This is a genomic window from Klebsiella sp. S69 (assembly GCF_016516145.1).
Taxonomy (GTDB): domain Bacteria; phylum Pseudomonadota; class Gammaproteobacteria; order Enterobacterales; family Enterobacteriaceae; genus Klebsiella; species Klebsiella oxytoca.
On record NZ_JACVUU010000017.1, the window covers coordinates 57160 to 114830 of the forward strand.

Genomic DNA, 57671 nt, shown 5'->3' on the forward strand with positions numbered 1-57671 from the left:
AGGGCGAGAGTGGAACCACGATACAAGCCTCGACTGGCATCTGCTGGAAGGCGGCGATAACTGGCACCACGGCGTTCAGCGGCTGGTGCGCGACCTCAACCATACTTATCGCCACCATAAAGCGCTGCATGAACTGGATTTTGACCCCTACGGATTTGAATGGCTGGTGGTGGACGACCACGAGCGCTCGGTCTTTATCTTTGTTCGTCGCGACAGGGCGGGTAACGAAATTATCGTCGCCAGCAACTTCACGCCAGTGCCGCGCCATGAGTATCGCTTTGGCATCAACCAGCCTGGCCGCTGGCGTGAAGAGCTGAACACCGACTCTATGCACTACCACGGTAGCAATACCGGCAACGGCGGCGTCGTCGAGAGCGACCCGATCGCCAGCCACGGTCGTGAACACTCGCTCTCCATTACGCTGCCGCCGCTGGCGACGGTATGGCTGGTGCGGGAGGCGCAATGATCGCACTCACGGCAGGAAAGCCCGCGCCTTTAGGGGCCAGCTACGACGGTAAGGGCGTGAATTTCGCGCTCTTTTCCGCCCATGCGGAGCGGGTGGAACTCTGCGTGTTTGACGAGCAGGGCAATGAGCGGCGAGTCGACCTGCCCGCACGCAGCGGCGATATCTGGCACGGCTGGCTCGCCGATGTCGGGCCAGGTCTGCGCTACGGCTACCGCGTCCACGGCCCCTGGGACCCGGCGCAGGGGCACCGTTTCAATCCGGCAAAGCTGCTGCTCGATCCCTGCTGCCACCAGGTGGATGGCGGACTGCCTGACGACGAGCGACTTCACGGCGGCGATAGCGTTCCCGATAACCGCGATAGCGCGGCAATAGCGCCGAAGTCGCGGGTAATCGACCTCCATTATGACTGGCGCGGCGATAAGCCGCCGCGCACGCCGTGGGGCCAGACGGTGATTTATGAAGCCCACGTCAAGGGGCTGACCTGGCTGCACCCTGAGCTGCCGGAAGAGATCCGCGGCACCTACAAAGCGCTGGGTCATCCGGTGATGATCGAATACTTCCGCACGCTCGGCATTACTGCACTAGAGTTAATGCCGGTGGCGCAGTTCGCCAGCGAACCGCGTCTGCAGAGGATGGGGTTAAGCAACTATTGGGGCTACAACCCGCTGGCGATTTTTGCCCTCGATACGCGCTACGCCAGCGCGCCGGAGCAGGCGTTAAACGAATTTCGCGATGCGGTAAAAGCGCTGCACGCGGCAGGTATTGAAGTGATCCTTGACGTGGTGTTGAACCATAGCGCGGAGATAGACCTGGAAGGGCCGACCTTCTCCCTGCGCGGAATCGACAACCGTAGCTATTATTGGATCAGGGAAGACGGTGATTACCACAACTGGACCGGCTGCGGGAACACCCTCAACCTCAGCCATCCCGGGGTGGTGGAGTATGCGCGCCAGTGTCTGCGCTTTTGGGTCGATGAGTGCCACGTCGACGGTTTTCGTTTCGACCTCGCCTCGGTAATGGGGCGGACGCCGGAGTTTCGTCAGGATGCGCCGCTGTTTGAGGCCATTCGTAACGATCCGCGGCTGGCGGAAGTGAAGCTGATTGCCGAGCCCTGGGATATCGGTCCCGGGGGCTACCAGGTCGGTAACTTTCCGCCGTTGTTTGCTGAATGGAACGACCATTTCCGCGATACCGCACGTCGATTCTGGCTACAGCAGAACGTCTCGCTGGGCGACTTCGCGCTGCGTTTTGCCGCATCGAGCGACGTTTTCCAGCGTAACGGCAGAGCGCCGTCGGCGGCGATTAATCTGGTCACCGCGCACGATGGTTTCACCCTGCGCGACTGCGTTTGTTTCAATCAGAAACACAATGAGGCAAACGGGGAGGAGAATCGCGATGGGACTAACAATAACTACAGCAACAATCATGGTATAGAAGGATTAGAAGGGAGTCTTGCCGTCATTGAGCGGCGCCGTGCCAGCGTTCACGCTCTTCTGGCGACGCTACTGCTGGCGCAGGGAACGCCGATGCTGCTGGCGGGTGACGAACACGGTCACAGCCAGCATGGTAACAACAATGCTTACTGTCAGGACAATGCGTTGACCTGGCTGGACTGGAACCATACTAACCGCGGGCTGACCGCGTTCACCACCGCGTTGATTCATCTGCGCCAGCGTATTTCGGCTTTAACCGATAATCGCTGGTGGCAGGAGGGAGACGGCAGCGTTCGCTGGTTAAACCAACATGCTCAGCCGCTGTCCGCTGATGAATGGCAGCACGGTGCGCCGCGCATGCAGATCATATTATCCGATCGCTGGCTGATGGCGCTGAACGCCACCGCCGAGGTGGCAGAGATGGTTTTACCCGCGGGGGAATGGCGCGCCATTCCACCTTTCGCCGGAGAGGATAATCCGGTCACTATGGCTGTCTGGCATGGGCCCGCGCACGGAGTGTGCGTATTTCAAAGGTCGTAACCTCGGGGCTTCCGGTTGGTCTCGAAGCGGCGGCGCGACGAGAAGGGCAGGCAAGCTGGGGAGTAAAAAAGGAGTTAATTATGGTTGGGGTAGAAAAGAACGATCCATTGATGCTGGCGCGTCAGTTGCCGATCAAATCCGTTGCGCTGATCCTTGCCGGGGGACGTGGTACCCGTCTGAAGGATCTGACCAATAAACGCGCGAAACCTGCTGTCCATTTCGGCGGCAAGTTCCGTATTATCGATTTTGCGTTATCTAACTGTATTAACTCAGGTATTCGTCGTATCGGCGTCATCACCCAGTATCAATCGCATACTCTGGTGCAGCATATTCAGCGCGGCTGGTCTTTTTTCAATGAAGAGATGAACGAGTTTGTTGACCTGCTGCCCGCCCAGCAAAGGATGCAGGGAGAAAACTGGTATCGCGGCACCGCGGACGCGGTGACGCAGAACCTCGACATCATTCGTCGCTACAAGGCGGAGTATGTCGTCATCCTCGCCGGCGACCATATCTACAAACAAGACTACTCGCGGATGCTTATCGACCATGTCGAAAAAGGCGCGCGTTGCACCGTTGCCTGTATGCCGGTGCCTATTGAAGAAGCACGGGCGTTCGGCGTAATGGCGGTGGACGAGAGCGATAAGATTATCGATTTCGTCGAAAAACCGGCTAACCCTCCGGCGATGCCGGGCGATGCGAGCAAATCGCTGGCGAGTATGGGTATCTATGTCTTTGACGCGGATTACCTTTATGAGCTTCTGGAAGAAGACGACAGCGATGAAAGCTCCAGCCACGATTTTGGTAAAGACATCATTCCGAAAATCACCAAAGCTGGCATGGCTTATGCACATCCTTTCCCGCTCTCCTGCGTGCAGTCCGATCCGCAGTCTGAGCCCTACTGGCGGGATGTCGGGACCCTGGAAGCGTACTGGAAAGCCAACCTCGATCTGGCTTCGGTGACCCCGGAACTGGATATGTACGATCAGAACTGGCCGATTCGCACCCATATGGAGCCTTTGCCTCCGGCGAAATTCGTTCAGGACCGCTCGGGTAGCCACGGGATGACCCTCAACTCGCTGGTCTCCGGCGGCTGTATCATCTCCGGTTCGGTGGTTGTGCAGTCGGTGCTGTTCCCGCGCGTGCGGGTGAATTCATTCTGTAATATTGATTCGGCAGTCTTGCTGCCAGAGGTTTGGGTTGGCCGTTCGTGCCGCCTGCGTCGCTGCATTATTGACCGTGCCTGCGTGATACCGGAAGGTATGGTTGTTGGTGAGAACGCGGAAGAGGATGCACGCCGTTTCTACCGCTCGGAGGAAGGTATCGTGCTGGTCACCCGCGACATGCTGCGGAAATTGGGGTACCCACAGGAGCGCTAATGCAGGTATTACATGTATGTTCAGAGATGTTCCCGCTGTTAAAAACCGGTGGACTGGCGGATGTGATCGGCGCGCTGCCTGCAGCGCAAATTGCCGGGGGCGTTGACACGCGCGTACTGTTGCCCGCGTTTCCTGATATCCGCCGCGGCGTGACGGATGCGCAGGTGGTAACGCGCCGGGAGACGTTTGCCGGGCGTATCACTTTACTGTTCGGCCACTTTAACGGCGTGGGCATCTATCTGATTGATGCTCCGCATCTCTACGATCGTCCGGGGAGCCCTTACCACGATACCAATCAGCATGCCTATACCGACAACGTGCTGCGCTTCGCGCTGCTGGGCTGGGTAGGCAGCGAGATGGCCTGCGGCCTGGATCCTTTCTGGCGTCCCGATGTTGTTCACGCCCACGACTGGCATGCGGGGCTGACCCCTGCCTACCTGGCGGCGCGCGGCCACCCGGCGAAGTCAGTCTTTACGGTGCATAACCTGGCCTATCAGGGGATGTTCTACTCGTGGCATATGAACGACATTGAGCTGCCCTGGTCGTTCTATAACGTTCATGGCCTCGAATTTAACGGTCAGATCTCCTTCCTGAAGGCGGGTCTTTACTACGCCGACCATATTACGGCGGTTAGTCCAACCTATGCCCGCGAAATCACCGAGCCGCAGTTCGCTTACGGGATGGAAGGGCTGCTGCGCCAGCGACAGCATGAGGGCCGCCTTTCGGGGATCCTCAACGGAGTGGATGATCATATCTGGAATCCGGAAAGCGACCTGCTGCTGGCCGCGCGCTATGACCGCGATCGGCTGGAAGAGAAGGCTGAGAACAAACGTCAGCTGCAAATCGCCATGGGGCTGAAGGTGGATGATAAAGCGCCGCTGTTTGCCGTGGTTAGCCGTTTGACCAGCCAGAAAGGGTTGGACCTGGTGCTGGAGGCGCTGCCGGGCCTGCTGGAGCAGGGCGGTCAGCTGGCGCTGCTGGGGGCTGGCGATCCGGTACTGCAGGAGGGCTTCCTGGCCGCTGCGGCCGAGCATCCGGGCAAAGTCGGCGTCCAGATTGGCTACCATGAGGCATTCTCTCACCGCATTATGGGCGGCGCCGATGTGATTCTGGTGCCCAGCCGTTTTGAACCGTGCGGCTTGACCCAGCTGTACGGCCTGAAGTACGGCACGCTACCGCTGGTGCGGCGCACCGGCGGTCTGGCAGACACCGTTTCCGACTGCTCGCTGGAGAATCTCGCCGACGGTCTGGCTACCGGCTTTGTTTTTGAAGATAGCAACGCTGTGTCGCTGCTGCGGGCCATTCGACGCACGTTCGTCCTGTGGTCGCGCCCATCGCTCTGGCGTTACGTCCAGCGCCAGGCGATGAATATGGATTTTAGCTGGCAGGTTGCCGCAAACTCTTACCGCGAACTTTATCAACGCTTGCTGTAACCAGGAGCAAAGCTATGAATGTACCTTTTAGCTACTCATCACCCACCCTGAGCGTTGAGGCGTTAAAGCACTCTATTGCTTATAAACTGATGTTTATTATCGGTAAAGATCCGGCTATCGCGAACAAGCATGAATGGCTTAATGCTACGCTGTTCGCCGTTCGCGATCGCATGGTTGAGCGCTGGCTACGTTCAAACCGGGCGCAGCTCTCTCAGGAGGTGCGCCAGGTATACTATCTGTCGATGGAATTTTTGATTGGCCGTACTTTATCCAACGCGCTGTTATCGCTAGGTATTTATGAAGATGTGAATAGCGCGCTGGAAGAGATGGGGCTGAATCTTGAAGAGCTGATTGATGAAGAGAATGACCCGGGCCTGGGCAACGGCGGCCTGGGGCGTCTGGCCGCCTGCTTCCTTGACTCGCTGGCGGCGCTGGGTTTACCGGGCCGTGGCTACGGTATTCGCTACGACTACGGCATGTTTAAGCAAAACATCGTCGATGGGCGGCAGAAAGAGTCCCCGGATTACTGGCTGGAGTATGGTAACCCGTGGGAATTTGAGCGCCACAATACGCGCTATAAAGTGCGTTTCGGCGGCCGCATTCAGCAGGAAGGTAAACATTCACGCTGGGTGGAAACCGAAGAGATTATTGCTGAAGCCTACGATCAGATTATCCCGGGTTTTGATACCGACGCCACCAATACGCTGCGTCTGTGGAGCGCGCAGGCCAGCAGCGAGATTAACCTCGGTAAATTTAATCAGGGCGACTACTTCGCGGCGGTGGAAGATAAAAACCACTCCGAGAACGTGTCGCGGGTACTTTATCCGGATGACTCCACCTATTCCGGGCGCGAACTGCGCCTGCGCCAGGAGTATTTCCTCGTGTCGGCGACGGTACAAGATATCCTCAGCCGCCACTACCAGCTGCATAAAACCTACGCCAATCTGGCGGATAAAATCGCGATTCATCTCAATGACACGCACCCGGTGCTGTCGATTCCGGAGCTGATGCGCCTGCTGATTGACGAGCACAAGTTCAGCTGGGATGAGGCGTTCGAGGTAACCTGCCAGGTCTTCTCTTATACCAACCATACCCTGATGAGCGAAGCGCTGGAGACCTGGCCCGTCGACATGCTGGGTAAAATTCTGCCGCGTCATTTGCAGATTATTTTCGAGATTAATGACTACTTCCTGAAGACCCTGCAGGAGCAGTATCCCAACGATACGGCGATGCTGGGTCGTACGTCGATTATCGACGAGTCTAACGGGCGTCGCGTCCGTATGGCGTGGCTGGCGGTGGTGGTAAGCCACAAGGTCAACGGCGTGTCGGAGCTGCACTCCCGGCTGATGGTTGAGTCGCTGTTTGCCGAATTTGCCAAAATTTTTCCGATGCGCTTCACCAACGTCACGAATGGCGTGACTCCGCGCCGCTGGCTGGCACTGGCGAATCCGCCGTTGTCAAAAGTGCTGGATGAAAATATCGGTCATACCTGGCGCACGGATTTAAGTCAGCTGAAGGAGCTGGAGCAGCATATCGACTATCCGAAGGTCAATCAGGCGGTACGCCAGGCCAAGCTGGAAAACAAGCAGCGGCTGGCGAACTACATCGGCCAGCAGCTTAACGTGGTCGTCAACCCGAAGGCGCTGTTTGATGTGCAGATCAAGCGTATTCACGAGTACAAACGTCAGTTGATGAACGTGCTGCATGTGATCACTCGCTACAATCGCATCAAAGCCGATCCTGACGCTGAGTGGGTACCGCGAGTGAATATTTTCGCCGGAAAGGCGGCTTCGGCTTACTATATGGCGAAGCATATTATTCATTTAATTAATGATGTCGCGGCGGTAGTGAATAACGATCCGGAAGTTGGCGATAAGCTGAAAGTGGTGTTTATTCCTAACTACAGCGTTAGCCTCGCGCAGCTGATCATTCCGGCGGCGGATCTCTCCGAGCAGATCTCTCTGGCAGGGACGGAGGCGTCCGGTACCAGCAACATGAAGTTCGCGCTTAACGGCGCGTTAACCATTGGTACTCTGGATGGCGCTAACGTTGAGATGCAGGAGCACGTTGGGGCGGATAATTTCTTTATCTTCGGTAATACGGCGGAACAAGTTGAAGCCCTGCGGGCCAATGGCTATAAACCGCGTGATTACTACGAGCAGGATGAAGAGCTGCACCAGGCGCTGACGCAGATTGGCACCGGCCTGTTTAGTCCGTCTGAACTGGGACGTTACCGCGACCTGCTGGATTCGCTGATTAACTTCGGCGACCACTATCAGGTTCTGGCGGATTACCGTAGCTACGTGGATTGTCAGGATAAGGTGGATGAGCTGTACCGTCATCCGGAGGAGTGGGCCAATAAAGCGATGCTGAATATCGCTAATATGGGTTACTTCTCGTCCGATCGCACGATTAAAGAGTATGCCGACCATATCTGGCATATCGATCCGGTTCGACTGTAGTCATGTAACCTGTGGGAACGGGGCCAAATGGCCCCGTTTTTTTATGCCGGAATTTCAGAAAAGTGCCCGGGAGGCGCAAGGAACTAAGCAGCTTATACTTCCGTCATCGCAGGGATGAGCGAATAACAAATGAAAAACACGAAATGGTTGTTGCTGTCAGTGATATTGGCCTTTTTTGGCGTGCCGATATTAACGCACGTCGCGGCTCTGGTGCTGGCGATGGTCGGCGGCGGCCTGGCGCTGGTTACTGGTCTATTTGGCGAATCACAGACGGCCGCCACGGCGATAGCTTACCTGATGTTCGCGGCGGGCGCGGCGCTGATGTTTGCCAGCGGTCGGGTATGGTCAGATAAACAAGAGTCGGCATTGCTGGCCGGCTGGCGGCAGAGCCTCTTATTACTGCCTGCGCTGATGGCGCTTCTGACCTGGATTATCATGCTGCAGCGGGCGGAGCTCAGCTTTAAGCAGCTCAACTTTTTTTGGCTGTCTACGTTCCTGCTTCCATGGTTTGGTATTAGCGTGCTATCGGCTCTGAGCGGCTGGTATTGGGGGATCGTGGTGATACCCGTTGGCTCACAGCTGTGCTTTACGCTGGGATATTACTGGCCGTACAGGCATGTACCCATCGCCAGGAATGCATCGCTCTGCCGCTGTATTCTACTTGCGGTACTGGCGCTGCTGGGCGCGTATGCGCTCTATCAGGCGTGGCTACATGAGGAAAAATATCCTTCTGTCAGCAGAAACAATAGCGTTCTCGAGTCGATTAATACCGGCAATTTCGCGCCGGGAAGCTGCAGTAAACTCACCCCATTACAGGGACCGCCGCAATTACGTTTTACGCAAAACTGGCCGCGGATGGCCGGGGCCACGGCGGCATATCCGCTCTATGCGTCAGCGTTTTATGCCCTGAATACCCTACCTGCTACGTTTTCCACCAGAGACTATTTACACGAGTCCCGCACGCCGGATGCCTGGCGCAGCATAATTACTGGCGAAACCGATATCATTTTTGTCGTCCAACCTTCAGCCGGGCAAAAACAGCGCGCGCAGGATGCGGGCGTTAAGCTGGTCTATACCCCTTTTGCCCGCGAAGCGTTTGTGTTTATAGCCAATCAAAGTAATTCGGTCCAGTCGCTTAGCGAGGAGCAAATCCGCGCGATTTTTAGCGGCAAAATTACCCGCTGGAGCGATGTCGGCGGCGCCAGTAAAGCTATTCAGCCCTGGCAGCGCCCGGAGGACTCTGGCAGCCAGACGGTGATGCTGGCAAAAGTCATGAAGGGCGTCCCGATGCTGCCGCCAAAGAAAAGTGAGTTTTCCACAGTAATGGAGGGCGTCATCCGCGAAGTGGCCGAATATCAGAATACGCGCGGGGCGATTGGTTACACCTTCCGCTACTACGCGACGCAGATGAACAGCAATAAACATATCAAGCTGCTGTCCATCAATGGCATTGCGCCGACGGTTGAGAATATACGTAACGGCAGCTACCCGTACACGGTTGATGTCTATATGGTCACCCGGGAACATACCTCAGCAGAAACGCAGCAACTGGTGGCGTGGTTTTTAAGCCCGCAGGGACAGCACCTGGTGCAGGATGTCGGCTACGTGCCGATGTATAAAACGCAGGAATAAGTAAATATGAAAGGGAATTTAAAGTACATTCTTGCCATTTTGTTGATGGCTTTTTTTTCCTGCCGCTGGCGGTGAGTTTTGTTGTCTTTATTCTTACATCAGCAATCCCTTATTTAGGTTTTTCTTATCCGTTGCTGATTGTGGCGACGATAATTGGCCTGGCGATCCGTTCAAGCCAAAAGCCCTGGCGCAGGAGAAAGAAGTGCAGTTAATGATAACCCCCGTGGTGCAAACGCAAACCCTGGTGGAGTGGTTTATCAGCCCGCAGGGCCAGACTCTGGCGCAGAGTCTGGGCTATCTACCGCTCTATCCGGTAACGGAATAAATGAACGCCATGGAAGACATTAAATTGTACGTGCAGCTGACGGGCGTCGATCCTGCCAGCGGCGCTGATATTTGTATCGCGCGGCGTGAATCCACTGCCTGGCATAGAGGCATCGTGGCGGAGCTGATTAATCAGGCTTTGGATCAGGCCGAAAAATTCGTGGGCGCACCGGGTCTGGAAGAGCTGCGGGCATACGATGTCATGGTAGGGATTGGTTTAACATCCAGCGGCATCTGGCCGGGTTTTTCTCTGGACCCAGGGACGATTGGCCGTATGAGCGTCTGCGGCGCGGAGCTGGATTTCGATCCTTATATCGACAGAGTCCCGATTTACGCCTGCGACATCGATACTCACGATGATTTCACGGTGGCGTTCTCCGCGCTGGGTTTTCATCACCAGCGGAGCGTTATCGCAAAGCGGGGGCTCAGAGAGTACGCCAGCGTGGCGGATGTTTTCATTCTGCAGGTTTTTAAAGATGCGTTGAAATATCACAATGACAATAGTCTGCGGCTGTTCAGAAAAAAGCAGGCGGAGCTGATGCTATATGCTCGCTATTATCAGGCTAAACGCTGCGACGACAAAAGCTGTACGAACTGCGAGGAGGGCTGTACCAGGCCCGGCTTTCATTTGCCACGAGACGTTTTTATCCGCCTCAGCGCCGCCAACGCGCGCTTTCAGTATTGTCCGTTTGAAAGACGTCGGTTGTCGGTGTGAAAAGAGGGGCCATCGCGTTAATCTTCGTCGCCGCGCTAACCGCCTGCGACGATCGTGTCGTAAGCCATTTCTCTGACTACGCCGCCATACCAGAGCAATCCGGCATTTGGAGCTGGCTGCCGGTCTTCTTCCCCATTTCCGCACGCGAAATCAAAATAGCCACTAATCTCGACCTCGATCTTTTTTATGCTGATTTTGCGCTGGCGGAACACGATGAGCGCGCTCATTTTGAAGCAGCGTTAGGCCTGGGGAGCGTGGTTCAATCCCTGGATTCTGCACATAAAAGTTGGTGTAAGACGGGAAAAACCCTCTGGAATAGCGAAGCGCAGGCAAAGTCGTTTTTTATTCAGAAATTAAGCGTGGAGCGCTATCGCATAACTAACGACATGCCCGCATGTACCAAAATCGGCTATTAAATCTGCCTGTTCTGGAAGGTATTGAACAGGAAGCGCGCACTTTGCCGGACGCCAGCGAACGCTGAATCCGGCCTGTAGAAACCACAAACGCGGGTTGTTGCATTCTGGTCGCAGGCGCCGCCGCCGGGCAAGCCTGTGCACCTTATGAGCAATCAGAGAGGGCTAAAGCGCCCTCTGATTTCATTACGACGCCAGCGACAGCTCAGACTTTCCCGCGTGCTGCGCCAGCCATTCGCTAATGCGCGCCTGCTGTTCCTCCGTGAGCCACATGCCCTGCTTGGTCCGCCGCCAGATAGCGTCATCCAGTGAACGAACCCATTCATGTTCAACCAGATAGCGCAGTTCGGCTTCAAAAAACTCATGACCGAAATGTTCGCCCAGATCGTCCAGCGAGGTCGCCTTATCAAGGATCAACTCGCTGTTGCTGCCGTAGGTGCGGGCGTAATGGCGGGCCATCGATTCACTGATAAACGGGAAGCGGCGGCGCAGCTTAGCCGCATAGTCATCACGGTCGCCGCCGATATCGCCGCCGGGCAGCACCGCGGTTTTGGTCCATGCCGGGCCAATGCCTTTGTAGTAAGGCGTCAGTTTCTCCAGCGCGTGTTCGGCCAGCTTACGGTAGGTGGTGAGCTTACCGCCGAAGACCGATAGCAGCGGCGCCTGGCCGTTCTCATCATGAATATCGAGGGTGTAGTCGCGGGTGATCGCCTGCGGTGAATCAGATTCATCATCGCACAGCGGGCGCACGCCCGAGTAGGTCCAGACAATATCGTCCCGCGTGAGTTGTTTTTTAAAGTGAGCGTTATAGACGTTCAGCAGATAGTTAACCTCTTTGTCATCGATCGCCACCGCTTTTGGATCGCCTTTATATTCGACGTCGGTGGTGCCGATGATGGAGAACTCGTCCATCCACGGGATCACAAAGACAATGCGTTTATCTTCATTTTGCAGGATATAGGCCTGCTTCTGCGTATGTACGCGCGGTACGACGATATGACTGCCTTTAATCAAGCGGATACCGTACGGAGAACGCAGGTGCATCCCCTCGTCGAAGAACTGTTTGACCCACGGGCCGGTCGCGTTAACCAGACCGCGCGCCTGCCAGGTGAACTTTTCACCGCTATCAATATCTTCCGCTTCGACAATCCACAAACCGTTTTCACGTTTTGCCGAGATGGCGCGGGTGCGCGTGCGCACTTCCCCGCCTTTACGCACAACCATCTGGGCATTGGCCAGCACCATGCGCGCATCGTCGACCCAGCAGTCGGAATATTCGAAACCGCGCACGATTTCAGGTTTAAGTACTGATTCTGTACCAAAACGCAAACCGGTTGATCCAGGCAGGCTGGTGCGCTTACCGAGATGGTCGTACATAAACAGGCCAATGCGGATCATCCACGCCGGACGCAGGTGCGGGCGATGCGGTAAGCGAAAACGCATCGGGAAGGCGATATGCGGGGCCATTTTTAATAACACTTCACGCTCGGCCAGCGCTTCGCTCACCAGGCGGAATTCATAGTGTTCGAGGTAGCGCAGCCCGCCGTGAATCAGCTTTGAGCTGGCGCTGGATGTCGCGCAGGCCAGATCGCGCGCCTCCAGCATCAGCACGGATAAACCACGCCCTGCGGCGTCTGCCGCGATACCGGCACCGTTGATGCCTCCCCCTATCACAATCAGATCTTTGGTTTCCACTCTGCTACCTCTTACACTTTCGTTTAAGCTCACAAATGTTCGATATCGCTCAATATAGCAAACAATCGCGCTATTGGTAACATCAAAAAAACATTTCAGAGTGATGCATGTAACATATTGGCGTTTATTTCGCGCCAGGCTGTACACTAGGCGCTAAAATTCGGGGCTTTTCGTCGCCTGCCTGTAGAAAAAAAGAGAGCTTATGGATCACTTTGAATGTATTAACGTAGAAGAAGCCCACCAGAAAATGCATCAGCAGACGGCGGTGCTGGTGGATATCCGCGACCCGCAAAGCTTCGCGATGGGCCATACGCCGGGTGCGTTTCATCTGACCAACGATACGCTGGGCGCGTTTATGCGCGACAACGACTTTGATACGGCGGTCATGGTGATGTGCTATCACGGCAATAGCAGCAAGGGCGCTGCGCAGTATCTGCTGCAGCAGGGTTATGACAAGGTGTACAGCGTAGACGGCGGGTTTGATGCCTGGCACCGGCATTTTCCGGCGGAAGTCGCGCATGGCGCAGTTTAGGCGTTAGCGCAGGTTGTGGCTATAATATCCCCCTTTGTGTGGAATAAGCGAACCGCTGCATGTTAATGATTACCTCTTTTGCCAACCCGCGCGTGGCCCAGGCGTTTGTCGACTATATGGCGACGCAGGGAATTATTTTGACTATTCAGCAGCATACGCAGAGCGATATCTGGCTGGCTGACGAGAGCCAGGCCGCGCGCGTGCAGGCCGAACTGGCCCGATTTCTTGAAAATCCAGCCGATCCGCGCTATCTGGCCGCCAGCTGGCAGTCGGGGCACACCAATAGCGGGCTGCACTACCAGCGATTCCCTTTTTTAGCGACGCTTCGCCACAACGCCGGGCCGGTTACCTGGAGCGTTCTCTTCGCCTGCATCGCCGTCTTTGTCCTGCAATCGGTCATTGGCGATCAACCGGTCATGATGCTGCTGGCCTGGCCCTACGATCCTTCGCTGAAATTTGAAGTCTGGCGCTACTTTAGCCATGCCCTTATGCACTTCTCGCTGATGCATATTCTGTTCAACCTGCTATGGTGGTGGTACCTCGGCGGGGCGGTAGAAAAGCGAATCGGCAGCGGCAAGCTGGTGGTGATTACCGCGATCGGCGCCTTACTGAGCGGCTTTGTACAGCATCAGTTTAGCGGCCCGTGGTTTGGCGGTCTGTCCGGCGTGGTCTATGCGCTGATGGGCTATGTCTGGCTGCGAGGCGAACGCGATCCGCAGAGCGGCGTTTATTTACAGCGCGGCTTGATACTCTTCTCCTTAGTATGGTTAGTTGCTGGATGGTTTGATGTTTTCGGCATGTCGATTGCGAACGGTGCGCACGTGGCTGGTCTGGTGACCGGGCTGGCGATGGCGTTTGTTGATACGCAGAATGTGCGAAAACGAACGTAGAGATTCCCAGGGATATTTCATGAAACAAACACAACGTCATGACGCGATTATCGAGCTGGTAAAAAAACAGGGATACGTCAGTACCGAAGAACTGGTCGAACAGTTTGCCGTCAGCCCGCAGACCATTCGCCGCGACCTGAATGATTTAGCCGATCAGAAAATGATTCTGCGCCACCACGGCGGCGCTGCGCTACCTTCCAGTTCGGTGAATACTTCCTGGCACGACAGGAAGTCGACCCAGACCCAGGAAAAAGAGCGCATCGCCCGTAAGGTCGCGAGCGAAATTCCCGATGGCGCGACGCTGTTTATCGATATCGGCACCACGCCGGAAGCGGTGGCCCATGCGTTGCTTAACCATAACGATTTGCGCATCGTCACCAATAATCTCAACGTCGCCAATACGCTTATGGTGAAAGAGGATTTCCGCATCATTCTGGCCGGCGGCGAGCTGCGCAGCCGGGATGGCGGTATTATCGGTGAGGCCACGCTCGACTTTATCTCTCAGTTCCGACTCGATTTTGGCATTCTTGGCATCAGCGGCATCGACAGCGATGGCTCGCTGCTGGAGTTTGACTACCACGAAGTGCGCACCAAACGGGCGATTATTGAAAACTCCCGCCACGTAATGCTGGTGGTTGATCATTCCAAATTCGGCCGCAATGCGATGGTGAATATGGGCAGCATCAGCATGGTTGATGCGGTCTATACCGATGTGATGCCGCCCGCAGGAGTACTGAAGGTGATTACCGATAACAACCTTCAGCTGGAGCTGTGCTGATCCTTTAGCATTTCCCAGTTCAGGCCAAAGCGCGCCAGATACTTGCGCAGCCGATCCGCGTCGTTGACCGTTGCTTTGCCGAGGCGTGAAACGTTAAAGAGCTGGCGTCCGGCATCGGAAATCGTTGTTGCCTGCTGGCATACGGCAATGACGTTTTGTAGATGCAGGCGGTCAAAGAGGTCAAGATTTTCCACCTCCGCCCCCAGTAGCGCGTCGAGCGCTGAGGGGCGGCGATCGTTCCAGCTGTAGCGCAGCCGTTCAATCTCATCCTCCACCGTGCTTACCGTGATGCGACCGTTTTCCGCCAGGGTCGCCATGCGGGTCACGCTGGCGGAGAGTTCGCGGAAGTTGCCGCTCCACGCCGCCTGGGGCGAGGTGGCGAACGTCAGCCACGCGCGGCGCGCTTCGGTATTAAAGCGCACGCTGTCGCCGGTTAGCGCGGCGTGACGCTCCATTTCATACTCGAGATTGGGTTCGATATCTTCCTGGCGCTGACGCAGACCGGGCAGTTCAAAGGTCCACAAATTAATACGTGCGTAGAGATCTTCGCGGAACTGGCCCTGCGCAACCCGCTGGCGCAAATCGCGCACGGTGCCGGCGATGAGCTGAAAATCGCTGCTGACCTGCTGGTCGCTGCCGAAAGGATAGAAGCGTTTTTCCTCAATGGCCTTCAACAGCATCGCTTGTTCATCTGCTCCCAGTTCGCCAATCTCATCCAGGAAAAGCATCCCACCGTTAGCGCTGCGCAGCAGGCCAGCCCGTTCTTCCCTTGCGCCGGTAAAAGCGCCTTTGACATGGCCAAACAGCGTCGACATTGCGGTATCACCGCGCAGGGTGGCGCAGTTCACCTCGACGAGCGGACCGTTAAACTGATGGCGCGCCAGCTTTAACTCATAAATGCGGCGGGCAAGAAATGATTTACCTGCGCCGGTGGGGCCGTTCAGCAGAATCGGCGAACGGGAGCGGATAGCGACGCGCTCAATATTCTCGATCGTGCGGTTGAAGCGCGGGTTACGGGTCGCGATACCGGATTTCAAAAAGTTAAGCGTCTCTTCCCGTTCCTGGGCGAAGCGGCTGGCGATAGCGTTATAGCGGCTGAGGTCGAGGTCAATGATCGTCACGCCGCCCGGGGTATGGGGCTTGTCTTTTTTCCGCGGCGGGGAGGTTTGCGCCAGTCGCGCCGGGAGATAGCGCGCTTCAGCCAGCAGGAACCAGCAGATCTGCGCCACGTGAGTGCCGGTGGTGATGTGTATCAGATAGTCTTCATCTTCGGGATGGAACCGGTGGCTGCGGGCAAAATCGTGCAGGCAGGCGTAAACCTCCTCGAAATCCCATGGATTGCGGATGGCCATCTCAACGCCGACGACCTCCGTTTCCGGCGATACGCTGGCGATATCCTGCTTTAAGGTCTCAAACAAGCCGCGCGAACGGGCGTCGTAAAGCAGCTCAAGGCGATGAACAACCAGTGTTTCCTGCTGACACAGGCATAAGGTTGGCCGCCATTTCTCCCAGCGCTGGCTGCCGCGGCCAACGTAATCCAGTACCGTACCGACAAAACCAAAGGCTACCGTTTTGCGCATCTTAGATTTCCTTATAAAAGACGATATTTAATTATCGTACTTTCGCTTCCCGCACGCAGTGTCTTTTTGAATGAAGCGCGGGTAAAAATAAATAAACCATAAAAATCAAACAAATAATTTTATTTTTATAATCTGGCACGCAGGTTGCAAAGACACTGTCATGGAGAATAACGGAACCAGGAGCTCAGATGGCTAATCTACTTCTGTTCCGTTCCGCCGTTATGACGCGCCGGCAAGTTCTCATGATGCGGCTCCGGTTCAGCCGGCGTTAAGATGCTTCACAACTTGTCGCCGCCCTATTAATAAAATCAGAAAAGACAATGAATTATGAATTGATGGCCACCCAGAACGCCCCGGTGAAAATGTGGACCAAGGGCGTACCCGTGGAAGACGAAGCGCGCCAGCAGTTGATTAACACGGCAAAGATGCCGTTTATTTTCAACCATGTTGCCGTTATGCCCGATGTGCACCTTGGTAAAGGATCGACAATCGGAAGCGTGATCCCCACTCTCGGTGCGATTATTCCGGCTGCGGTTGGCGTGGATATCGGCTGCGGAATGAATGCGCTGCGCACCAGCTTAACGGCGGCGGATCTTCCGGATAACCTTGCTGAATTGCGTATTGCGATTGAAGCCGCCGTGCCGCACGGACGGACGACCGGGCGGGGCCGTCGTGACGCGGGGGCATGGGAAAATCCACCGGCTAACGTTGACGCGCACTGGTCAACGCTGCATGCGGAGTTTCAATGGCTAACCAGTACATATCCGCGCTTCCTTAACACCAATAACTACAAGCACCTGGGAACGCTGGGAACCGGTAACCACTTTATTGAAATTTGCCTCGATGAGGCGCAGCAGGTTTGGGTGATGTTGCACTCCGGTTCACGCGGAATTGGTAACGCCATAGGCACCTATTTTATTGAAATGGCGCAAAAAGATATGGAGCAGCATATTGCGAACTTGCCCTCGCGCGATCTGGCTTATTTCTCTGAAGGCAGCGAGCATTTCGTGGATTACGTTCGGGCGGTGAGCTGGGCCCAGGATTATGCGCGCGCCAACCGTGAAGCGATGCTGGAAAACGTGCTGCTGGCGCTGCGTAAAACCATCGACAAACCCTTTACGCTGGTGAGCGAGGCGATTAACTGCCACCATAACTATGTGCAAAAAGAGCAGCATTTTGGGAAGGAGATTTACGTTACCCGTAAGGGGGCGGTATCCGCCCGGCGCGGTCAGTACGGGATTATTCCGGGATCGATGGGCGCGAAAAGCTTTATTGTTCGCGGACTCGGTAACCCCGAGTCGTTCTGTTCATGCAGCCACGGCGCCGGACGCGTGATGAGCCGTACCAAAGCGAAAAAGCTGTTTAGCGTAGAGGATCAGATTCGCGCCACCGCACATGTAGAATGCCGTAAAGATGCAAACGTCATCGACGAGATCCCGATGGCCTATAAGGACATTGACGCGGTGATGGCCGCGCAGTCCGATCTGGTGGAAATTGTGCATACCCTGCGTCAGGTGGTATGCGTGAAAGGATAATGTAATGAAAAGGATGATTACGCTGGACGGCGCGCAGGGAGAAGGCGGCGGGCAGATTTTGCGCTCGGCGCTGAGCCTGTCGATGATAACCGGCCAGCCGTTTGAGATTATCGGCATCCGCGCCGGTCGCGCTAAACCGGGCCTGCTGCGCCAGCATCTCACGGCGGTACGGGCGGCGGCCGAGATCTGTAGCGCTCAGCTGAGCGGCGATGAGCTGGGCTCGCAGCGGCTGCGTTTTGTCCCTGGGCCGATTCGCGGCGGAGCGTATAAATTTGCCATCGGCAGCGCGGGCAGCTGCATGCTGGTGCTGCAAACGGTGTTACCGGCGCTCTGGTTTGCCGATAGCCCGGCCCGCATCGAAGTCAGCGGCGGCACGCATAATCAGGCGGCCCCGAGCGCGGATTTCATTTGCCGCGTCTGGGAGCCGCTGCTGGCGAAGATGGGTATAAACCAGCGTACGGCTTTGATCAAGCATGGCTTCTATCCGGCCGGGGGCGGCGCCGCGCTAACGGAAGTGGCGCCGAGTGCGTCACTCAGCGGGCTACAGCTGCTTTCGCGTGGTGAAACGAATTGCCTCACCGCAGAAGCGCTGCTGGCGGCGGTTCCTTACCACGTTGGCGAGCGCGAAGTGATAGCGCTGGAGGCCTGGCTGCCGCTGGCAGATAAAAAAATTCGCGTGCTGGAGGGCGGCGCCGGGCCGGGAAATACGCTGTCGCTGACCGTGGAGTGCGAACATCTTACGGAGCTGTTTATGGCTTTTGGCTCCAAAGGCGTGAGTGCTGAAAAGGTTGCGCACCAGCTTGCTTCGCAGGTCAAACGCTATCTGGCAAGCAAAGCGGCTGTGGGGGAATATCTGGCCGACCAGCTGATATTACCGCTGGCGCTGGCGGGCGAAGGTGCGTTTACCGTCGCGGAAGTATCGGCGCATTTGCTGACCAATATCGCGGTGGTTGAGCGGTTTCTGCCGATCCGATTTACCTGTGAACCGAGTGATATTGGCTATCTTATTCAGGTTCGCGATTAAACTTTGCGGTATCGCCGGAAACGTAAAGTGGTGATTCTCTTCTGTTTCGGGAAAAGGCCGGAATGAGGGCTGTTTTGCGCATGTTCTTCCCCTGACCCTCTCCCCGAAGGGGCGAGGGGATCGTTTCGATGGCCTTTTTTAATGACATAACAATGCGTTAGCGTTTTAGGTAAAACAGAATAGTTTTCCACAGATCGCGCAGGAATTAGACTCCATATCCCATCATTTTAAGCAACTGCTGGGCATGCTGAACGGCATCCTGGCGGTGCGCGACGCCCAGCTTTTGATACAAATTGCGAATATGCGTTTTAATCGTGGTGGCGGCAACGTCCAGCTCGCCGGCAATCTGCTCATTGCTGTAGCCGGAATAGATAAGTCCCAGTACCTGCCATTCGCGCTGGGTTAGCGGGCTGGTGCGGATGAGCTCTGGCACTTCCGGGTGGTTCAGCAGCCGCTCGACGAAGCTCTCGTCAAAGTGGGCGAATTTGTGGCGATGATGCTGGTTAATATCGCGCAGAATACGCTGGGCGCGGTGCTGCTCGAGCTCCGGCAGGGTATTGAGCTGAATCAGCTGGCGCAGCTGCTGCGCCATCGCTTCTCCTTCAATCACAAAATGATTGATAAACCCGGTGCGGTTGGCGAGGGTGAGCGCTTCCAGTAGCGCTTTCTGCGCTTCGCTTTTACGCCCGGCCTGCCAGTAGAGCTGGTTGAGCAGCAGCAGGTTGCGGTTGAGATCGCTCATCAGACGCAGCGAGCGGGCGTTATCGTTTAGCTCTTCCAGCACCATTTCAGCGGAATCAAAATCACCGAGCAGGATCTGCGCGCGGGCGATATTGCGCCACTGGCTCTGCAGGAAGTGGTTGTTAGCGAATTCCGGTTTGGGCGTCTGACGCAGCCAGTTTGCCGCGGCGGCTTTATCGCCGACCATCTGCCAGTAGATCACCCGGACTTTATCGGCATTGGATACCCAGTCGCTATGGTAATGACCGTTGCCAAGCAGATTCTCCAGGCGATTCAGATGGCTGCGGGCGTTATCCAGATCGCCGCGCGCCAGCGAGCACTGCACCATCAGCGTCAGGCACTGCAGCTGTTGCTGCGGTTGGTAGGACGAAAGCACGTTCATGCCGTTGCGCGCGGAGGTTTCCGCTTCATCCAGCCGCGCCCATGCCCACAGCAGCTGGGAGCGAATACGCAGCAAAAACTCATGCATCGGCAACTGCTCCAGATGCTGTTCGCGAATGAGCTGGAACGCTTTTTCCTGAATTTCCCAGGCGGCCTGCAGGAAACCCTGCGCAAACAGGATTTCGCTTTGCTGAATCATGCTCCATAGCGCGTAGTGCCAGACGTCATGGCGGCGGGCCATCTGTTCCGTCTGCTGCATGACCGCCAGCGATTTACTCAGCTGGCCTTTGCAGTGCAGCACTTCGCCGTGTACCGAGGTCGCCACGATTCGGCTGTAGTAGCTGGCCAGCGGCAGCTCATCAAGTGCCACCATCGCCAGGCGCTCGGCTTCGTCCTGATCGCCGGCGTTGATCGCCACCTGGGCACGCAGGGCGTTGAAATCGCCGTGCATGGCGGTGTCCATTTCCGTATCCATCTCCTGCTCGGCGCGGGCCAGCAGGGTATTCACTTCGCTATAGCGGTGCTGGCTCTGCATCAGCCAGGCCTGCAGGAGAATTAACCGCGGATTTTCCAGCAGGTTTGACCACGGCAGCGCGGCGAGAGACTGTTCCAGCAAGCTCAGCTCGCTATGGTTAAACATGCCCCATGCGTGATTGAGCAGAATATCGCGCAGCATTTTAGCGTCGCCCGCCGCCAGGGCGTGATGGATAGCCTCGGTCGGGAAGCCCTGCGCCATCCAGCTCTCGGCCGCCGCGCGGTGAATTTCCGGCAGCTCAACCGCCAGCTCCCACTGACAGCGCTGGCGCAGAAAATTACCAAACAGCGGATGATAACGGAACCATTCGCCGGAATCGTCCATCCGTTGCAGGAATAGCCCCTGGCGTTCAATCTCCTCCAGCTGCATCTGGCCATTCTCTTCGCCGGTGACGCGGACGATGAGCGCATCGTTCATTGAGCGCAGCAACGAGCTTTTCAGCAGGAAATTACGCGTTCGCGGATCGACGTTATCCAGCACCTCATCGACCAGATAGTCAGAAAGATGGCTGGCATTAATACCGGCAAGACGACGGGCGGAGTGTTGCGCGGAAGTGTTGTTCTGGCGCGCCGAGAGTGCGATCAGCTGCAGCGCGGTGGCCCAGCCGGCAACATCGTCGCACAGCCTTTTGCTGTCGTCGGCCTCAATAGGCGAACTGAGACGACAATCGAAAAACTGCTTGGCCTCCTGATGGGTAAAAGCGAGCTGCTGGCTGCCGATTTCCAGCAGCTGATCGCGTACGCGCAGGTTGGCGATACCCAGCTGCGGTAGATTACGCGACAGCACCACCAGAGTCATATTTTCCGGCTGGTGACGGAGGAAGAAGCGCATTGCATCATGAATAACCGGGTTGGTGATTAGATGGTAATCATCAATCACCAGGAATAGCGGGCGCTGCCAGTCGGCCAGTTCGATAAACAGTTGAGCGAAGAGGGAAGGCAGGCTGGCGTACTGGCGCTTTTGCACCATGGCCTCGCTGGCTGCACAGTGGCCGCCGGTCGCCTGCTGAACGGCGGCGATGAGATAGCTGGCAAAACGCTCCTGTTGGTTATCACCTTCATCCAGCGAGAACCAGCCAAGGTCATTTTTCCCCGCCGCCCATTGAGAAACGAGCGTGGTTTTACCGTATCCAGCCGGGCTGGTCACCAACGCGAGACGATAATTGTTCGCGCCGGAAAGTTTCGCCAGTAATCGCTCACGAACCACAGTGTGTTCAAGGCGGACCGGACGACTTAATTTAGACGGAATCAACATAGTTCTTCATTTCGCTGTGCAAGGGAGGGATTGCGAATTTTTTTGCGCTTCGTAATTAATACCCAATAAGGTCGGCCATAATGAATTTTATTGCAAGTTATGTCCGAGTTTTATGCTCTTGAATTTGCTCTATGTCACAAATTTTGACATCGAGTGAAATTGATATAAAGGAGGGCAGCGTGCGCGGTTTCTGGGCTTGCGGGAAATTCAGGCACCACAGGCTAATCTTTTTTTACAATCTAAGTAGTTGTTTGTTTTTATTAAAATATTATCGGCTTATTCTTATAAGTCATCTTTTTGAGTTATTTCTGCATTAAAGTCCGTTTATTCTGCGAATATTTACTTTTATTTCGCCATATTTACAAAACGGCATTTTATGGCCTTTTTATCAGCCAGGCTTGTAACAAAGTTTTGTTCGCCAGGAGAGACAGGTTGCGGGTTCCGCAGCGGCGAATTTTGCAGCATAATTTTGCCGGTAAGCTAACGTAATAGTGGCCACGATCACACTTTTCGCTCATCCCTGCTACTCCTCCCCGGCTAATCCCTGGCGGGATGAGGACGTGACTCCGGGAGGTCGGCACACTAACGCTAACGTTTTAGTAAAGGACCCGGATTTCTTATGTCACAGACTTCTTTTAACAAAGCTCAGTTTCAGGCTGCACTGACGCGTCAGTGGCAGCATTTTGGTTTACAGTCCGCTTCCGAGATGACCCAGCGTCAATGGTGGCGCGCCGTAAGCGGTGCGCTGTCCGAGCTGTTGTCGGCTCAGCCGGTAGCGAAAGCGGCCGCAGGGCAGCGTCACGTAAACTACATCTCAATGGAGTTTTTAATTGGTCGCCTGACCGGCAACAATTTGCTCAACCTTGGCTGGTATCAGCAGGTCAGCGATGAGCTACAGGCGCATGACGTTAACCTGACCGACCTGCTGGAAGAGGAAATCGACCCGGGCCTGGGCAACGGTGGCCTCGGCCGTCTGGCGGCATGTTTCCTGGATTCAATGGCAACCGTGGGTCAGTCGGCCACCGGCTACGGCCTGAACTATCAGTACGGTCTGTTCCGCCAGTCTTTCGCTGACGGGCAGCAGATGGAAGCGCCGGATGACTGGGGACGTAGCAACTACCCGTGGTTCCGCCACAATGAAGCGCTGGACGTACAGGTGGGCCTCGGCGGTAAAGTGACTAAAAATGGTGAGTGGGTTCCGGCATTCGTGATTACCGGCGAAGCCTGGGATCTGCCGGTGCTGGGCTACCGCAACAACGTGGCTCAGCCGCTGCGTCTGTGGCAGGCTAAGCACGCGCATCCTTTTAACCTGACTAAATTCAACGACGGCGATTTCCTGCGTGCCGAACAGCAGGGCATTGACGCCGAAAAACTGACGAAAGTCCTCTACCCGAACGATAACCATCAGGCGGGTAAAAAACTGCGTCTGATGCAGCAGTACTTCCAGTGCGCCTGCTCGGTTGCCGATATTCTGCGTCGCCATCATATGGCAGGTCGCAAGCTGGCAGAGCTGGCGGATTATGAAGTTATTCAGCTGAACGATACTCACCCGACGATTGCGATTCCGGAGCTGCTGCGCGTGCTGATTGACGAGCATCAGCTGAGCTGGGACGACGCCTGGGCGATTACCAGCAAAACTTTTGCTTACACCAACCACACCCTGATGCCGGAAGCGCTGGAGTGCTGGGATGAGAAGCTGGTAAAAGCGCTGCTGCCGCGCCACATGCAGATCATCAAACAGATTAACGACCGCTTTAAAACGCTGGTGGATAAAACCTGGCCGGGCGACAAGCAGGTTTGGGCGAAGCTGGCGGTTGTGCACGACAAACAGGTTCGTATGGCGAACATGTGCGTGGTCAGCGGCTTTGCGGTTAACGGCGTTGCCGCGCTGCACTCCGATCTGGTGGTGAAAGATCTGTTCCCGGAATATCACCAGTTGTGGCCGAACAAATTCCATAACGTCACCAACGGCATTACCCCGCGTCGTTGGATCAAGCAGTGTAACCCGGCGCTGGCCGCGCTGCTGGATAAAACGCTGAAGAAAGAGTGGGCCAACGATCTCGACCAGCTGATCAACCTCGAAAAATATGCTGATGACGCGACGTTCCGTCAGACGTATCGTGAGATTAAGCTGGCCAACAAGGTTCGTCTGGCGGAGTTCGTGAAGCGGCGTACCGGTATCGAGATTAATCCGCAGGCGATTTTCGATATTCAGATTAAGCGTCTGCACGAATATAAACGCCAGCACCTCAACCTGCTGAATATCCTCGCGCAGTACAAAGAAATCCGCGAGAACCCGCAGGCCGACCGCGTACCGCGCGTGTTCCTGTTCGGTGCGAAAGCGGCTCCGGGCTACTACCTGGCGAAGAATATTATCTGGGCGATCAACAAAGTTGCCGCAGCGATCAATAACGATCCGCTGGTAGGCGATAAGCTGAAAGTCGTATTCCTGCCGGACTACTGCGTCTCGGCAGCGGAAATGCTGATCCCGGCGGCGGATGTCTCCGAGCAGATCTCTACGGCGGGCAAAGAGGCCTCCGGTACCGGCAATATGAAGCTGGCGCTGAACGGCGCGCTGACCGTGGGAACCCTCGACGGCGCCAACGTTGAAATTGCTGAGCAGGTGGGCGAAGAGAACATCTTCATCTTCGGTCATACTGTGGAAGAAGTGAAAGCGCTGAAGGCCAAAGGTTACGACCCGCTGAAGTGGCGGAAGAAAGATAAGCTGCTGGATGCGGTGCTGAAAGAGCTGGAGAGCGGTAAATATAGCGATGGCGATAAGCATGCCTTCGACCAGATGTTGCACAGTCTGCTGAAAGGCGGCGACCCGTACCTGGTGCTGGCGGATTTTGAAGCCTACGTGGCGGCGCAGAAGCAGGTTGATGAGCTGTATCGCGACCAGGAAGCCTGGACGCGCGCAACGATTCTGAACACCGCGCGCTGCGGCATGTTCAGCTCCGACCGTTCGATTCGCGATTATCAGCAACGTATCTGGCAGGCAAAACGCTAAGGACAGGCCTATGGAGAGTAAACGCCTTGATAACGCTGCCCTGGCGGCGGGGATAAGCCCAAGCTACATCAATGCTCACGGTAAGCCGCAGTCTATTGCTGCGGCGACCAAGCAGCGGCTGCTTGATGCGATGCATCGTACAGCGACTGCCGTGAAGGCGACGGTTGATCCGCTGCCTGCGGTGCAGGTGTTCACCTATGGCAAAAAGATGTCTCTGCCGGTGGCGGGCCAGGGGGAGTTTCACTGGATCCTCACCACCGAAGAAGGGAAACAGTATCAGGGCCAGGCGCGCGGCGGAGAAACCCTGCCGCTGCCGGCAAAATTGCCGGAAGGGTATCACACGCTGACGCTGACTCAGGACGGCGAGCGCAGCCACTGTCGGGTTATCGTCGCGCCCGCGCGCTGCTATGAACCGCAGGCGCTGAAGGATGGTAAGAAGCTGTGGGGAACCTGCGTGCAGCTGTATACGCTGCGCTCGGAGAAGAACTGGGGAATTGGCGACTTCGGCGATTTACGCGCTATGCTGCCGGAAATCGCTCGCCGCGGCGGCGCGTTTATTGGGCTTAACCCGATTCACGCGCTCTACCCGGCTAACCCGGAGAGCGCCAGCCCGTACAGCCCCTCTTCACGCCGTTGGCTCAACGTTATCTATATCGACATCAACGCGGTAGACGATTTCCGTCACAGCAAAGAGGCGCAAAAATGGTGGCAATCATCGGCCACGCAGCAAGCCTTACAGGCCGCGCGCCAGACCGATGACGTTGACTATACCGCCGTGACCGCTCTTAAGCTCACTGCGCTGCGCATGGCCTGGAAAGGTTTTTCCGCGCGCAATGATGAGACGACGGCGGAGTTCCGTCAGTTTGTGACCCGTGAGGGCGAAAGTCTGTACTGGCAGGCGGCGTATGACGCGCTGCACGCCTGGCAGGTTAAGCAGGATCCGATGCGCTGGGGCTGGCCCGCGTGGCCGAAGGCTTACCAGGATACCGATAGCCCGGAGGTTAAAGCATTCTGTACCGAGCATGCCGACGAGGTGAATTTTTACCTGTGGCTGCAATGGCTCGCTTACACCCAGTTCGCCGAGTGCTGGCATACCAGCCAGAACGATGCCATGCCGATCGGCCTGTATCGCGATCTGGCGGTCGGCGTTGCGGAAGGCGGAGCGGAAACCTGGTGCGATCGCGAGCTGTACTGTCTGAAAGCCTCCGTCGGGGCGCCGCCGGACATTCTGGGTCCGCTGGGACAGAACTGGGGCCTGCCGCCGATGGACCCGCATATCATGGTGGCGCGCGCCTATGAGCCATTTGTCGAGCTGTTGCGCGCTAATATGCAAAACTGCGGGGCGCTGCGCATCGATCACGTGATGTCGGTGCTGCGTCTGTGGTGGATCCCTTACGGTGAGACGGCCGATCACGGTGCTTACGTTCAGTATCCGGTAGACGATCTGTTGTCGATTCTGGCGCTGGAGAGTAAGCGTCACCGCTGTATGGTGATCGGCGAGGATCTGGGAACCGTACCGGTTGAGATCGTCGGTAAGCTGCGAAAAAGCGGCGTTTACTCTTACAAAGTGCTCTATTTCGAAAATGACCACGAGAAGACTTTCCGTGCGCCGAAGGCGTATCCGGAGCAATCAATGGCTGTGGCAACGACGCATGACCTGCCAACGCTGCGCGGCTACTGGGAAAGCGGCGACCTGACGCTGGGGAAATCGCTTGGCCTGTATCCGGATGAGGTGGTGCTGCGCGGACTTTATCAGGATCGCGAGCTGGCGAAGCAGGGGCTGCTGGATGCTCTGCACCGCTACGGCTGTCTGCCGAAGCGTACCGGGCATAAAGCGTCGCTGATGGCGATGACCTCAACCCTGAATCGCGGTATGCAGCGCTATATTGCCGACAGCAACAGCGCGCTGCTGGGCCTGCAGCCGGAAGATTGGCTGGAGATGGCCGAGCCGGTCAATATTCCCGGCACCAGCACGGAGTATCCAAACTGGCGTCGCAAGCTCTCCACCACGCTCGAGGCGATGTTTGCCGATGAGCAGGTGAATAAGCTGATTAAGGATCTGGATAAGCGGCGTAAGTCGGCAAGTAAGAAGAAATCCGCCTGATTGGGAGCGTTAAAAAAGCCGGGAAGTGATTCCCGGCTTTGTATTTTCTGCTGAACCGATTAGAGTTTTGGCCCTGCGGCCACCAGCGCAGCGCCCGCTGGCGTATCGGTGTACTTCTCGAAGTTCTCGATAAACAGTTTCGCCAGCTGCTCCGCTTTTTCCTGCCACTGCTCCGGCGATCCGTAGGTGTTGCGCGGATCGAGGATATGAGTATCCACGCCCGGAAGCTCGGTCGGGATCTGCAGCTCAAACATCGGTAGCGTGAAGGTTTCGGCATTGTCCAGCGAACCGTCAAGGATCGCATCGATAATGGCGCGGGTATCTTTGATCGAGATACGTTTGCCGGTGCCGTTCCAGCCGGTGTTGACCAGATAGGCCTGCGCGCCGGAGGCCTGCATGCGTTTTACCAGCACTTCAGCGTATTGCGTCGGGTGCAGCGAAAGGAACGCGGCGCCGAAGCAGGCGGAGAAGGTTGGCGTCGGCTCCGTGACGCCGCGCTCGGTACCGGCCAGCTTGGCGGTAAAGCCAGACAGGAAGTGGTACTGGGTCTGGTCGGCGGTCAGGCGAGAAACCGGAGGTAGAACGCCAAACGCGTCGGCGGTCAGGAAGATAACCTTAGTGGCATGACCCGCTTTGGATATCGGCTTAACGATGTTTTCGATATGGTAGATCGGATAGGAGACGCGGGTATTTTCGGTCTTCGAACCGTCGTTAAAGTCGATGGTGCCGTCGGCCAGTACGACCACGTTCTCCAGCAAAGCATCGCGGCGAATCGCATGATAGATATCCGGCTCTGCGGCTTCTGAAAGCTTAATCGTCTTAGCGTAGCAGCCGCCTTCGAAGTTAAATACCCCGTCGTCATCCCAACCGTGTTCATCATCGCCAATCAGGCGGCGTTTCGGGTCGGTGGAAAGGGTGGTTTTGCCAGTACCGGAAAGCCCGAAGAAGATAGCGACATCCTCTTTTTCCCCGACGTTGGCGGAGCAGTGCATGGAAGCGATGCCCTTCAGCGGCAGCAGGTAGTTCATGATCGAGAACATCCCTTTTTTCATTTCGCCGCCGTACCAGGTACCGCCGATCAGCTGGATGCGCTCGGTCAGGTTAAAGGCGACGAAGTTTTCGGAGTTCAGACCCTGCTCTTTCCACTGCGGGTTGGTGCATTTGGCGCCGTTCATCACGATGAAATCCGGCTCAAAGTTTGCCAGTTCTTCATCGCTCGGGCGAATAAACATGTTCTTCACGAAATGCGCCTGCCAGGCGACTTCGGTAATAAAGCGGACGCTCAGGCGCGTGTCGGCGTTAGCGCCGCAGAAGGCGTCAACGATGAAGAGACGTTTGCCGGAGAGCTGGCGGGTGACCAGTCCTTTCAGGTGCTGCCACGTTTCCTCTGACAGCGGTTTATTGTCGTTCTTGCCTTTGCCTTTATCAGCCCACCACACCGTATCGCGGGTGGTGTCGTCACGAACGATATACTTATCTTTTGGAGAACGGCCGGTAAAAATACCGGTATCTACGGCGATTGCACCAAGATTTGTTAATACGCCACGTTCATAACCTTCCAGATTGGGGGCGAGCTCTTCTTGATACAAAGTATCGTAGCTGGGGTTATGGACGATATCCTGGACGTCATTGATACCATAAGCCTTGAGATCCTGCGGGGTTAAACCATTATTAACGCGCATGTCACTGCTCCTTAGCCAATATGTACTGCTTTAAATTGTAGGGGTTATTACGGGGTATAGACCGCGACCAGGCTCATAGATTTACGTATCTCGACAAACGACGGACTTACGAAAAACGTTGTGACTCCTGTCACGAGGCATAGGGGATTATCTCAGGAATTGATGCGTCGGTGGGGGTAGATGTTTCTTAATGGTTAAAAAGTAATTAAAAAAACTGTTGAAATGTGAATGTAATCGCTTACCTGAAAGAAAATTACGTAACTCTTTCATGGGGAATCGATTCATCACGCGGATGAAAAAGGTTGACGTCAGGAACGAGAGAGGAGCTCGCTCCTGACGAATTGAGGATTAGTGGAGCTGCGGGTCGGCCGGAGAGGCGTTGTTGCGGATCTCGGCAATATCCATTGCATTAAAGATGTAATGATTTCCGCAGTAGTCGCAGTGCATATCGATCTCACCCTCATCGGCGAGGATGCTATCAATCTCCTCATCGGGCAGCGTTTTCAGCGCGCCGGCGCAGCGTTCGCGAGAGCAGGTGCACTTAAACTCGACGTTCTGCGGTTCGTAAACGGTGACTTCCTCTTCGTGATACAAACGCCAGAGCACATCGTTCGCTGGCAGGGTAAACAGCTCTTCAGCTTTGATAGTTTCGGTCAGCGTGCTCAGATGTTCAAAATCAGCCGCCTGCGCATCTTGCGCCGGCAGAACCTGCAGCAGCATGCCGCCGGCCATCGGTTTGCCTTCGTGCTCGCCGCTGCGGATGATCAGCCGGGTCGGCAGCTGTTCGGAGCGCTGGAAGTAATCTTCCAGGCAGGAAGCCAGGGTGTCTCCCTCAAGGCCGACCACGCCCTGATAGCGCTCGCCCTCTTCCGGAGAGATGGTGATGACCAGATATCCGTTACCGACCATAGTTTTCAGATCCGCTCCATCCGGGATCTCGCCCTGGACGCGGGCTACGCCGCGCATCTGCTGCTGGTTGTTGCCGTTGATCACCGCCAGCGACAGCGGGCCATCGCCCTGCAACTGAACGGTGATATCGCCAGCGAATTTCAGCGTCGCGGTCAGCAGGCTGGTGGCGACCAGCAGTTCCGCGAGCACGGTTTTCACCGGCTGCGGATAGCTATGGTTAGTCAGGATCTGTTCTAACGTTTCAGAAACTGTCACCAGCTCACCGCGTACGGCATAGTTTTCAAACAGATAGCGGTGTAATTGATCGTGTTGAGTCATAATCATCTCTCTTGCGGGCCACAGTTATTCACTATCGCCGTGTTTAAATCTCATCAGGTCGCGGCGCTCTTTCTTATCCGGACGCCTGTCGGGATGCGGCATAGTTAGCGCGTTCATTTTTCGCGCCAGCGCCATTTTCTCGCGTTTCTCGATGCTCTCTGCCGTCTCTTCATAGAGCGCGACGGCTTCGCTGGCAGGTCTGCGCTGTTCGGTAATGCCTTTTACCACGATAGTGCGTTCATCATTGCCCTGGCGGATCGTCAGGGTAGCGTTGAGTTCGACCACTTTTCCCGGCTTACTACGCTGTCCGTTGTAGTGTACCTTGCCGCCTTCAATCATCTCGCGCGCCAGCGCTCGGGTTTTATAAATGCGGGCTGCCCACAGCCATTTGTCCAGCCTGACGGCTACGACGGGTTTTTCTTTCATGGCCTCTCCTGTAGGGTCAGCGAGGGGATCAGATGCCGGTAGTCATTCAACCCGGGATGACGAACGTAGCTTTTTTCCGCCAGTCCGGAATCTGGGTTAGTGATGCCCAGGCAATAGCGGATGCCAAACTCCGCCGCCGCGTCCAGAATCGCCTCGTTATCGTCGACGAAGAGCGTATTACGCGCGTCGAAGCCGGTCTCTTCAGCCACAGCGTGCCACAGACGCTGATCTTCTTTCGGATAACCAAATGTGTGGGTGGAAAGCAATAAATCAAGGTGCGCATCCAGCCCGGTATGTTTTAGCTTCACCGCCAGATTGTGCGGATGCGCGTTAGTCAGCAAAATCCGGCGCTTACCGCTGGTTTTAAGCGCCTCAAGGAACGGCACGGTATCATCACGTAGCGTCGCCCTTGGCCCCTGCTCGCTGGTCATCGCACAAATATCCAAACCCAGGCGCTCGCTCCAGTAGTCCAGGCAGTACCAGTTTAGCGTATGTTGCACCGCATGATATTCCTGGCGCATCGCCTCTCTGGCTTCCTGCAGGTTGAGCCCGCGCGCGGCGCCCCAGGTTTCGGGAACCAGTTTTTGCCAGAAGTAGTTGTCGAAAGCGAGGTCGAGCAGCGTGCCGTCCATATCCAGCAGAACGGTATCAACCTCCTGCCAGGCGATATCAAAATGCATGGTAAGTCTCCAGCGAAGGGAAATTGCGCGACAGGGTATCACACCCCGCCGTACAGAGAATTATTCTTGCGGGTCCGGCGAGGAGAGCAGAACCGGATTCAGGCAGCTTTCGTAGTATTTCTGGATCTCTTCCTGGCGCTGGCGATGGCGCTGATAGCGACAAAAAGCCTGGATGCCGTGATACGCCGTGCAGCCCAGCATGGCCAGCAGCAGCAGCGTTGTCCCGAGGTAGCGCCACAGGCCAGTGCGGTCAGGGATACGGTGCAGGTTGATATGCTGCGTGCCGTTAGCATCGGTATAAAGGCTGGTGACGATACCTTCAGCCTGGAACGGCGTGTGCATCAACATGCTCGCCAGGCGCCGTAGTTCACTCCACTGCTGGTGCGCAGGGAAGTCGTATAATCCGGTGCTTGGCCAGGGCTGATTGACCAGGTCGCTGCCTTCATCGCTGGCAATCAGAAAACCGCCAGGCGCCGGGCTATTCAGCGCCTGAGCGGCACGTGAGGTTTCCCGACTGACGAACGGCGCGGTGGAGGTGGTAACCAGATTCTCCAGCGACTCCGCGCTTACCGGACGCAGCAGCACGTTAACCCCGTCCAGTTTGCCCGCGCTGGCGCGTTTGGTCAGCGTTTCCCAGTTACGGGTGTTACCGAGGTTAACCAGCGCATTCTTCAGGCGAACGCAATCGTCTTTCGCAGAGCACAGGTCGTTGGTTTTGGTGACGATATCGCCAAAGTCATCCAACAGCACCATGCCGGATTTCTGAATAGCTGAGCGTAGCGCCGGGCTGACCCGCGAATCGTCATCGGATTCGGGGTGGAGCTGGCGCTGAACGGTCTGCATCAGCGCGGCGGCCTTACTGACGATATCTGACTCCGGCAGGGGCAGGGGAGGCGCATCATTCCAGACGATTTGTGAACAATCGAACGGCATAAACGGCGAGTTCTCTTTTGCTGTCCACGCGCCCGGGGTGTGAATGTTACACATTCCCGAGCCTTTCAGGCGCAGCGTATCGCCAATGCGAATTTTCGATTTCTCCAGTTGGGCGACCGTAGTGGCTTCGATGGTCTGTGCGCCTTTTAGCCATGACAGCGTGAATTTAAAAGGCATGTTTAGCGGAACGCTGGCCCACAGCATGACAACAACCAGTAGTGCTCCCAGGGCGATAATCGTGCTACGAAGCCAGTATTGAAGCGGGAAGTTTTTAACCTCATCGTGCAGCGACAGATAGCGTCCCTGGCGGACTACATGGCGGCTGAGATAGATGTCGATATCCGTTTGCTGGCCAAGGTCCTGCGCGATCCACGGTTGCCAGTGGCGCGGGTAGATGAGGTCAATAATGCCGAGAGAAATATTGTTGGTATGCTCCTGGGTGTTTTCACCAAACAACCCCCAGCGTTTAGGCATACCGCGCAGACAATGAATTTCCCGCAGCGACGTTTTGCGCGGCGGCGCGTAGATTCCCCATACGCTGGCAAGAAGTAGCAGTATACCGCCGCCGAGAAGCCAGGGCGAAAAGACGTCGGGGGCGATCAGGCTACAATAAAACAGCAGGAACGCGGAGACTGCCAGAATAGCTTCGCGAAGGCCGTCGGGGCGGCTCAGTGCGTGCTCTTCGGGCGTTTCCGGGCGGATGTTGAGCAGCTCAATTTGTTCGCTCTCTTCCCCGCGGATAGATGCCTGGGTCGCCGGGGCTTGTTCAAGGGCGAAACCACGGGACTCCTGCGGATAGTCGCTCAGCGTCTGCCCGTTAAGCGCAATCACCAGCGGTAGGCTCGTGGTGGAGATTAATTCGACGCTGTTCTCGTCATTAATATGTTGCTCCCAGAATGGGGGCAGATGAATTTCTACTGAATCAAGGAAGTAGCGCCATTTGTTGAGATCGTCCGTGGTGATGCCGTAGCGAGTGATCGCTCGGGTAACGCTATAAACGGTATCGCTCTGTTCGTTCAGCATCAGGTTTAGCGGCGCGGTACTGGCGCCTGAAGCTGGCAACTGCTGGTTGCGGCTGAGACTTTCGAGGTATTTTTCTACGGCGCTGCGCTCTTCATCGGAGAGGTTGCGCGTAGCGGCATCGCTAAAGGCGTGCAGCAGCGGCAGGCGGCGACGTCTGGCATGCGAGCGATACCACCACCCGATAAGCAATGCGCAGATTAGCAGAGCTAACAAAAATATCAGAAAGGTGCCCATGCCCATCCCATCATAGTTATTCTTTTCTTATTGGTATCGTCGGTTGCCATTCATCATGCAGGTAAAACAGCCGTTGCCATCGGCACTTATCCTGTCAAAGCGGGAACATCTATTGTGCAATGCAGCAGCATACAACCTTATCAAAAACGTTAAAATCCAGGAATCGGTATATTCTCAAATACTGGTCAACCTATTGACTTTTGAGTCTTTGTGATAATAGGTTTCAAAACGAAAAGGTTGCAACTATGTAAATTAGTGGCGAATTGGATTGCCGAAACCGTGCTGCGTATCGCACAATGCCCTCTGTAATCACAGCATAGACCGATGACAATGAGCAAATCATTACAAAAACCCACCATTCTCAACGTTGAAACAGTCGCGCGCTCGCGCCTTTTTAATGTTGAAAGCGTGGACCTTGAGTTCAGCAACGGGGTGCGCCGCGTATATGAACGGATGCGGCCTTCTACCCGTGAAGCCGTGATGATTGTGCCGATTGTCGATGACTACATAATCCTCATTCGCGAATACGCTGTTGGTACCGAGTCCTATGAGCTGGGCTTTTCGAAAGGCCTGATCGATCCTGGCGAAAGCGTTATGGAAGCCGCCAACCGCGAACTGAAAGAAGAGGTCGGATTTGGCGCGCAAAAGCTGACGTTTTTGAAAAAGCTCAGCATGGCTCCGTCCTATTTCTCCAGCAAGATGAATATCCTGGTGGCGGAAGATCTGTATCCGGAATCGCTGCCTGGCGATGAGCCAGAGCCGCTGCCGCAGGTTCGCTGGCCGCTAGCGCAGCTGATGACGCTGCTTGATGAAGAAGACTTCAACGAAGCCCGTAACGTGAGCGCGCTGTTCCTGCTGCGGGAATGGCTTCAGGCTCAGGGGCGACTTTAACGCACTCGCAGGTAAAAAACGCCCGTTGCCTGCGGCGTGAATGCCTGTACCGCACCGCCTGGGCGGGTAAGGCGCCAGCCGCCTGGCTACGCGGCGGGCAACGTCTCTAAAATGGTGACCATCAGCCAAAGAAAAAAGCGCCCGCAGGCGCTTTTTTTGTCAGAACAGTTCGTGAGACTCGCCCCCGCCATCGGTGATGGTGGTGCCCACTTCGTGAACTGCCTGCTGGGTAGGTTGAGTTCCCTCAATAAAGTACTCTGCGCGGCTGTTCCCGCCGCTGGCTAACTGACCGGTGCTGCGGTCAATGTTGACCGTAATAATGCCCGACGGCGGCGTGAGCGGCTCTTCCGGTACGCCTTCCAGCACCCTTTTCATAAAATCATCCCAGGCCGGCTGAGCGCTTTTGGCGCCACCTTCGTAGCCCGATATCTGATTTTTGATGGCGCCGGAGGCGGTGGTGCGGCCGAGATCGCGACGGTGGTCGTCAAAGCCAATCCATACCGATGTCACCACGCCAGGGCCATAGCCGGAGAACCACGCATCTTTTGAGCTGTTAGTGGTCCCGGTTTTGCCGCCGATATCGTGACGCTGCAGGTCGCGGCCTGCTCGCCAGCCGGTACCCATCCAGCCGGGTTCGCCGAAGATATTGGTGTTGAGGGCGCTTTTAATCAGGAACGCCAGCGGCGTGTTGATCACGTGCGGCGCATACTCCGGAGCGCCACTTTGCGCGACCAGAGACTGGTTTGCCTGCGCCAGCTGCGGCTGCGGAGGAACGCCGGGATTTTGCGGATCCTGCGAGGTCGCTACGTCCTCAACGTCTTTATTTTCCAGCACATCAGACTTCGGCGTATCGCCGTAAATCACCGGAATATTGCACTGTGGGCAGGCAATTTTTGGCCGCTCTTCAAAAATGACGCCGCCCTGATCGTTCTCGATTTTGCTGATGAAATAAGGGCTAACCAGGAAACCGCCGTTAGCCATAACCGAGTAGCCGCGCGCAACCTGCAGCGGCGTGAACGATGCGGAGCCCAGGGCCAGTGATTCGGTCCGCACGATGTTCTGCGCCGGGAAGCCGAAGCGCTGCAGATACTCAGCCGCGTAATCCACGCCCATAGCCCGCATCGCGCGGACCATCACCACGTTCTTTGATTGACCCAAACCCTGGCGCAGGCGGATAGGACCCGCATACTGCGGCGGGGAGTTTTTCGGTCGCCAGTCGGAGCCGGAACCGGCATCCCAGCGGGAAATCGGCACGTCGTTGAGCATGCTCGCCAGGGTCAGGCCTTTATCCATCGCCGCGGTGTAGAGGAACGGTTTAATGTTAGAGCCAACCTGACGCAGCGCTTGAGTGGCGCGGTTGAACTTGCTTTGGTTGAAATCGAAACCGCCGACCAGCGCAATGATCGCCCCGTTTTGCGGGTTGATCGATACCAGCGCCGAGTTGACGTCCGGCACCTGCGCCAGCCACCAGCTGTTGCCTACCTGGCGAACCCAGACCTGTTGTCCGGTCTGCACGACATCGTTCACCTTACGCGGCGTGGCGCCCTGTTGAGTATCGGAGATAAAGCGCCGCGCCCAGCGGACGCCTTCCATATTCAGCGACACCGAGGTTCCGTTGCTCAGTAGCGCGACGGCTTCCTGCGGGTTTGCCGAAGTGATAACCGCCGGAGAGAGCGGTCCGGAGCTTGGGGTTTTTTTCAGGGTATCGATGATTTTCTGGTTATCCCACGGCGTTTCACCCACTTTCCATAGCACCTTTTCCGGCCCGCGATAGCCGTGGCGCATATCGTAATCCAGCACGTTATTCCGCACCGCCTGCTGGGCTGCCTGCTGATTTTTACGGGTAATGGTGGTGTAGACACGATAGCCGTCTTCATAAGCCTGCTCGCCGTAGCGGCTGACCATCTCCTGACGCACCATTTCGCTGAGATACGGCGAGGAGAAGGCGATTTCCGGGGTATGGTAGCTTGCGTCAATAGGCTGGCTACGCGCCTGATCGTACTGCGCCTGCGTGATGTAGCCTTCGCTCAGCATACGCGAAAGAACAACGTTGCGGCGGGCGGTTGCACGATCCATGGAATAGAGCGGGTTAAAGGTTGACGGCGCTTTAGGCAGGCCTGCAATCACCGCCATCTCGCTCAGCGTAAGCTGATCGACGGATTTGCCAAAGTAGACCTGCGCGGCCGCGCCGACGCCGTAGGCGCGATAGCCAAGATAGATTTTGTTCAGGTATAGCTCAAGAATTTCATCTTTATTGAGTAACTGCTCGATGCGGATCGCGAGGAAGGCCTCTTTCACCTTACGCATCAACGTTTTTTCGGGGCTCAGGAAGAAGTTACGCGCCAGCTGTTGGGTAATCGTACTGGCGCCCTGCGAGGCGTGACCGGAGAACATCGCGACGCTGGCGGCGCGGAAAATCCCGACAGGGTCAACGCCATGATGCTCATAAAAACGGCTATCTTCGGTGGCGATAAACGCTTTAATCAGCTCAGGCGGCATTTGCTGCAGCGTGACGGGAATACGGCGTTTTTCGCCATATTGCGCGATCAGCTCGCCATCCGCGCTATAGACCTGCATCGGGATTTGCAGGCGCACATCCTTCAGCGTTGCGACGTCGGGGAGCTGCGGCTCTATATATTTATAGAGACCAAAAATCGAGCCTGCTCCCAGCAGTACGCAACAGACTGCAAGGATAAAAAGATACTTTACGAACTTCACCGGAGATTTCTCATTTAGTTTTCATTGGGCAGTTTATAAACAAACGCGCAGTAGTATAAAGGCAAGCCTGGAGCATTGATATAGCGAAGCATATCGGCTGATAAGGAGATCGTAGGCATGGCTTTTAGAAACTGGCGCATAGGAATGCATATTCAGCAGGACCATATTGCTATTGTCGCGTTGTTGCATGAGCGCTCACGCTGGGCGCTGCGCCGCTGGTGGAATATCCCATTAATGCCCGGCACCGTGCGTCAGGGGATGGTAGTGGACGTTGAGTCGCTGGCCCACCAGTTGCAAAGCTGGCGGCGGGAGCTGCCTTTGCAGCATCAAGTCTGCATTGCCTTCCCGGCGGCGCGAACGCTGCAGAAGCAGCTCCTGCGTCCGCAGATTTCATTAAGAGAAAGCGAGCAGGCGACATGGATAACCAGCGCCATGGCGCAGCAGCTGGAAATGCCCGCCTCTTCGCTGTGCGTCGATTATGCCCAATCTGCTGCGGTCGATGGCTGGCGGGTTACCGCTGCGCAGCGCTTAGACGTCAACGCGCTATGCCGGCTGGCAACCCGCCTCAGGTTAAGAGTGGTGGGGATTGTCCCGGATGCCAGCGCGCTTAGCGCTTTTATCCCCTGGCTGCCGGTTGAAACGCAGGGGCTGGCGTGGCGCGACGAAGCGAGCTGGCTTTGGGCAACCGCCGAGAACTGGGGATACTGTTTGTGCAGCGACGCTCCCTCTTTTCCCCACATGGTTTCCCGGGTAAACGCCGGAGCATTTCGTCTCTGCACTTCAGCGCCGTGCGACGGGCAGAGCTTTGACGCCTGGAGCGTCATCGATCGCCTGCAGCCGCCTCTGCCGAGCTGCGGCGACAGCTATACCGTTGCTCTGGGGTTGGCGCTGGGAGCGCGCCAGCTATGAGCCACATCGTCAACTTTCTTCCCTGGCGCGAAACGCGGCGAAAACAGCGCCTGCGCATAGGCGGCCTGTTGAGCGTCGGTTTACTGCTTATCCTGCTTGCGGCGCTGCTTGCCCCACGGCTCAACAAACGGACCGCTCACTGGCTGGCAACCGTTAAGCTAAACGCTGATAACCAGCTTTACAGCGCATTACAGCAGCGTGAGCGCACCATGCGTCAGCAGCTACAGCACAGGGAGCAACAGCGCCTGCGCCGCCTGCGGCGCGAAAAAACCGCCGCGTGGCAGCCAAGGCTGCAGGAGATAGCGGCGCGTATGCCGGAAGATGCCTGGTTAACCCATCTGGAATACCGCCAGAACGCTCTGTCGCTGAGCGGGCTAACGTTGAATCTTAAAGGGTTAGCCGCGCTGGAAAAGGCGCTGGCAAACATTAGCGGTTTTCTTCCGGCAAAGGCAGGGGAAACGCACCGCGATAGCGAAGGGCGCTGGCTATTTCACTTTTCCATGGTTGGAGAGGACGAACATGCGGGGGAGCATTGAACGCTTGCTGGCGGAGCGTAAAAGTCTGTTAGCGATACCTCTCCTGCTGGTTCTGATTGCCGCAATCGGCCGCTGGCTCATGCTGCCTTCCCAGACAGAAACGCCAGTGGAGCTCTCGCCGCGCATACAGATGCAGTGGCGAAAACTGCTGCCGCTGGTGAGCGCGCTACGTGCCGCCGGAATAGATGACGCAGCGACCCAGCCATTTTCTCCCATTGAGCTCCCTGTGGCTGGGGCGGCGCTTATCGCCTGGCGGCCGATGGGCGGTGGGGGCGAGATGCAGCTGGAGGCTGACTGGCAAGCGGTGCCTGCGCTCTTTTCCTGGCTTGCCCGCTGCGGGATGCGGGCTACGGCTTTCTCTGTGCAGCCGGAAAAACAGGCTCTACGGTTGACTTTGCATCTGGGGGCGGAAGATGCGCCTTAAATGGTGGTACTGGCTGCTGTTCCCACTTCCGCTGCTGGCGGTGGAACGCGATCCGTTCCGCCCCCCGGTGGATCGCTGCCGGACGGCGCAGCTTAGCCAGTGGCGCTATGGCGGAGCTGTCGGCGACCCGCTGGCGCTTATTGGCATCTTGCAGGATAGCGCCGGGAAGTGGCGTCGGGTGAGGGCGGAGACGATTTTGCCCGCGGGCTGGCGGGTGACGCTGCTGACGGCAGAGAAAATAACCATATTAACCGGCCCCGGATGTGAACCCGCACAGTGGGTCTGGCTGCGAAAGGGAATAAAGAATGATGCGATGGATAAGCCTGCTGTTTCTGCTCCTGCCGCTGATGGGCGACGCGGCAAAAAAGGATCTTCCCGTGTCGCTGGTCGTCGATGATGCCCCGGTGGCCCAGGTACTCCAGTCGTTGGCGGAGCTAAAGCAAAAAAATCTCGTGATCGCTCCTGACGTCAGCGGCTCGGTATCTCTTCATCTGAATGAGGTACCCTGGCTGCAGGCGTTGCGATCGGTGATCGACAGCGCTGGTTTGACCCTTACCCAGCAAGGTTCGGTTCTCTACGTACACACCCAGGCGTGGCAAAAGGCGCAGCAGATGAACCTTGAGGCGGAAAGAGCAAAGCGTCTGCAGAATCTCCCTTTGCAGGGGCATAGCGTGACCCTTCGCTATGCTGATGCGGAGGATCTGGCTAAAGCCGGCGAAAAATTGCTGAGCGCTCGCGGACATCTGACGGTCGATAAGCGAACCAACCGTCTGTTGATTCGAGATGATGCCCGGCACCTTCCGGCGTTAAAAGCATGGGCCCAGGAGATGGATGTACCCGTAGATCAGGTCGAGCTGGCGGCGCATATCGTTTCAATGAGCGAAACCAGCCTGCGGGAACTGGGCGTTAAATGGAGCCTGGCAGAAGCGAGCAGCCCGCCAGGCTCGGGTAAATTAACCACCTTGAGCAGCAACCTGGCGGTAGGGGATGCCAGTACAAGGGCCGGGTTTAACATCGGCCGCATCAGCGGACGGCTTCTGGAGCTGGAGCTCTCCGCGCTTGAGCGGAAGCAGCAGGTAGACATCATCGCCAGCCCTCGACTGCTGGCTTCGCATATGCAGCCCGCCAGCATTAAGCAAGGAAGCGAGATACCTTATCAGGTCTCCAGCGGCGAAAGCGGCGCAACCTCTGTGGAGTTTAAAGAGGCGGTGCTGGGGATGGAGGTAACGCCGACGGTGTTACATCAAAACCGCGTACGTTTAAAACTCAGAATTAGCGAAAATACGCCGGGCCAGGTGCTCAAACAGGATAATGGCGAAGTATTGGCTATTGATAAACAAGAAATAGAAACTCAGGTAGAGGTTAAAAGCGGCGAGACCCTGGCTTTAGGCGGTATCTTTGCGCAAAAAAATAAAACTTCTCGCGAGGGTATTCCTCTCCTTAGCGACATCCCCTGGTTTGGCCAACTGTTTCGCCGCGACGGCAAGGATAACGAACGACGTGAACTGGTTGTCTTCATCACTCCACGTATTCTGGCAGTGCATTAAGCGGGTTTTTCATGCTAAACACGTTTCAGGTGTTTGACGTGAGGACGGATTTAGCATACAAGGGGTACCGATTTGAGAGTCGGGTACGACATCAATCCTCCCTTTCTTGTCCGGTGATTTATTCTGTTGCCAAACCAGCCGGAGTATTGAGATAATTTTTAGTCTGACTCTCGCTCTATTGCATATGAGGTTTCAGTTCATGTCCTGCTGCGCTGGGTGTCTGCGAAGCGGGTTTACCATTAACGAATAGTCTTAGTAGTACCGAAAAAATGGCAGAGAAACGCAATATCTTTCTGGTTGGGCCTATGGGTGCCGGCAAAAGCACTATTGGGCGCCAGTTAGCCCAACAGCTCAACATGGAATTTTACGATTCCGATCAAGAAATTGAGAAACGCACTGGCGCAGATGTGGGTTGGGTCTTTGATGTAGAAGGCGAAGACGGCTTCCGCGACCGTGAAGAAAAAATCATCAATGAGTTGACGGAAAAACAGGGAATCGTGCTGGCAACCGGCGGTGGCTCTGTAAAATCCCGTGAAACGCGTAACCGTCTCTCCGCCCGCGGCGTGGTGGTGTACCTGGAAACAACTATCGAAAAGCAGCTTGCCCGTACGCAGCGCGATAAAAAGCGTCCTTTGTTACAAGTTGATGCGCCGCCTCGCGAAGTTCTGGAAGCGTTGGCAGATGAGCGCAATCCACTGTACGAAGAGATTGCTGATGTCACTATCCGCACTGACGATCAAAGCGCGAAAGTGGTAGCAAACCAGATTATTCATATGCTGGAAAGCAATTGATTCTGGCTTAATAAAGTGCGTCAGAGTAAAAGCAACTGAGGTGGACGTCGCGTTATGGAGAGGCTTACTGTAACCCTCGGGGAACGTAGTTACCCGATTACCATCGCGGCTGGTTTGTTTAACGATCCAGCTTCCTTCCTGCCACTGAAATCAGGCGATCAGGTTATGCTGGTCACCAATGAAACGCTGGCGCCGCTTTATCTGGATACCGTACGCTCCGTACTTGAGCAAGCGGGAGTAAAAGTCGATAGCGTGATTCTTCCCGACGGCGAGCAGTTTAAAAGCCTGGCGGTGATGGATACTGTTTTTACCGCGCTATTGCAAAAACCACACGGCCGCGACACGACGCTAGTGGCGCTCGGCGGTGGGGTGATCGGTGATTTAACCGGATTTGCCGCCGCCAGCTACCAGCGTGGCGTGCGCTTTATTCAGGTTCCTACCACTCTGCTGTCGCAGGTGGACTCTTCGGTGGGCGGCAAAACGGCCGTCAACCACCCTCTCGGTAAAAACATGATTGGCGCCTTCTGGCAGCCAGTTTCCGTTGTTGTCGATCTCAACTGTCTTAAAACGCTGCCGAAGCGTGAGCTCTCTTCCGGTCTGGCTGAAGTGATCAAGTACGGCGTGATTCTTGACGGCGAATTTTTCGACTGGCTGGAAAATAATATTGATGCACTGATGGCGCTGGATGAAAAAGCGATGGCGTACTGTATCCGTCGCTGTTGTGAGCTGAAAGCTGAAGTTGTCGCTGCCGACGAGCGCGAAACCGGGTTACGTGCTTTACTCAATCTTGGCCATACTTTTGGTCATGCTATCGAAGCTGAAATGGGCTACGGTAATTGGTTACATGGTGAAGCGGTTGCTGCCGGTATGGTGATGGCGGCGCATGCGTCCGAGCGTTTGGGGCGGTTTAATCCGCAGGATACGCAGCGAATTATCCATCTGCTGCAACGTGCAGGCCTGCCGGTGTGCGGGCCGCAGGAGATGACAGCTGACGCGTATTTGCCCCACATGATGCGTGATAAAAAAGTACTGGCAGGCGAGATGCGGCTGGTGCTACCCCTCGCGATAGGGAAGAGCGAGATACGCGGCGGAGTACCGCATGATGTTGTTCTTGGCGCGATTGCTGATACTCAGCAGGCGCAACAATAAGAAGGTCTGGCCGCGTTCGCGCGGCGTTATCATTTCGGGTGACATGCAATAGTCGTGAGCATAAGCCTTTTAGTGGGGTGTTAAATGGATGAATTAAAACCAGAAGACGATATGAAAGCCGATCGCAGCGATCGTCGTACTGGTCGTTCTCGTCAGTCTTCAGAGCGTGATGCCGATCCGCAAATCAATTTTGATGATGTCGATCTTGATGATGCTGACGATGGTCGCCCGACGCGCGGCAGCAAAGCACGCCGTGAGCGCGATGAAGAGCAGTATGAAGAGTACGAAGAAGAAGTAGAGTCTGACGAAGGCGATGACGAAGAGCGTCAGGTTGAGCGTCGTCCGCGTAAGCGTAAGAAAGCGCCGGCAAAACCGGCCTCCCGTCAGTACATCATGATGGGCGTGGGCATCCTCGTTCTGCTGCTGCTGATCGTTGGCGTTGGTTCCGCGCTGAAATCACCATCCTCATCCAACGAGCAAACCGCTTCCGGCGAGAAGAGCATCAACTTATCCGGAGATCAGGATAATAATACCCAGCCAGCGGCCCAGGACTCCTCTGCGGCAAACAACGCACAATCGCAGGATGTCTCTCTGCCGCCCATCGCGTCTAACCCGACTCAAGGGCAGACGACGGCTGAACCACAAGGGCAGCAGCGCGTTGAGGTTCAGGGTGACCTGAATAACGCGCTGACCCAGCAGCAGGGGCAAATTGATAGCGCGGTAGCCAACTCTACTCTGCCTACAGAACCTGCTACCGTTGCGCCGCTGCGCAATGGCGCCGCCCCGCGTCAGGCCACTACCGAGCGTCAGACGGCGGCAGCGCCGCGTCCGGCTGAGCGTAAACATACGGTTATCGAACCAAAACCGCAGGCCACGGCGAAAGCGCCGACGCAGCCGAAGCAGGTTCCGGTTCAGCCTAAGCGTACAGAAAGCGTCGCAGCTACGGCCCCGGCAAAAACTCAGCCGACCACTAAGCCTACCGCTACTGCACAGGCTAAACCGGCTGCGACTACCGCTCCTGCGGCGACCACCGCGACAGCATCTACTGCTCCGGCTGCGACTGCAGCTGCCGCTCCGGCAGCAACAGCGGCGACTACGGGTAAAAGCGCTGGTGATGTTGGTTCGATGAAGTCTGCGCCGTCCGGCCACTATACGCTGCAGCTCAGCAGCTCTTCTAACTACAACAACCTCAACAGTTGGGCGAAGAAAGAGAAGCTGGAGAAATATGTTGTCTACGAGACTACGCGTAACGGTCAGCCCTGGTATGTGCTGGTGAGCGGTATTTACGCTTCAAAAGATGAAGCGAAACGTGCCGTTGCTACGCTGCCAGCAGATGTACAGGCGAAAAATCCGTGGGCAAAACCGCTGCATCAGGTTCAGTCTGACCTGAAATAATGCCGCAGTGTAGTCTGAAGCGCTGGATGCTGTCGGAGCTTTCTCCACAGCCGGAGAATGTGTAATTAGTTAGGCAGCATGAAAAAGAATCGCGCTTTTCTGAAATGGGCAGGGGGCAAATACCCCCTGCTTGATGATATTAAAAAGCACTTGCCGCAGGGCGACTGCTTGATTGAGCCTTTCGTGGGCGCCGGGTCGGTATTTCTTAATACCGACTTTTCTCGTTATATCCTCGCTGATATCAATAGTGATTTGATCGATCTGTATAACATCGTCAAACTGCAAACCGATGAGTACGTTGCGGCGGCGCGAGAGATGTTTACGCCTGAGAACAACGTTGCTGAACAGTATTATCTGTTTCGCGACGAGTTTAACCAGAGCCAGGAGCCGCTGCGCCGCGCGGTGCTGTTCCTGTATCTGAACCGTCATGGCTACAATGGTCTGTGTCGCTACAACCTGCGCGGGGAGTTCAACGTGCCCTTTGGCCGTTATAAAAAGCCCTATTTTCCCGAAGCTGAACTGTATCATTTCGCGGAGAAGGCGCAGCATGCCGAGTTTCATTGTGAATCTTATGAAGAGTGCATGAAGCGGGCAGATCACCGTTCCGTTGTTTACTGCGATCCGCCCTATGCGCCGCTGTCGTCAACGGCTAACTTCACGGCCTATCATACGAATAGCTTTAGCCAGGAGCAGCAGGAGCTGCTGGCTAAAAAAGCGGAATCGCTGATGAAAAAGCGTATTCCAGTGCTGATTTCCAACCATCGCACGCCGCTCACTCAGGAGTGGTATAAAAACGCCGCTGAGACGCATATTGTGAAGGTTCGACGCAGCATCAGCAGTAACGGTGGTACACGTAAGAAGGTGGACGAGCTTCTGGCTCTGTACCGTCCGCCCAAGACCAAATAAATTTCAAGGAGATGCGGATGAAGCAGTATTTGATTGCCCCTTCGATTCTGTCGGCTGATTTTGCCCGTCTGGGCGAGGATACCGCCAATGCGTTGGCTGCGGGTGCGGATGTTGTGCACTTTGACGTGATGGACAACCACTACGTGCCGAATCTGACCATTGGTCCGATGGTGCTGAAATCACTGCGAAATTACGGTATCACCGCGCCGATTGATGTGCATTTGATGGTCAAGCCGGTTGACCGCATCATCCCTGATTTTGCCGCCGCGGGCGCCAGCATCATTACTTTCCATCCGGAAGCTTCCGAACACGTTGACCGTACGCTGCAGCTTATCAAAGAGAACGGCTGTAAAGCCGGCCTGGTATTTAACCCGGCGACCTCCCTGAGCTACCTCGATTACGTGATGGATAAGCTGGATGTCATTCTGTTGATGTCCGTCAACCCTGGCTTTGGTGGTCAGTCCTTTATTCCGCATACCCTGGATAAACTGCGTGAAGTTCGTCGTCGCATTGATGAATCCGGCTACGACATCCGTCTGGAAGTGGATGGCGGTGTAAAAGTGAGCAACATCGCTGAGATTGCTGCTGCCGGTGCGGATATGTTTGTTGCCGGCTCGGCTATTTTCGATCAGCCGGACTACAAAAAAGTCGTTGAACAAATGCGTAATGAATTAGCAAAGGTTAGCCATGGATAAGTTACACAACATTCGCGGTGTGGCGTTTGATCTCGACGGAACGCTGGTGGACAGCGCGCCGGGATTGACCGCTGCCGTTGATAACGCCCTGTATGCGCTGGAACTCCCGATGGCGGGCGAAGAGCGAGTCGTGACCTGGATTGGTAACGGCGCTGACGTACTCATCCAGCGGGCCCTGACCTGGGCTCGTCAGGAGCGCGCGACGCTCAGAGCGGCGCAGGGCAAACCTTCCGTCGATCATGATGATATCCCGCAGGCTGAGCAACAGGCCATTTTGCGCAATTTGTTCGATCGCTACTATGGCGAAGTGGCGGAAGAGGGGAGCTTTTTGTTTCCTGCCGTTGCCGATACGCTGGGCGCGCTGCACGCAAAAGGCCTGCCGCTGGCGCTGGTGACCAATAAGCCAACGCCGTTTGTCGCGCCAATTCTGTCGTCGCTGGATATCGCCAAATATTTTACCGTTGTTATCGGCGGCGATGACGTAAAAAACAAAAAACCGCACCCGGAACCGCTGCTGATGGTCGCGGAGAAACTGGGGCTGGCGCCCGCAGAGCTGCTGTTCGTTGGCGACTCGCGCAATGATATTCAGGCCGCGAAGGCCGCCGGCTGCTGCTCTATCGGATTGACCTACGGCTACAACTACGGCGAGCCGATTTCGTTGAGTGAGCCGGATTATATCTTTGACCAATTTAATGAACTCTTGCCCGCTTTCGGGCTACCGTACAGTGAAAATCAGGAATAAAAAATGACCAAGCCCATCGTTTTTAGTGGCGCACAGCCCTCAGGTGAATTGACCATTGGCAACTATATGGGTGCGCTGCGTCAGTGGGTAAACATGCAGGACGATTACCACTGCATTTACTGCATCGTTGACCAGCACGCGATTACCGTCCGTCAGGATCCGCAGCAGCTGCGTAAGGCGACGCTGGATACGCTTGCGCTGTATCTGGCGTGCGGTATCGACCCGAAAAAAAGCACCATTTTTGTTCAGTCCCACGTGCCTGAGCATGCGCAGCTGGGCTGGGCGCTGAACTGCTACACCTATTTCGGCGAACTGAGCCGTATGACCCAGTTTAAAGACAAGTCATCGCGCTATGCGGAAAACATTAACGCCGGTCTGTTTGACTATCCGGTATTGATGGCTGCCGACATTCTGCTGTATCAGACTAACCAGGTCCCGGTTGGCGAAGACCAGAAGCAGCACCTGGAACTGAGCCGCGATGTCGCCCAGCGTTTCAACGCTATCTATGGCGACGTGTTTAAAGTTCCGGAACCGTTTATTCCCAAATCCGGCGCGCGCGTGATGTCGCTGCTGGAGCCGACCAAAAAGATGTCCAAGTCAGATGATAACCGCAACAACGTTATCGGCCTGCTGGAAGACCCGAAATCGGTAGTGAAGAAGATCAAACGCGCGGTCACCGACTCCGACGAGCCGCCGGTTGTTCGCTACGACATCCAGAACAAAGCGGGCGTTTCCAACCTGCTGGATATTCTCTCTGCGGTTACCGGTCAGAGCATTCCAGAGCTGGAGCAGCATTTTGAAGGCAAAATGTATGGTCATCTGAAGGGCGAGGTGGCAGAAGCCGTTTCCGGTATGCTGACCGAACTGCAGGAGCGCTATCACCGATTCCGCAGTGATGAAGCCTTCCTTAATCAGGTCATGAAAGAGGGCGCAGAGAAAGCCAGCGCTCGCGCTTCCGTGACCCTGAAAGCGGTTTACGAAGCAATTGGTTTCGTCGCCAAACCCTGATGGATTAACGGTGGTTGAGCAATAAAAGCCGGGTGTAAAACATCCGGCTTTTTCACTGGTAATCGCTGATGCCATATGATGCAGTGATTCTGTAAACGCTCTGCATTTATTAGCGAGGAGCACTCGTTGATTGGCCGGAAAGCAGTGAGCCCGAAATGTCATTATTCGTATCGCTCATACACAATCATGACTTTCTTAATTGTACTGGTTTTTAGGCCGCATATAAAAAGGCCGGAATAATCCGACCTGAGATTTTATTTCTGATCTGCTGCGGGTCCACAGCCGCCTATCATCTTGGAAATAGAAATTGCAGGGTGAAGGAGATAGTCATAACTGCATGTTTTATTTTTGTTTTCAATGTGGCCGGTGCAGGCAGTGAGCGACGTGAGAACTGCCGCTAATGCAGCGAACCTGAGCGTGTTTTTCATAAGATAATCCCTGTTGTATGATATATAATATATTTGACTTTCCATTGCTAATAAGAAACGGCTTTTGAGTCATTTCTTATTTTTGATTTAATAGGATTTTATTTTGGGTGTCAAATTTTCAAGGGTTAAATTAACTTAATTGCTTTTTAAATATTATGGAATATATTTGCGGCAAGATTATGTTGAAAGAAAATATGGCCCAATATTAATGGTAATAGTGGGCCAGGAAGATTAGTGATTTGAGAACCAGTTCAGCTTGTCGCGCAGGCCGACAACGCGACCGACAATAATCAGCGCGGGGCTGGCCATTTGCTTCGCCAGAATATCCAGCTGTTCTAACGTACCGGTGACCACCTTCTGGGTTATCGCCGTGCCGTTCTCAACGATGGCAGCGGGCATATCCGCCGCCATGCCGTGGGCAATCAGTTTTTCCCGGATCGCCGGAGCCTGGTTCAGGCCCATGTAGAACACCAGGGTCTGTTTCTCTACCGCCAGGTTTTCCCAGTCCAGTTCGCCGCCGGTCTTAAGGTGGCCGGTGACCAGGCGCACGCCCTGGGCAAAATCCCGGTGAGTCAGGGGGATGCCGGAGTAGGCGGAACAGCCAGAGGCCGCGGTAATTCCCGGTACTACCGAGAAAGGAATACCCGCATGACACAAAGTTTCCAGCTCTTCGCCGCCGCGTCCAAAGATAAACGGATCGCCACCTTTCAGGCGAACAACGCGTTTTCCACCCTGGGCTTCGCGCAGCAGAATCTGGTTAATCTCTTCCTGCGGTACGCAGTGGTAGCCCGAGCGTTTTCCCACGAAGACCCGATCGGCATCGCGGCGCACCAGATTCATGATGTCGTCGGAGACCAGGCGGTCATAAACCACTACATCGGCCTGCTGTATTTGCTGCAGGCCTTTGAGGGTCAGCAGTCCTGCGTCGCCAGGACCTGCGCCTACCAGCACCACTTCGCCGCGATGATCCAGCGGCTCGGTCAGCAGCTGCTCCGTAGCGTCCGCGACGGCCTGGCGGTCCTCGTTGGCCAGCGACTGCGCCAGCCTGTCGTTAACAAACAGCTTCTCCCAGAAGCGTCGGCGCTCGCCGATGGTGGCAAACTGCTTCTTCACCCTTGAACGCAGCTGACCTGCATAGTGGGCCAGCTGGCCTAAATGTAATGGCAGAACCGACTCCAGCTTTTCGCGCAGCAGGCGCGCCAGCACCGGCGAGGTGCCGCCAGAAGAGACGGCAACCATCAGCGGTGAACGGTCGATAATCGACGGCATAATAAAGCTGGCTTGCTGAGGCGCATCGACCACGTTGCAAAATATTCGCCTTTCTTCCGCTGATTCGCTGACCTGTTGATTAACCGCTTCGTTATCGGTAGCAGCGATGGCCAGCCAGCAGTTATCCAGCAGCGCAGGATTAAACTCGCCCTGGACCAGGGTTAGCATGTTTGCATCGGCCCATACCTGGAATTGCGGCACAAAATCCAGGGCATTAACCGTCAATCTGGCGCCAGCGTCCAGTAACAGGCGAGCTTTACGTTCAGCCACATCGCCGCCGCCGACTAACAAACAGTCACGATCGCGTAATTGGCAAAATATAGGCAAATGGTCCACGACATTCCCTCTTAATTATTGGCAGCAGCCTTAGAATCTGGCTATCAGGCTATTTTATTTGTCAGGTTGAACCTGGGCAGTGCTCACACAAAATTCATCGAGTTTTGAACGCCCTTTAGGGCGGCCCGAAGGGTGAGCGTAGCGAATCATCCTCACGTACTACGTGTACGTTCCGGTTGTTTCGCGCTGTCCGCGTTCAACCTGCCTTCACCGATTACGCCTACTGAGCCAGACTCTCAGTCTCGTTAGTTTTTTCCGGGGCGGGGCGCTCCGATTTCGGCGTAGCATACCAATAACCCAATCCCATAAATACGACACCGGACAAAGTATTGCCGAGTGTTACCCATAACAAATTGTGACCTATTCCCGCAAGGGTATACGCATCGCTGTGATGGCCAAACCAGGAGAGGGCAAAAAGCGTCATGTTGGCGACGGAGTGCTCATAGCCGGACGCGATAAACGCCAGTAGACACCACCAGATGGCGATAAATTTGGCCGCGCCCTCGGTACGAATCGCCATCCAGATCGCCAGACACACCAGCCAGTTACACAGCGCGCCTTTGAAAAAGAGCGCCATCGCGGATTGGCTGGTTTTTGCCAGCGCGACGGTATGCACGAGGCTGCTATCAACCGGCAGCAGGCTGCCGCTACCCCAGCAATACAGCAGCGCCACGAAAACCGAACCCAGCAGATTACCCATCCAGGTCTGGGGCAGAATTGCCCACATCTGACTCTGGCTGATGGTGCCCGCTTTCACGCCCAGCGTAAGGAACATGGTGTGGCCGGTGAACAATTCAGAGCCGGCGATAATCACCAGCGTTAACGCAATGCCAAAGGTGGCGCCCATCACCAGCGGGCGGACCGCAGGATCGAGCAGGTTGCCGAGGGTAAAAATAAGAATGATGCCGAGGCCGACATAGGCTCCCGCCATCATTGAGCTGACCCAGAAGCTGATTGGATTATTGGCCGAAAGGCGCGCAATGCGGGCGGCGTTGGCCGCGCACTTATTTATTGTGTCCGTAAACATAGGATTTCCTTATAACACCTCATCCTTTGCGCTGCTTCCTGGTTGGCAGCCTTCGCGACGCAGCACAGATGATGTTGTGTCATCAATTGAAGGTAAAAAATTTAAAAAAAGGGAGGCGTTGCGCCTCCCTTAAATTGCTTAACCACGTAACTGCACGATGCCGTCTTTCACTCGGGCTTCATAGTGCGCTACCGAATGGCTTTCATCTTCCATACACAGGCCGTCACGCAGGCGGAAGCGCTGCTTTTTCAGCGGGCTGGCCACCCACAGCTCGCCCTGATGCTCGGCGATCAGGCCGCGAGAGAGGACGCTGGACTCGAAGAACGGGTCGATATTGCTAATCGCAAACACCTGGTCACCGTGATATGGGCGGAAAATCGCCACTTGTTTATCGCCTAACAGCGCGCAGACGCCGGTTTCCGGCAGGATGTCATCGAGTTTGCAGATATTTTTCCACTGGCTCATGCGTTTTCCTCCACCAGAGTTACCGGGATACGTTCGTACGGCGTGGCCGGGCGATGTTGCTCACGCTCAGGCACGACCTGGACGTTAGGGTCGCGCTTGTCGCTGTTGATAAAGTGTTTGAAGCGTACCTGGGCCGCTGGCGAGTTAACGGTTTCTGTCCACTCGCAGACTACCGCTGCACGCAGGCGAGCCATCTCTGCTTCCAGATGCTCGTTCAGTCCCAGCTTGTCGTCGATGATGACCGACTTCAGATAATCGATGCCGCCTTCCAGGTTATCTAACCACGGTGCGGTACGGGTCAGTTTGTCGGCGGTACGGATATAGAACATCATGAAGCGGTCGAGATATTTCATTAATGTTTCGCGATCCAGATCCGCTGCCAGCAGATCCGCGTGGCGGGGTTTCATACCGCCGTTACCGCAGACGTAAAGGTTCCAGCCTTTCTCCGTGGCGATGATGCCGACGTCTTTACCCTGAGCTTCCGCGCATTCGCGGGTACAGCCCGAGACGCCAAACTTCATTTTGTGCGGCGTACGGATGCCTTTGTAGCGGTTTTCCAGCTCTACGCCGAAGCCGACGCTATCGCCCACGCCGTAGCGGCACCAGGTGCTGCCTACGCAGGTTTTCGCCATTCGCAGCGCCTTAGCGTATGCGTGACCGGTTTCGAAGCCCGCGTCGATCAGCTGACGCCAGATTTCCGGGAGATCGTCTTTTTGTGCGCCAAACAGGCCGATACGCTGGGAACCGGTGATCTTGGTATACAGGTTAAATTCACGAGCGATACGGCCTACCGCCACCAGCCCTTCCGGGGTGATTTCACCGCCGGCAGAGCGGGGAATAACGGAGTAGGTGCCGTCTTTCTGGATATTGGCCAGGAAGTTGTCGTTGGTATCCTGCAGCGGGGTGTGCTGCGGTTTCAGAATATATTCGTTCCAGCAGGAGGCCAGCAGCGAGCCAACGGTCGGTTTACAAACCTCACAGCCGTAGCCTTTACCGTGTTTTGCCAGCAGCTCTTCAAAGGTTTTGATGCCTTCCACGCGGATGAGGTGGAACAGTTCCTGACGGGAGTACGCAAAGTGCTCGCACAGGTTATTGTTGACTTCGATGCCCTGTTTCGCCAGTTCGGCGTTGAGAACCTGAGTCACCAGCGGGATACAGCCGCCGCAGCCGGTGCCGGCTTTGGTTTCTGCTTTCAGCGCCGCCACGGTGTGGCAGCCTTTATTAATAGCGGCAATCAATGCGCCTTTGGTGACGTCAAAGCAGGAGCAAATTTGTGCGCTGTCCGGCAGTTTATCCACGCCAATTGACGGCTTACCGCTGCCCGCGTGCGCCGGGAGGATCAGCGAATCCGGGTTTTCCGGCAGTTCGATCGCATTGAGCACCAGCTGCAGCAGATTGCCGTAATCGCTGGTGTCGCCCACCAGCACCGCACCGAGCAGAGTTTTATTATCTTCACTCACGATGAGGCGTTTGTAGACCTCTTTGCTTTCGTCGAGGTAAACGTAGCTGCGCGCGCCTGGCGTGCGTCCGTGAGCGTCGCCAATCCCGCCGACGTCAACGCCCAGCAGCTTTAGCTTGGCGCTCAGATCCGCGCCTTCAAAGGCGTTTTCTGTTTTCAGGATATGGTCAACGGTAACCTGGGCCATTTTATAGCCCGGGGCGACCAGGCCATAAACGCGGTTGTTCCAGCTGGCACATTCCCCGATAGCGTAGATATCCGGGTCAGAAGTCTGACAGGCGTCATTGATCACAATGCCGCCGCGTGGAGCGACTTCCAGACCGCACTGGGTGGCCAGCTTATCGCGCGGGCGGATACCGGTAGAGAAAACGATGAAGTCAACTTCAAGCTCGCTGCCGTCGGCAAAACGCATGGTTTTACGCGCTTCGCGTCCTTCCTGGACAATCTCTTTGGTATTTTTGCTGGTGTGCACCCGCACGCCCATGCTTTCAATCTTACGGCGCAGCTGTTCGCCGCCCATCTGATCCAGCTGTTCCGCCATCAGCATGGGGGCGAATTCAATGACGTGGGTTTCAACGCCGAGGTTTTTTAGCGCCCCAGCGGCTTCCAGGCCTAACAGACCGCCGCCGACGACGGCGCCGCGCTTGCTGCGACGGGCGCAGGCTTCAATAGCGTTCAGGTCTTCAATAGTGCGATAAACAAAGCAGTCCTGAGTTTCAGAACCTTTTATCGGCGGGATCCACGGATAGGAGCCGGTTGCCATAATCAGCTTGTCATAGAAAACGGTACGGCCTGCGCTGGAGTGGATGACCTTCTCCTGGCGGTTGATGGTAATGGCGCGTTCACCGACCAGTACCTTAACGCCGTGCTTCTCGTAGAAACCTTCCCGTACCAAAGAGAGCTCTTCGGCAGTATGGTGAGAGAAGTAGGAGGAGAGGTGTACGCGGTCGTAGGCGATACGGGGTTCTTCACAGAAGACGGTAATATCGAACAGGCTGGCGTCGGATTTATCAAGAAGGTCCTCAATAAAGCGGTGGCCGACCATACCATTACCAATGATAGCGAGTCTGACTTTGCTCATTTTTGCCTCGATTTCTTTTATATTACCGCCTACCTTAACGATTCAGCCGCGACACTTATTGATGCAAATCAATTACACCTTTACCTACCACTTAAGTGGTATGTTTATGATTTGTCAGTATTTTTATAAGTGACGGAAAACGCTGGCTTTTCCTTTTTGCTTTTTTTATGTACAAAATTAGCAACGGATACCCACGGCGGGTTGAGTAAAATTTCAGCAACAATTACGGGAGTCATCGATATGACAGCAGCGCCGCTTTGGTTAATTGAGAACGTTCGTCTGCCCGATCGCGAAGGGTTATGGCAGATAGCGATAGACAAGGGGCGCTTCGGGGATATCACCCCTATGGGGGAGGCGCGCAAAGAGAATTTTGAAGTGCTGAATGCGCGCGGCGGGCTGGCCATCCCCCCTTTTATTGAACCGCATATTCACCTCGATACGACCCAGACCGCCGGCGAGCCGAACTGGAATCAGTCCGGTACCCTGTTTGAAGGGATTGAGCGATGGGCGGAGCGTAAGGCGCTTTTGAGCCATGAAGACGTGAAAGCCCGCGCCTGGAAGACGTTGAAATGGCAAATTGCCAACGGTATTCAGTTTGTGCGCACCCACGTCGACGTTTCCGATCCGACGCTGACCGCGCTCAAAGCCATGCTGGAGGTGAAGCAGGAAGTCGCGCCGTGGGTAGATTTGCAGATTGTCGCCTTCCCACAAGAGGGGATTTTATCCTATCCCAATGGTGAGGCTCTGCTGGAAGAAGCCCTGCGGCTGGGCGCTGATGTGGTGGGCGCCATCCCGCATTTTGAATTCACTCGCGAATATGGCGTGGAGTCCCTGCACATCGCTTTTCGTCTGGCGAAAAAGTATCAGCGGCCTTTAGATATCCACTGTGATGAAATCGATGATGAACAGTCGCGATTCCTTGAGACCGTGGCGGCCCTGGCGTTAAAAGAGGGGATTGGGCCGAGAGTGACCGCCAGCCATACCACCGCGATGCACTCCTACAATGGCGCTTATACATCACGTCTTTTTCGTTTGCTGAAACTGTCCGGCATTAACTTCGTGGCTAACCCGCTGGTCAATATTCACCTTCAGGGACGGTTTGACGACTATCCGAAACGCCGCGGCATCACGCGCGTGAAGGAGCTGATGGCGGCGGGCATTAACGTCTGCTTTGGCCATGACGATGTCTTTGATCCCTGGTATCCGCTGGGAACCGGCAACATGCTGCAGGTGCTGCACATGGGGCTGCACGTTTGTCAGATGATGGGCTATCAGCAGATTAACGATGGACTCAAGCTGGTGACGGAAAATAGCGCGCGAACGTTTGGCCTGAGCGATTACGGTATTGCGACGGGGAACACGGCGAATCTGGTGATTCTCCCTGCGGAAAACGGGTTTGAGGCTGTGCGTTGTCAGGTTCCGGTTCGTTGGTCAATTCGCCAGGGGAGAGTTATCGCTACCACGCAGCTGGCGCAAACCTGGGTACAGATGGATCGGGGCGGGGAGGAGCTGTTCTTTACCCGAAACAGCCCCTTTGCCGGAACAAAGGGGCCTGAGGCTTAGTGCGATTCCGCTGCCGCGTTGTTCTGGCGGTGGCGGGAGACGAAGCCGAGGATCAGACACATCACAAAGACCACGGCATAGAGGCCGTTAGCGGTATGCAGCGCTGCCAGCGGTCCGCTGGCGGCAACGATAGGGCCGGTAACGACGAAAGTCAGCATGGTACCCACGGTGCCGCAGGTCAGAATGAAGTTCACCAGCTTCGGCGACGACACTTTAGTTTGCAGTGACCCCAGGGTGATGATCGACGTATAGATGGCGCTGGAGAAGAAGCCGAGGGTGAGAATAAACCACGGCATATGCTCCGGCGAACCGTTAATAAACAGATACATCAGCACCGTCGCCACGCCCGCCAGCACGGTCAGAATACGCTGCAGGTCAAAGAAGCGCAGGATGAAGCTGAATGACCACATGCCGATCATGTACGACATCCAGAAATCGCTTACCAGCTTACCCGCATCGCCAAGGCTCATGCCCAGGCCTTTGGCGTATTCCGGTACCCAGGAGATGAAACCCAACTGGCCGAGGATGTAGCACAGGGCGGCGATGGAGAGAAACAGCACGCCGATACCCCATTTTTCTTTCACGACCGGCTGGCTATCCTGCAAGGCTTTTTTGCCCAGGACCGGGAATTCACAGCCGAAGGTCAGAATGAAAATAGCGACGTAGACCAGGCCGATGCAGGCATAAACCCAGTACCATTCGATGCTGCGCGCCAGCAGATAGGCGGCCAGCATCGGGAAGATCATCCCCGCCATGCTGAAGAAGGAGTCGGTGAACAGCAGCCGCGCGCCGCGCTGACGACCTTCGTACATATGGGTAATCAAGAAGGTACCAATCGACATGGTGATCCCGCTGACCAGCCCAAGCACGAACATCGAGGCGGAAAACAGCGCCAGGCTATGGCTGAACATCAAACCGGCGACGGCCAGAACCATCAGGATAAAGCCAAAGCGCAGTTGCGTTTTCAGCGGAACAATTTCCATCAGCCAGGCGTTCAGGAAGATAGAGATCAGGATACCGGCATTAAGAAAGGTAAAGGTGTTGCTCATGCTGGAGACGGGCAGATGAAAATAATCTGCGATGTTTCCCATCACCATCCCGGTGACAATCACCAACGCGCCGGTCAGGGCGTAGGAGAAGAAGCTGATCCATGTGAGCTTGATACGATTGCTGTTAGTCATGACAGGCCTGTGAATAGAAATGTAAAGCGCGTTGACTCTGCGCCGGGCGGACAGATTTTATGCGTTAGCGTGATTCAAGCAAACGTTTATTCTGAAATTTATAGTTTTTTGCAATTGTTAGTGTGACTTGTATCACATTTAATTATTTGGCGGAGCGCCTGGCCCATCGTTACAAGTGTTTCAGCTAAGTAAAATTAGGTAAAAGGCTAGCCCAGGATGCAAAGGCTCTTTAGAATCAAAGCACTCGGTTTTTATTCTGCTCCGTTAAGGAATTTCCATGCTCAAATCAACTCTCGCGGCGGTGGCTGCCGTTTTCGCCATTTCAGCATTTTCCCCGGCCATGGCGGCAAAGGGGGATCCTCATGTGTTGCTGACCACGTCTGCGGGCAATATTGAGCTTGAGCTGAATAGCCAGAAAGCGCCCATCTCGGTTGATAACTTCCTCAAGTACGTGAACAGCGGTTTTTATAACAACACCACTTTTCACCGTGTGATCCCGGGCTTTATGGTGCAGGGCGGCGGCTTTAACGAACAGATGCAGCAGAAACAGCCTAATCCGCCGATTAAAAATGAAGCCGACAACGGTCTGCGCAACACGCGCGGCACCATCGCCATGGCGCGTACTGCCGATCAGGACAGCGCCACCAGCCAGTTCTTTATCAATATTGCGGATAACGCCTTCCTCGATCATGGCCAGCGTGATTTCGGCTATGCGGTGTTTGGTAAAGTAGTCAAAGGCATGGACGTCGCGGATAAAATTTCTCAGGTGCCGACTCACAACGTTGGGCCGTATCAAAATGTTCCGTCCAAACCTATCGTTATTCTTTCCGCAAAAGTACTGCCGTAATCTTAATTGCGCGGGTAACGCTCACCCGCGCATTCCCCGCTTCCCTGCGAAATCGCTTTTTGCCGCTTATACTTGTGGCTACTGCGGACATGTCAGGGAGGTGTTAAATGAAAAAGCTCACCGAAAAACAGAAATCCCGACTCTGGGAGGATCGACGCAACGTGAATTTTCAGGCCAGCCGGCGGCTGGAGGGCGTCGATATTCCGCTAATCAACCTTACTCCCGAAGAAGCCCTGGCGCGTATTGCGGCGTTAAGGAGCCACTATGAGCGATAAATTTGGTGAGGGCCGGGATCCTTATCTTTACTCCGGTCTGCAGGTCATGCGTAACCGCTTAGGTATCCGCCAGGCACAGCGCCTTGAGCAGGCGGCGTGGGAGCTGACCGCGCTACGCGCGGCAACCATCGAACTCGGGCCACTGGTGCGCGGCTTGCCTCATCTCTGCGCGATTCATCGCCAGCTCTATCAGGATATTTTCGACTGGGCGGGACAACTGCGTGAAGTGGATATCTATCAGGGCGACACCCGTTTCTGTCATTTCGCCTATATCGAAAAAGAGGGGAACACGCTCTTTCAGGCCCTGGAAGAGGAAGGCTATCTGGTGGGGCTTGCTCAGGATAAATTCATTGAACGTCTCGCTCATTACTACTGCGAAATTAACGTCCTGCATCCTTTCCGAATCGGCAACGGCCTGGCGCAACGCATTTTCTTTGAACAACTGGCTATTCATGCTGGCTATACGCTGGACTGGCGTGATATTGCCGTCGATGTATGGAACCAGGCCAACCAGAGTGGCGCAATGGGCGACCTTTCTCCACTGCAGACGATATTTCGTAAAGTGGTAAGCGAAGCTGCGGAAACTGAGTAGAATAGCGCGGTTCTTTGTTCCCGGAGCCGCTATGATCCTGCTTATCGATAACTACGATTCTTTTACCTGGAATCTGTACCAGTATTTCTGCGAACTTGGGGCAGAAGTGCAGGTCAGGCGTAATGACGAGCTGACGTTAGCGGAAATTGTTGCGCTGGCGCCCGCGAAAATCGTTATTTCGCCGGGGCCCTGCACGCCGAATGAGTCCGGGATTTCGCTGGCGGTTATTCGCCACTTCTCCGGCAAGACGCCAATCTTAGGCGTTTGCCTGGGCCACCAGGCGATAGCCCAGGTTTTCGGCGCCGCGATCGTGCGGGCGGCCAAAGTCATGCACGGGAAAACGTCCCCCATTAGCCATCGTGGCCAGGGGGTATTTTGT

Annotated in this window: 49 protein-coding genes (2 of these 49 only partly in view); 34 read left to right on the top strand and 15 right to left on the bottom strand. The window is 55.6% G+C overall.

The window, feature by feature from the left end; translation table 11 throughout:
• The 9 genes from glgB to IAE27_RS17175 all read left to right on the top strand — a co-directional run.
• Positions 1–466, top strand: the 3' portion of a protein-coding gene (glgB, locus tag IAE27_RS17135; protein WP_154022573.1) for a 1,4-alpha-glucan branching enzyme. The gene continues 1721 nt to the left of window position 1, outside the view; only the last 466 of its 2187 coding nucleotides appear in the window; its start codon lies beyond the left edge, outside the window; it ends in the stop codon at positions 464–466.
• Positions 463–2439 carry a glycogen debranching protein GlgX gene (gene glgX / locus IAE27_RS17140; protein WP_154022572.1) on the top strand — a complete coding sequence of 659 codons (1977 nt, stop codon included), beginning with the start codon at positions 463–465 and terminating at the stop codon, positions 2437–2439. Before glgB ends, glgX begins: the two co-directional genes overlap by 4 nt.
• An 80-nt stretch (positions 2440–2519) precedes the next feature.
• Positions 2520–3815, top strand: a complete 1296-nt coding sequence (glgC, locus tag IAE27_RS17145) for a glucose-1-phosphate adenylyltransferase (RefSeq protein WP_004106488.1) — start codon at positions 2520–2522, stop codon at positions 3813–3815.
• Entirely contained in the window at positions 3815–5248 is a 1434-nt protein-coding gene (glgA, locus tag IAE27_RS17150; protein WP_004106486.1) for a glycogen synthase GlgA, read from the top strand. Before glgC ends, glgA begins: the two co-directional genes overlap by 1 nt.
• A gap of 14 nt (positions 5249–5262) precedes the next feature.
• The gene (gene glgP, locus IAE27_RS17155; RefSeq protein ID WP_070555783.1) at positions 5263–7710 is read left to right on the top strand and encodes a glycogen phosphorylase; all 2448 of its coding nucleotides are present in this window, start codon (positions 5263–5265) and stop codon (positions 7708–7710) included.
• Between the two features lie 129 nt (positions 7711–7839).
• On the top strand, positions 7840–9342 hold the full coding sequence (locus IAE27_RS17160) for a PstS family phosphate ABC transporter substrate-binding protein (RefSeq protein ID WP_070555781.1): 1503 nt from the start codon (positions 7840–7842) through the stop codon (positions 9340–9342).
• A 211-nt stretch (positions 9343–9553) separates the two neighbouring features.
• Positions 9554–9667 (top strand): periplasmic phosphate-binding protein, encoded by a 114-nt coding sequence (locus IAE27_RS17165; protein WP_073970760.1) that lies wholly within the window; start codon positions 9554–9556, stop codon positions 9665–9667.
• Positions 9668–9676: 9 nt separating this feature from the next.
• Positions 9677–10381 carry a hypothetical protein gene (locus IAE27_RS17170; RefSeq protein ID WP_108705059.1) on the top strand — a complete coding sequence of 235 codons (705 nt, stop codon included), beginning with the start codon at positions 9677–9679 and terminating at the stop codon, positions 10379–10381.
• Positions 10378–10797 carry a hypothetical protein gene (locus IAE27_RS17175; RefSeq protein WP_017145307.1) on the top strand — a complete coding sequence of 140 codons (420 nt, stop codon included), beginning with the start codon at positions 10378–10380 and terminating at the stop codon, positions 10795–10797. Before IAE27_RS17170 ends, IAE27_RS17175 begins: the two co-directional genes overlap by 4 nt.
• Positions 10798–10980: 183 nt before the next feature.
• On the opposite strand, the gene glpD is transcribed toward IAE27_RS17175, so the two are convergent.
• Entirely contained in the window at positions 10981–12489 is a 1509-nt protein-coding gene (gene glpD / locus IAE27_RS17180; protein ID WP_023321714.1) for a glycerol-3-phosphate dehydrogenase, read from the bottom strand.
• A 202-nt stretch (positions 12490–12691) separates the two neighbouring features.
• Here glpD and glpE point away from each other — a divergent pair, with 202 nt between their 5' ends.
• Genes glpE through IAE27_RS17195 form a run of 3 tightly spaced genes read left to right on the top strand, consistent with a single transcriptional unit; the run spans position 12692 to position 14689 of the window.
• Positions 12692–13021 carry a thiosulfate sulfurtransferase GlpE gene (gene glpE, locus IAE27_RS17185; protein WP_004106481.1) on the top strand — a complete coding sequence of 110 codons (330 nt, stop codon included), beginning with the start codon at positions 12692–12694 and terminating at the stop codon, positions 13019–13021.
• A gap of 59 nt (positions 13022–13080) precedes the next feature.
• A complete protein-coding gene (gene glpG, locus IAE27_RS17190; protein ID WP_004116008.1) occupies positions 13081–13911 on the top strand; it encodes a rhomboid family intramembrane serine protease GlpG in 831 nt (276 codons plus the stop codon).
• Positions 13912–13930: 19 nt separating this feature from the next.
• Complete coding sequence (locus IAE27_RS17195) at positions 13931–14689, top strand: DeoR/GlpR family transcriptional regulator (protein ID WP_004106478.1); 759 nt, start codon at positions 13931–13933, stop codon at positions 14687–14689.
• Here IAE27_RS17195 and rtcR read toward each other — a convergent pair.
• Entirely contained in the window at positions 14671–16269 is a 1599-nt protein-coding gene (gene rtcR / locus IAE27_RS17200) for an RNA repair transcriptional activator RtcR (RefSeq protein ID WP_135800617.1), read from the bottom strand. The genes IAE27_RS17195 and rtcR overlap by 19 nt on opposite strands.
• Positions 16270–16589: 320 nt before the next feature.
• On the opposite strand from rtcR, the gene IAE27_RS17205 reads away from it, so the two are divergent.
• On the top strand, positions 16590–17804 hold the full coding sequence (locus IAE27_RS17205; protein WP_200092729.1) for an RtcB family protein: 1215 nt from the start codon (positions 16590–16592) through the stop codon (positions 17802–17804).
• Between the two features lie 4 nt (positions 17805–17808).
• The gene (rtcA, locus tag IAE27_RS17210; RefSeq protein WP_154022570.1) at positions 17809–18828 is read left to right on the top strand and encodes an RNA 3'-terminal phosphate cyclase; all 1020 of its coding nucleotides are present in this window, start codon (positions 17809–17811) and stop codon (positions 18826–18828) included.
• A 205-nt stretch (positions 18829–19033) separates the two neighbouring features.
• On the opposite strand, the gene malT is transcribed toward rtcA, so the two are convergent.
• Positions 19034–21739: an HTH-type transcriptional regulator MalT gene (gene malT / locus IAE27_RS17215; protein WP_016810016.1), complete on the bottom strand. Its 2706-nt coding sequence runs from the start codon at positions 21737–21739 to the stop codon at positions 19034–19036.
• A 619-nt stretch (positions 21740–22358) separates the two neighbouring features.
• Between malT and malP the strand changes: the two genes are divergently transcribed.
• Together malP and malQ are read left to right on the top strand one after the other, a co-directional pair.
• Positions 22359–24749, top strand: a complete 2391-nt coding sequence (gene malP / locus IAE27_RS17220) for a maltodextrin phosphorylase (RefSeq protein WP_070555774.1) — start codon at positions 22359–22361, stop codon at positions 24747–24749.
• A gap of 10 nt (positions 24750–24759) precedes the next feature.
• Positions 24760–26853: a 4-alpha-glucanotransferase gene (gene malQ, locus IAE27_RS17225; protein WP_070555772.1), complete on the top strand. Its 2094-nt coding sequence runs from the start codon at positions 24760–24762 to the stop codon at positions 26851–26853.
• A gap of 59 nt (positions 26854–26912) precedes the next feature.
• Here malQ and pckA read toward each other — a convergent pair whose 3' ends face one another.
• From pckA to IAE27_RS17250, 5 genes are all read right to left on the bottom strand, one after another.
• The gene (pckA, locus tag IAE27_RS17230; protein ID WP_004106463.1) at positions 26913–28535 is read right to left on the bottom strand and encodes a phosphoenolpyruvate carboxykinase (ATP); all 1623 of its coding nucleotides are present in this window, start codon (positions 28533–28535) and stop codon (positions 26913–26915) included.
• A 348-nt stretch (positions 28536–28883) separates the two neighbouring features.
• Positions 28884–29768, bottom strand: a complete 885-nt coding sequence (hslO, locus tag IAE27_RS17235) for an Hsp33 family molecular chaperone HslO (protein ID WP_162556112.1) — start codon at positions 29766–29768, stop codon at positions 28884–28886.
• A gap of 18 nt (positions 29769–29786) precedes the next feature.
• Positions 29787–30188, bottom strand: a complete 402-nt coding sequence (gene hslR, locus IAE27_RS17240; RefSeq protein ID WP_004115998.1) for a ribosome-associated heat shock protein Hsp15 — start codon at positions 30186–30188, stop codon at positions 29787–29789.
• Entirely contained in the window at positions 30185–30868 is a 684-nt protein-coding gene (yrfG, locus tag IAE27_RS17245) for a GMP/IMP nucleotidase (RefSeq protein WP_070555770.1), read from the bottom strand. Before yrfG ends, hslR begins: the two co-directional genes overlap by 4 nt.
• 60 nt (positions 30869–30928) lie before the next feature.
• On the bottom strand, positions 30929–33058 hold the full coding sequence (locus tag IAE27_RS17250; protein ID WP_200092730.1) for an intracellular growth attenuator family protein: 2130 nt from the start codon (positions 33056–33058) through the stop codon (positions 30929–30931).
• A 330-nt stretch (positions 33059–33388) separates the two neighbouring features.
• On the opposite strand from IAE27_RS17250, the gene nudE reads away from it, so the two are divergent.
• Positions 33389–33949 carry an ADP compounds hydrolase NudE gene (gene nudE, locus IAE27_RS17255; protein WP_154022569.1) on the top strand — a complete coding sequence of 187 codons (561 nt, stop codon included), beginning with the start codon at positions 33389–33391 and terminating at the stop codon, positions 33947–33949.
• 159 nt (positions 33950–34108) lie between these two features.
• Here the strand turns inward: nudE and mrcA are convergent, their stop codons facing one another.
• Positions 34109–36667, bottom strand: coding sequence for a peptidoglycan glycosyltransferase/peptidoglycan DD-transpeptidase MrcA (gene mrcA / locus IAE27_RS17260; protein ID WP_200092734.1), 2559 nt, complete (start codon positions 36665–36667; stop codon positions 34109–34111).
• A gap of 117 nt (positions 36668–36784) precedes the next feature.
• Here mrcA and IAE27_RS17265 point away from each other — a divergent pair, with 117 nt between their 5' ends.
• From IAE27_RS17265 to trpS, 12 genes are all read left to right on the top strand, one after another.
• On the top strand, positions 36785–37576 hold the full coding sequence (locus tag IAE27_RS17265; protein WP_023329056.1) for a hypothetical protein: 792 nt from the start codon (positions 36785–36787) through the stop codon (positions 37574–37576).
• Positions 37573–38112, top strand: a complete 540-nt coding sequence (locus IAE27_RS17270) for a PilN domain-containing protein (RefSeq protein ID WP_023321708.1) — start codon at positions 37573–37575, stop codon at positions 38110–38112. Before IAE27_RS17265 ends, IAE27_RS17270 begins: the two co-directional genes overlap by 4 nt.
• On the top strand, positions 38096–38536 hold the full coding sequence (locus IAE27_RS17275; RefSeq protein WP_016810008.1) for a hypothetical protein: 441 nt from the start codon (positions 38096–38098) through the stop codon (positions 38534–38536). Before IAE27_RS17270 ends, IAE27_RS17275 begins: the two co-directional genes overlap by 17 nt.
• On the top strand, positions 38526–38933 hold the full coding sequence (locus tag IAE27_RS17280) for a HofP DNA utilization family protein (RefSeq protein ID WP_073970749.1): 408 nt from the start codon (positions 38526–38528) through the stop codon (positions 38931–38933). The genes IAE27_RS17275 and IAE27_RS17280 overlap by 11 nt, the downstream gene beginning before the upstream one ends.
• Positions 38842–40083, top strand: a complete 1242-nt coding sequence (hofQ, locus tag IAE27_RS17285) for a DNA uptake porin HofQ (protein WP_200092738.1) — start codon at positions 38842–38844, stop codon at positions 40081–40083. Before IAE27_RS17280 ends, hofQ begins: the two co-directional genes overlap by 92 nt.
• A 269-nt stretch (positions 40084–40352) precedes the next feature.
• Entirely contained in the window at positions 40353–40874 is a 522-nt protein-coding gene (aroK, locus tag IAE27_RS17290; RefSeq protein ID WP_004106441.1) for a shikimate kinase AroK, read from the top strand.
• A gap of 54 nt (positions 40875–40928) precedes the next feature.
• Positions 40929–42023, top strand: a complete 1095-nt coding sequence (gene aroB, locus IAE27_RS17295) for a 3-dehydroquinate synthase (protein ID WP_004106440.1) — start codon at positions 40929–40931, stop codon at positions 42021–42023.
• Positions 42024–42107: 84 nt separating this feature from the next.
• Positions 42108–43418, top strand: a complete 1311-nt coding sequence (gene damX, locus IAE27_RS17300) for a cell division protein DamX (protein WP_004115986.1) — start codon at positions 42108–42110, stop codon at positions 43416–43418.
• A gap of 78 nt (positions 43419–43496) precedes the next feature.
• Positions 43497–44324 (top strand): adenine-specific DNA-methyltransferase, encoded by an 828-nt coding sequence (dam, locus tag IAE27_RS17305; protein WP_004106438.1) that lies wholly within the window; start codon positions 43497–43499, stop codon positions 44322–44324.
• A gap of 17 nt (positions 44325–44341) precedes the next feature.
• Positions 44342–45019: a ribulose-phosphate 3-epimerase gene (rpe, locus tag IAE27_RS17310; RefSeq protein ID WP_200092739.1), complete on the top strand. Its 678-nt coding sequence runs from the start codon at positions 44342–44344 to the stop codon at positions 45017–45019.
• Positions 45012–45761: a phosphoglycolate phosphatase gene (gene gph / locus IAE27_RS17315; protein ID WP_200092741.1), complete on the top strand. Its 750-nt coding sequence runs from the start codon at positions 45012–45014 to the stop codon at positions 45759–45761. The genes rpe and gph overlap by 8 nt, the downstream gene beginning before the upstream one ends.
• A gap of 3 nt (positions 45762–45764) precedes the next feature.
• The gene (gene trpS / locus IAE27_RS17320) at positions 45765–46769 is read left to right on the top strand and encodes a tryptophan--tRNA ligase (protein ID WP_004115985.1); all 1005 of its coding nucleotides are present in this window, start codon (positions 45765–45767) and stop codon (positions 46767–46769) included.
• Positions 46770–47023: 254 nt separating this feature from the next.
• On the opposite strand, the gene IAE27_RS17325 is transcribed toward trpS, so the two are convergent.
• The 5 genes from IAE27_RS17325 to nirB all read right to left on the bottom strand — a co-directional run bounded on the left by IAE27_RS17325 (position 47024) and on the right by nirB (position 52834).
• A complete protein-coding gene (locus IAE27_RS17325) occupies positions 47024–47197 on the bottom strand; it encodes a YhfL family protein (RefSeq protein ID WP_083307716.1) in 174 nt (57 codons plus the stop codon).
• Positions 47198–47428: 231 nt separating this feature from the next.
• Positions 47429–48802: a siroheme synthase CysG gene (gene cysG / locus IAE27_RS17330; RefSeq protein WP_200092743.1), complete on the bottom strand. Its 1374-nt coding sequence runs from the start codon at positions 48800–48802 to the stop codon at positions 47429–47431.
• A 220-nt stretch (positions 48803–49022) separates the two neighbouring features.
• Positions 49023–49829 carry a nitrite transporter NirC gene (nirC, locus tag IAE27_RS17335; protein WP_023321706.1) on the bottom strand — a complete coding sequence of 269 codons (807 nt, stop codon included), beginning with the start codon at positions 49827–49829 and terminating at the stop codon, positions 49023–49025.
• 138 nt (positions 49830–49967) lie between these two features.
• Positions 49968–50294 (bottom strand): nitrite reductase small subunit NirD, encoded by a 327-nt coding sequence (nirD, locus tag IAE27_RS17340; protein WP_004106426.1) that lies wholly within the window; start codon positions 50292–50294, stop codon positions 49968–49970.
• Positions 50291–52834 carry an NADPH-nitrite reductase large subunit gene (gene nirB / locus IAE27_RS17345; protein ID WP_196089789.1) on the bottom strand — a complete coding sequence of 848 codons (2544 nt, stop codon included), beginning with the start codon at positions 52832–52834 and terminating at the stop codon, positions 50291–50293. Before nirB ends, nirD begins: the two co-directional genes overlap by 4 nt.
• A gap of 240 nt (positions 52835–53074) precedes the next feature.
• Between nirB and IAE27_RS17350 the strand changes: the two genes are divergently transcribed.
• Positions 53075–54397, top strand: coding sequence for a cytosine deaminase (locus IAE27_RS17350; RefSeq protein ID WP_115239151.1), 1323 nt, complete (start codon positions 53075–53077; stop codon positions 54395–54397).
• On the opposite strand, the gene tsgA is transcribed toward IAE27_RS17350, so the two are convergent.
• Positions 54394–55578, bottom strand: a complete 1185-nt coding sequence (gene tsgA / locus IAE27_RS17355; protein WP_023329052.1) for an MFS transporter TsgA — start codon at positions 55576–55578, stop codon at positions 54394–54396. The genes IAE27_RS17350 and tsgA overlap by 4 nt on opposite strands.
• Before the next feature lie 277 nt (positions 55579–55855).
• Between tsgA and ppiA the strand changes: the two genes are divergently transcribed.
• The 4 genes from ppiA to pabA form a co-directional block, all read left to right on the top strand.
• Positions 55856–56425 (top strand): peptidylprolyl isomerase A, encoded by a 570-nt coding sequence (gene ppiA / locus IAE27_RS17360; protein ID WP_004854889.1) that lies wholly within the window; start codon positions 55856–55858, stop codon positions 56423–56425.
• A 107-nt stretch (positions 56426–56532) separates the two neighbouring features.
• Positions 56533–56700 carry a YhfG family protein gene (locus IAE27_RS17365; RefSeq protein ID WP_004106412.1) on the top strand — a complete coding sequence of 56 codons (168 nt, stop codon included), beginning with the start codon at positions 56533–56535 and terminating at the stop codon, positions 56698–56700.
• Positions 56690–57292, top strand: a complete 603-nt coding sequence (locus tag IAE27_RS17370; protein ID WP_004106410.1) for a putative adenosine monophosphate-protein transferase Fic — start codon at positions 56690–56692, stop codon at positions 57290–57292. Before IAE27_RS17365 ends, IAE27_RS17370 begins: the two co-directional genes overlap by 11 nt.
• 31 nt (positions 57293–57323) lie before the next feature.
• Positions 57324–57671 carry the 5' portion of an aminodeoxychorismate synthase component 2 gene (pabA, locus tag IAE27_RS17375; protein ID WP_070555763.1) on the top strand. It continues 216 nt past the right edge of the window, so only the first 348 of its 564 coding nucleotides appear in the window; the start codon lies at positions 57324–57326; the stop codon falls past the right edge of the window.

What these genes read in the sequence shown, in the direction of transcription:
- gph (WP_200092741.1), top strand. Translation starts at nt 45,012, where the DNA reads ATGGATAAGTTACACAACATTCGCGGTGTGGCGTTTGATCTCGACGGA.
- glgX (WP_154022572.1), top strand. Translation starts at nt 463, where the DNA reads ATGATCGCACTCACGGCAGGAAAGCCCGCGCCTTTAGGGGCCAGCTAC.
- IAE27_RS17325 (WP_083307716.1), bottom strand. Translation starts at nt 47,197, where the DNA reads ATGAAAAACACGCTCAGGTTCGCTGCATTAGCGGCAGTTCTCACGTCG.
- nirD (WP_004106426.1), bottom strand. Translation starts at nt 50,294, where the DNA reads ATGAGCCAGTGGAAAAATATCTGCAAACTCGATGACATCCTGCCGGAA.
- IAE27_RS17275 (WP_016810008.1), top strand. Translation starts at nt 38,096, where the DNA reads ATGCGGGGGAGCATTGAACGCTTGCTGGCGGAGCGTAAAAGTCTGTTA.
- glgA (WP_004106486.1), top strand. Translation starts at nt 3,815, where the DNA reads ATGCAGGTATTACATGTATGTTCAGAGATGTTCCCGCTGTTAAAAACC.
- glpE (WP_004106481.1), top strand. Translation starts at nt 12,692, where the DNA reads ATGGATCACTTTGAATGTATTAACGTAGAAGAAGCCCACCAGAAAATG.
- hslR (WP_004115998.1), bottom strand. Translation starts at nt 30,188, where the DNA reads ATGAAAGAAAAACCCGTCGTAGCCGTCAGGCTGGACAAATGGCTGTGG.
- damX (WP_004115986.1), top strand. Translation starts at nt 42,108, where the DNA reads ATGGATGAATTAAAACCAGAAGACGATATGAAAGCCGATCGCAGCGAT.
- aroB (WP_004106440.1), top strand. Translation starts at nt 40,929, where the DNA reads ATGGAGAGGCTTACTGTAACCCTCGGGGAACGTAGTTACCCGATTACC.
- malP (WP_070555774.1), top strand. Translation starts at nt 22,359, where the DNA reads ATGTCACAGACTTCTTTTAACAAAGCTCAGTTTCAGGCTGCACTGACG.
- IAE27_RS17350 (WP_115239151.1), top strand. Translation starts at nt 53,075, where the DNA reads ATGACAGCAGCGCCGCTTTGGTTAATTGAGAACGTTCGTCTGCCCGAT.
- malT (WP_016810016.1), bottom strand. Translation starts at nt 21,739, where the DNA reads ATGTTGATTCCGTCTAAATTAAGTCGTCCGGTCCGCCTTGAACACACT.
- glgP (WP_070555783.1), top strand. Translation starts at nt 5,263, where the DNA reads ATGAATGTACCTTTTAGCTACTCATCACCCACCCTGAGCGTTGAGGCG.
- nirB (WP_196089789.1), bottom strand. Translation starts at nt 52,834, where the DNA reads ATGAGCAAAGTCAGACTCGCTATCATTGGTAATGGTATGGTCGGCCAC.
- rtcA (WP_154022570.1), top strand. Translation starts at nt 17,809, where the DNA reads ATGAAAAGGATGATTACGCTGGACGGCGCGCAGGGAGAAGGCGGCGGG.
- nudE (WP_154022569.1), top strand. Translation starts at nt 33,389, where the DNA reads ATGAGCAAATCATTACAAAAACCCACCATTCTCAACGTTGAAACAGTC.
- IAE27_RS17195 (WP_004106478.1), top strand. Translation starts at nt 13,931, where the DNA reads ATGAAACAAACACAACGTCATGACGCGATTATCGAGCTGGTAAAAAAA.
- rtcR (WP_135800617.1), bottom strand. Translation starts at nt 16,269, where the DNA reads ATGCGCAAAACGGTAGCCTTTGGTTTTGTCGGTACGGTACTGGATTAC.
- malQ (WP_070555772.1), top strand. Translation starts at nt 24,760, where the DNA reads ATGGAGAGTAAACGCCTTGATAACGCTGCCCTGGCGGCGGGGATAAGC.
- IAE27_RS17170 (WP_108705059.1), top strand. Translation starts at nt 9,677, where the DNA reads ATGGAAGACATTAAATTGTACGTGCAGCTGACGGGCGTCGATCCTGCC.
- nirC (WP_023321706.1), bottom strand. Translation starts at nt 49,829, where the DNA reads ATGTTTACGGACACAATAAATAAGTGCGCGGCCAACGCCGCCCGCATT.
- IAE27_RS17370 (WP_004106410.1), top strand. Translation starts at nt 56,690, where the DNA reads ATGAGCGATAAATTTGGTGAGGGCCGGGATCCTTATCTTTACTCCGGT.
- dam (WP_004106438.1), top strand. Translation starts at nt 43,497, where the DNA reads ATGAAAAAGAATCGCGCTTTTCTGAAATGGGCAGGGGGCAAATACCCC.
- ppiA (WP_004854889.1), top strand. Translation starts at nt 55,856, where the DNA reads ATGCTCAAATCAACTCTCGCGGCGGTGGCTGCCGTTTTCGCCATTTCA.
- pckA (WP_004106463.1), bottom strand. Translation starts at nt 28,535, where the DNA reads ATGCGCGTTAATAATGGTTTAACCCCGCAGGATCTCAAGGCTTATGGT.
- aroK (WP_004106441.1), top strand. Translation starts at nt 40,353, where the DNA reads ATGGCAGAGAAACGCAATATCTTTCTGGTTGGGCCTATGGGTGCCGGC.
- IAE27_RS17265 (WP_023329056.1), top strand. Translation starts at nt 36,785, where the DNA reads ATGGCTTTTAGAAACTGGCGCATAGGAATGCATATTCAGCAGGACCAT.
- IAE27_RS17250 (WP_200092730.1), bottom strand. Translation starts at nt 33,058, where the DNA reads ATGGGCACCTTTCTGATATTTTTGTTAGCTCTGCTAATCTGCGCATTG.
- glpG (WP_004116008.1), top strand. Translation starts at nt 13,081, where the DNA reads ATGTTAATGATTACCTCTTTTGCCAACCCGCGCGTGGCCCAGGCGTTT.
- hslO (WP_162556112.1), bottom strand. Translation starts at nt 29,768, where the DNA reads ATGATTATGACTCAACACGATCAATTACACCGCTATCTGTTTGAAAAC.
- hofQ (WP_200092738.1), top strand. Translation starts at nt 38,842, where the DNA reads ATGATGCGATGGATAAGCCTGCTGTTTCTGCTCCTGCCGCTGATGGGC.
- IAE27_RS17160 (WP_070555781.1), top strand. Translation starts at nt 7,840, where the DNA reads ATGAAAAACACGAAATGGTTGTTGCTGTCAGTGATATTGGCCTTTTTT.
- rpe (WP_200092739.1), top strand. Translation starts at nt 44,342, where the DNA reads ATGAAGCAGTATTTGATTGCCCCTTCGATTCTGTCGGCTGATTTTGCC.
- trpS (WP_004115985.1), top strand. Translation starts at nt 45,765, where the DNA reads ATGACCAAGCCCATCGTTTTTAGTGGCGCACAGCCCTCAGGTGAATTG.
- glgC (WP_004106488.1), top strand. Translation starts at nt 2,520, where the DNA reads ATGGTTGGGGTAGAAAAGAACGATCCATTGATGCTGGCGCGTCAGTTG.
- yrfG (WP_070555770.1), bottom strand. Translation starts at nt 30,868, where the DNA reads ATGCATTTTGATATCGCCTGGCAGGAGGTTGATACCGTTCTGCTGGAT.
- IAE27_RS17205 (WP_200092729.1), top strand. Translation starts at nt 16,590, where the DNA reads ATGAATTATGAATTGATGGCCACCCAGAACGCCCCGGTGAAAATGTGG.
- IAE27_RS17280 (WP_073970749.1), top strand. Translation starts at nt 38,526, where the DNA reads ATGCGCCTTAAATGGTGGTACTGGCTGCTGTTCCCACTTCCGCTGCTG.
- IAE27_RS17165 (WP_073970760.1), top strand. Translation starts at nt 9,554, where the DNA reads ATGATAACCCCCGTGGTGCAAACGCAAACCCTGGTGGAGTGGTTTATC.
- IAE27_RS17270 (WP_023321708.1), top strand. Translation starts at nt 37,573, where the DNA reads ATGAGCCACATCGTCAACTTTCTTCCCTGGCGCGAAACGCGGCGAAAA.
- IAE27_RS17365 (WP_004106412.1), top strand. Translation starts at nt 56,533, where the DNA reads ATGAAAAAGCTCACCGAAAAACAGAAATCCCGACTCTGGGAGGATCGA.
- tsgA (WP_023329052.1), bottom strand. Translation starts at nt 55,578, where the DNA reads ATGACTAACAGCAATCGTATCAAGCTCACATGGATCAGCTTCTTCTCC.